The sequence below is a fragment of the Shewanella sp. 125m-1 genome (genome assembly GCF_052977065.1).
Map to the genome: position 1 here is coordinate 1 of NZ_JBRILT010000043.1, position 40,497 is coordinate 40,497.

At 42.4% G+C, this 40,497-nt stretch carries 35 protein-coding genes; 23 read left to right on the forward strand and 12 right to left on the reverse strand.

The features are described 5' to 3' along the window. The first annotated feature begins 219 nt into the window (after nt 1-219). Nucleotides 220-708 (forward strand): DUF6985 domain-containing protein, encoded by a 489-nt coding sequence (locus tag ACVBIK_RS16335; RefSeq protein ID WP_447170102.1) that lies wholly within the window; start codon nt 220-222, stop codon nt 706-708. Nucleotides 709-958: 250 nt separating this feature from the next. On the opposite strand, the gene ACVBIK_RS16340 is transcribed toward ACVBIK_RS16335, so the two are convergent. The 4 genes from ACVBIK_RS16340 to ACVBIK_RS16355 all read right to left on the reverse strand — a co-directional run bounded on the left by ACVBIK_RS16340 (nt 959) and on the right by ACVBIK_RS16355 (nt 7,103). Beyond that, nucleotides 959-4,603 carry an Ig-like domain-containing protein gene (locus ACVBIK_RS16340; protein ID WP_447170103.1) on the reverse strand — a complete coding sequence of 1,215 codons (3,645 nt, stop codon included), beginning with the start codon at nt 4,601-4,603 and terminating at the stop codon, nt 959-961. Nucleotides 4,604-5,429: 826 nt separating this feature from the next. Continuing rightward, nucleotides 5,430-5,681 (reverse strand): hypothetical protein, encoded by a 252-nt coding sequence (locus tag ACVBIK_RS16345; RefSeq protein WP_447170104.1) that lies wholly within the window; start codon nt 5,679-5,681, stop codon nt 5,430-5,432. Between the two features lie 181 nt (nt 5,682-5,862). Next, nucleotides 5,863-6,192, reverse strand: a complete 330-nt coding sequence (locus tag ACVBIK_RS16350) for a hypothetical protein (protein ID WP_447160666.1) — start codon at nt 6,190-6,192, stop codon at nt 5,863-5,865. Nucleotides 6,193-6,626: 434 nt separating this feature from the next. Continuing rightward, the gene (locus tag ACVBIK_RS16355; protein WP_447160667.1) at nt 6,627-7,103 is read right to left on the reverse strand and encodes a glycine zipper 2TM domain-containing protein; all 477 of its coding nucleotides are present in this window, start codon (nt 7,101-7,103) and stop codon (nt 6,627-6,629) included. Between the two features lie 209 nt (nt 7,104-7,312). Here ACVBIK_RS16355 and ACVBIK_RS16360 point away from each other — a divergent pair, with 209 nt between their 5' ends. Continuing rightward, complete coding sequence (locus tag ACVBIK_RS16360; RefSeq protein ID WP_447162902.1) at nt 7,313-8,074, forward strand: sulfite exporter TauE/SafE family protein; 762 nt, start codon at nt 7,313-7,315, stop codon at nt 8,072-8,074. A gap of 227 nt (nt 8,075-8,301) precedes the next feature. Here the strand turns inward: ACVBIK_RS16360 and ACVBIK_RS16365 are convergent, their stop codons facing one another. Then, on the reverse strand, nt 8,302-8,637 hold the full coding sequence (locus tag ACVBIK_RS16365; protein WP_447162901.1) for a cation diffusion facilitator family transporter: 336 nt from the start codon (nt 8,635-8,637) through the stop codon (nt 8,302-8,304). A 377-nt stretch (nt 8,638-9,014) separates the two neighbouring features. Between ACVBIK_RS16365 and ACVBIK_RS16370 the strand changes: the two genes are divergently transcribed. After that, complete coding sequence (locus ACVBIK_RS16370) at nt 9,015-9,569, forward strand: cysteine hydrolase family protein (RefSeq protein ID WP_447170105.1); 555 nt, start codon at nt 9,015-9,017, stop codon at nt 9,567-9,569. A 351-nt stretch (nt 9,570-9,920) separates the two neighbouring features. Here the strand turns inward: ACVBIK_RS16370 and ACVBIK_RS16375 are convergent, their stop codons facing one another. After that, nucleotides 9,921-10,352 carry a dCMP deaminase family protein gene (locus ACVBIK_RS16375; protein ID WP_439268041.1) on the reverse strand — a complete coding sequence of 144 codons (432 nt, stop codon included), beginning with the start codon at nt 10,350-10,352 and terminating at the stop codon, nt 9,921-9,923. Nucleotides 10,353-10,654: 302 nt separating this feature from the next. Between ACVBIK_RS16375 and ACVBIK_RS16380 the strand changes: the two genes are divergently transcribed. The 3 genes from ACVBIK_RS16380 to ACVBIK_RS16390 are packed head-to-tail and all read left to right on the forward strand — an operon-like array spanning nt 10,655 to nt 14,234. Then, nucleotides 10,655-11,971, forward strand: a complete 1,317-nt coding sequence (locus ACVBIK_RS16380; protein ID WP_447170106.1) for a PqiA/YebS family transporter subunit — start codon at nt 10,655-10,657, stop codon at nt 11,969-11,971. Next, nucleotides 11,968-13,620, forward strand: a complete 1,653-nt coding sequence (pqiB, locus tag ACVBIK_RS16385; RefSeq protein WP_447160672.1) for an intermembrane transport protein PqiB — start codon at nt 11,968-11,970, stop codon at nt 13,618-13,620. The genes ACVBIK_RS16380 and pqiB overlap by 4 nt, the downstream gene beginning before the upstream one ends. After that, nucleotides 13,617-14,234 (forward strand): PqiC family protein, encoded by a 618-nt coding sequence (locus tag ACVBIK_RS16390; RefSeq protein ID WP_447170107.1) that lies wholly within the window; start codon nt 13,617-13,619, stop codon nt 14,232-14,234. The genes pqiB and ACVBIK_RS16390 overlap by 4 nt, the downstream gene beginning before the upstream one ends. Nucleotides 14,235-14,447: 213 nt before the next feature. Here ACVBIK_RS16390 and nhaD read toward each other — a convergent pair whose 3' ends face one another. Both nhaD and ACVBIK_RS16400 read right to left on the reverse strand, forming a co-directional pair. Then, nucleotides 14,448-15,875: a sodium:proton antiporter NhaD gene (gene nhaD, locus ACVBIK_RS16395; RefSeq protein WP_447170108.1), complete on the reverse strand. Its 1,428-nt coding sequence runs from the start codon at nt 15,873-15,875 to the stop codon at nt 14,448-14,450. 562 nt (nt 15,876-16,437) lie between these two features. After that, a complete protein-coding gene (locus ACVBIK_RS16400; RefSeq protein WP_447160675.1) occupies nt 16,438-16,965 on the reverse strand; it encodes an acyloxyacyl hydrolase in 528 nt (175 codons plus the stop codon). Between the two features lie 217 nt (nt 16,966-17,182). Between ACVBIK_RS16400 and ACVBIK_RS16405 the strand changes: the two genes are divergently transcribed. The 4 genes from ACVBIK_RS16405 (at nt 17,183) to ACVBIK_RS16420 (ending at nt 21,546) form a co-directional block, all read left to right on the forward strand. Beyond that, a complete protein-coding gene (locus tag ACVBIK_RS16405; RefSeq protein ID WP_447170109.1) occupies nt 17,183-17,575 on the forward strand; it encodes a hypothetical protein in 393 nt (130 codons plus the stop codon). Nucleotides 17,576-17,691: 116 nt separating this feature from the next. After that, a complete protein-coding gene (locus ACVBIK_RS16410) occupies nt 17,692-19,341 on the forward strand; it encodes a phosphoethanolamine transferase (protein ID WP_447160677.1) in 1,650 nt (549 codons plus the stop codon). A 192-nt stretch (nt 19,342-19,533) separates the two neighbouring features. Next, nucleotides 19,534-19,782 carry a DUF3297 family protein gene (locus ACVBIK_RS16415; RefSeq protein ID WP_447160678.1) on the forward strand — a complete coding sequence of 83 codons (249 nt, stop codon included), beginning with the start codon at nt 19,534-19,536 and terminating at the stop codon, nt 19,780-19,782. 642 nt (nt 19,783-20,424) lie between these two features. Then, a complete protein-coding gene (locus ACVBIK_RS16420) occupies nt 20,425-21,546 on the forward strand; it encodes a GGDEF domain-containing protein (RefSeq protein ID WP_447170110.1) in 1,122 nt (373 codons plus the stop codon). Nucleotides 21,547-21,669: 123 nt separating this feature from the next. Here ACVBIK_RS16420 and ACVBIK_RS16425 read toward each other — a convergent pair whose 3' ends face one another. Further along, nucleotides 21,670-23,772: a methyl-accepting chemotaxis protein gene (locus ACVBIK_RS16425; RefSeq protein WP_447170111.1), complete on the reverse strand. Its 2,103-nt coding sequence runs from the start codon at nt 23,770-23,772 to the stop codon at nt 21,670-21,672. Nucleotides 23,773-24,197: 425 nt separating this feature from the next. Between ACVBIK_RS16425 and ACVBIK_RS16430 the strand changes: the two genes are divergently transcribed. Both ACVBIK_RS16430 and ACVBIK_RS16435 read left to right on the forward strand, forming a co-directional pair. Beyond that, the gene (locus ACVBIK_RS16430) at nt 24,198-25,283 is read left to right on the forward strand and encodes a DUF3083 family protein (RefSeq protein WP_447163988.1); all 1,086 of its coding nucleotides are present in this window, start codon (nt 24,198-24,200) and stop codon (nt 25,281-25,283) included. Between the two features lie 257 nt (nt 25,284-25,540). Further along, entirely contained in the window at nt 25,541-25,669 is a 129-nt protein-coding gene (locus ACVBIK_RS16435) for a hypothetical protein (protein WP_447160684.1), read from the forward strand. A gap of 442 nt (nt 25,670-26,111) precedes the next feature. Here ACVBIK_RS16435 and cspE read toward each other — a convergent pair whose 3' ends face one another. Both cspE and ACVBIK_RS16445 read right to left on the reverse strand, forming a co-directional pair. Continuing rightward, nucleotides 26,112-26,321: a transcription antiterminator/RNA stability regulator CspE gene (gene cspE, locus ACVBIK_RS16440; RefSeq protein WP_447160685.1), complete on the reverse strand. Its 210-nt coding sequence runs from the start codon at nt 26,319-26,321 to the stop codon at nt 26,112-26,114. A 341-nt stretch (nt 26,322-26,662) separates the two neighbouring features. After that, on the reverse strand, nt 26,663-26,851 hold the full coding sequence (locus ACVBIK_RS16445) for a hypothetical protein (protein WP_447160686.1): 189 nt from the start codon (nt 26,849-26,851) through the stop codon (nt 26,663-26,665). Between the two features lie 505 nt (nt 26,852-27,356). Between ACVBIK_RS16445 and ACVBIK_RS16450 the strand changes: the two genes are divergently transcribed. The 10 genes from ACVBIK_RS16450 (at nt 27,357) to ACVBIK_RS16495 (ending at nt 37,976) form a co-directional block, all read left to right on the forward strand. Then, the gene (locus tag ACVBIK_RS16450; RefSeq protein ID WP_447170112.1) at nt 27,357-27,758 is read left to right on the forward strand and encodes a ribosome recycling factor family protein; all 402 of its coding nucleotides are present in this window, start codon (nt 27,357-27,359) and stop codon (nt 27,756-27,758) included. A gap of 200 nt (nt 27,759-27,958) precedes the next feature. Then, a complete protein-coding gene (locus ACVBIK_RS16455; RefSeq protein ID WP_447170113.1) occupies nt 27,959-29,170 on the forward strand; it encodes an ankyrin repeat domain-containing protein in 1,212 nt (403 codons plus the stop codon). A gap of 214 nt (nt 29,171-29,384) precedes the next feature. After that, nucleotides 29,385-29,642: a DUF3081 family protein gene (locus ACVBIK_RS16460; RefSeq protein ID WP_447170114.1), complete on the forward strand. Its 258-nt coding sequence runs from the start codon at nt 29,385-29,387 to the stop codon at nt 29,640-29,642. A 120-nt stretch (nt 29,643-29,762) separates the two neighbouring features. Beyond that, on the forward strand, nt 29,763-29,921 hold the full coding sequence (locus ACVBIK_RS16465; RefSeq protein WP_442530498.1) for a DUF2256 domain-containing protein: 159 nt from the start codon (nt 29,763-29,765) through the stop codon (nt 29,919-29,921). An 11-nt stretch (nt 29,922-29,932) separates the two neighbouring features. Then, nucleotides 29,933-31,585 carry a cryptochrome/photolyase family protein gene (locus tag ACVBIK_RS16470; RefSeq protein WP_447170115.1) on the forward strand — a complete coding sequence of 551 codons (1,653 nt, stop codon included), beginning with the start codon at nt 29,933-29,935 and terminating at the stop codon, nt 31,583-31,585. 11 nt (nt 31,586-31,596) lie between these two features. After that, on the forward strand, nt 31,597-32,244 hold the full coding sequence (locus ACVBIK_RS16475; RefSeq protein WP_447160690.1) for a flavin reductase family protein: 648 nt from the start codon (nt 31,597-31,599) through the stop codon (nt 32,242-32,244). Nucleotides 32,245-32,569: 325 nt separating this feature from the next. After that, complete coding sequence (locus ACVBIK_RS16480; protein ID WP_447163983.1) at nt 32,570-32,815, forward strand: hypothetical protein; 246 nt, start codon at nt 32,570-32,572, stop codon at nt 32,813-32,815. A 262-nt stretch (nt 32,816-33,077) separates the two neighbouring features. Next, nucleotides 33,078-35,261 carry an OsmC domain/YcaO domain-containing protein gene (locus ACVBIK_RS16485; RefSeq protein WP_447160692.1) on the forward strand — a complete coding sequence of 728 codons (2,184 nt, stop codon included), beginning with the start codon at nt 33,078-33,080 and terminating at the stop codon, nt 35,259-35,261. A gap of 530 nt (nt 35,262-35,791) precedes the next feature. Then, entirely contained in the window at nt 35,792-36,889 is a 1,098-nt protein-coding gene (locus ACVBIK_RS16490) for an alkene reductase (protein WP_447170116.1), read from the forward strand. 172 nt (nt 36,890-37,061) lie between these two features. Next, nucleotides 37,062-37,976: a DMT family transporter gene (locus ACVBIK_RS16495; RefSeq protein ID WP_447170117.1), complete on the forward strand. Its 915-nt coding sequence runs from the start codon at nt 37,062-37,064 to the stop codon at nt 37,974-37,976. 86 nt (nt 37,977-38,062) lie between these two features. Here the strand turns inward: ACVBIK_RS16495 and gltS are convergent, their stop codons facing one another. Further along, nucleotides 38,063-39,286, reverse strand: a complete 1,224-nt coding sequence (gene gltS, locus ACVBIK_RS16500) for a sodium/glutamate symporter (RefSeq protein ID WP_447163980.1) — start codon at nt 39,284-39,286, stop codon at nt 38,063-38,065. 448 nt (nt 39,287-39,734) lie between these two features. On the opposite strand from gltS, the gene ACVBIK_RS16505 reads away from it, so the two are divergent. Beyond that, on the forward strand, nt 39,735-40,361 hold the full coding sequence (locus ACVBIK_RS16505) for a hypothetical protein (protein WP_447163979.1): 627 nt from the start codon (nt 39,735-39,737) through the stop codon (nt 40,359-40,361). The last annotated feature ends 136 nt before the right edge of the window (nt 40,362-40,497 follow it).

The following is a 40,497-nucleotide window of genomic DNA, read 5'->3' on the forward strand; positions in this document are numbered from 1 at the left end:
GAACGGCCATTAAGACACTGCAAGGCTTAGTTCGGGATCCACAAGCATGCTATTAAATTCCTGGGGATCCCTCAGACTCTGACCCCACTTTTCGCCCCCACTTTTCCTAGAAATACATTCTTTCACTCTGTTTTCTATGACAAAAATTCTTTTTTGCGCTTTAACCACACATTATTGTGCAATCAGTTCAAATATAATTCTCACTTTTGCGAGTTAATTATGAAAACAATAAATATTACTTGGAAAGCGGGTGAAGAGTTTCATGAAGGTACAGCAGGGCTGACAGCTTGGCATGATTTTAAAGCCTACGGAAGTGTTGAATTTCTCACCAAAGAAGACCTTGCTATTGCTGATAGCATGCAGCAATGGTTCATTGATAATGAAAAACGTATTTATGCGCTTGTCTGCGATTATGTTAATCAAAACTATCAAGAGCTGCTTGAAGACTCTGAGTTTCTAGATGTGTTTGACGAAGATTCAGAATCTTACGAAACCTGTGTCGGCGAGGTGAACGAAGCCGATATGCAGGCTGGGGATATCTTTAAGTTAATGCAGCTGTCTGGGTTTGTTTTACATCACCCTGACAAAAATGCCGTTGGGATGATTTTTGAATGTGCTTGGGATGAAGAGCATGGCTTTGGTATTGTGATCCAAGGGGATAAAGTCATTTCTCAAGACGGTGCCCAAGTTGCGTATAGAGGGGTATAACGCTCTAAAAATGAAGCTGTTAATGATTTAGTGTGGTGACTATCTTTTTTGATATGGCTAGTTTGATATGGCTTTTTTGATATGGCTTTTTTGATATGGCTAGTTTGATATGGCTAGTTTGATAGAGCCGAGTACCGCACTTCGGAATTGAACTCAGATATAAAGCCAGTCAGTTTGCACTGACTGGCTTTATATTTAACTATTATTTTTAACTATTATGTTTAACTAGAAAAGTTATCGCGTTAAGCGCTTATTGCGGAGTCAAACCTAGCTGCTCTAGTACTAACTTAAAGTTCTCACGGCGCTCTTTCACGTTATGCACATCACCGGTTGAACAGGTTAAATCAGGGCAACCACGGTTAACGATACCAGAAACATCATCAATAAAGTCGGTGCCTTTCATACCACCTTCAACATACTTTTTCAGTTCGTTGTGGTAGTTCCAGCCACCGTATTGGCCGCTTTCGTCAGGGTAGGCTTGTACCGAGGTAACCCAGTAGAACAGACCTGCAATCCACTTGATTTCTTTATTCTCTTCAGAGCTACAAATTAAGCCTGGGTTTGAACAGAAATCTAGCTCTGCATATAGCGGGTTCGCTGGTGGCGCTTCAACCACAACACCATCAATGGTTTTGCCAATATTTTCTGGGTCAACGTGTGAACGACCTAAGTAGTGGTTCAGCGTACCGAAGTTTTGGCGTCCTGTAGTTTGAATCACGCCACGGCCCCACCAACCACAACCTTCCACGTCTTCTTGGCTGCTACCATCCCAGATGAACTTACCTGCTTTTTGGTCAACGTAAGTTTTACATTCGTCACGTTCCCATACTTGCTTAGAGCCATCTACTGATGTTGGTACATCATTACAGTGTCCGCTGTTTGTCCAACGACCAACGTTACCGTTAACAAGCAAACCACGCTCTTCAAGTACTGCATTTGGTGCAGCGAAAACAGGAGCCGGAGCGCCGTACCATTTAGCATGAGTTAGTGCACTGACTTCCATCTTGTCATCACGGGGACAAGAGTAAGCGTGATCTAAACCAGAGTCTGGGTTAACACCGTAATCTGCGTACTTCTGATCAAGTTGACCACAGCTCGCTGACATTGGGTAATCTGTGGCTGCACCGTATTTAATTTCAGCCCAGTTATTCTCATCACACGCATTGTAGCGAATCGTTTCTTGCATACTTTGTGCTAAGAAGGCTGCAATCGCCACTTTTGCATATTTGATGTTGGTTGCATCATCAACATTTTCATCGAGTAGCCAGAACTTGTTACCCGCTACACCAACGTTATGCATGGCATTTAAGCCCGTCATGAAGTCAGCCCACTTGTAAACGGTAGACGGAACCCATTGTGATTGAGGCGTTTCATATAGGAATGCAGTGTTGTTCATTGACTCTTCAGCATTTGCCAATTCGCGGTTTAACGCATCAATGATGGTTAACTTGCCATTTTCTGTTGATTTACCAACATAGTACAGTGGCATTTTAGCATCTTGGTAATGTGCAATTTTGCTGGTCAATTGTTCAGAATCTTTGTCAAACAAAATAGCAAATACGTTGCTGAATGCCGCTTTACGAATTTGCGGTTTGCTGGTGTTGTTACCCATAAAGTAACTAGCAGCTTGGTCTGTTGGAATATTTTTCAGCATTGCAGGTGTTTTAACAAAGTCAGTCACTTGCTTTACGTACTCTAGCGCATTGTGCCATTGCTCACTTGATAAGGCCTGCGTTGAGCTAGATTTAGTGAAAGCAACAAAGTCAGCTTTGTTTGCAGCGTTAGCTTGGTATAGCTCAAGCTTATCGAGTAGATCGGCAGTGAATACCGATGCTTCATCCCAAACAGACTGGCGACCAGAATGCGTATCAAAAGCAAAGTCACCAATACTTAAAGACCAGCCATAGGTTGCTTGTGGCGCTAGAGTGGCAATGATCAGCTGGTGAGCGTGAGCCCAACCTTTCAGGTCGTTGCTTAGCGCGTTGATGTCATCAAGATCAATACTATTGCCAGTGATATCCATCGCCTTGATTAGCGCGTCTTGAACCGCAATGCTGCTTGTCGCTAAAGCTTTATCTTGGGTGGCTTTATCAAGCACATCACTGCTGATGATAATCGATGCTGACTCTGTCTGTGCAGCCAGTTCCATGATTGACACGAAAGCCGCTGTTAACTTGTTAACATCAGCCAGTTCTGCACTGTTACTGGTTTTGATTGTCAATGTCGCAGGAGCAGTAGTCGATGGGCTAGCAACCACCAAGGTATTTGGCCAGCCAGCCACTTCTAGACGAACAGGGTCCATCGGGTTTGGCAGTGAAAGCAGTGGTGCGGTGCCTGGCTCTGTGCCGTCACAATTTAAGTGAAGTGCCCATGAGCTGTCACTACCTGGAACTGTTTGTGTCCAGTAAATCGCTGAGTAGGCGATGTTGTTATGCACCATAATGTCGCCACCGGTAGCATGGTCAACACGCGTCCAGTCTGGGTAAACATTGAAATCAGCACATAGTCCACCTGGTGGTGTGACTGGCGGGTCAATAACTTCTTCTTCAATAGTGATGTTTACACTTACATTTGAAGAAAGCCCTTCAGCATCAGTGGCGATAGCTTTTAGAGTGACGCCGCCCACTTGCGTTGGCTGCCAGTCACAGGTAAATGTTGCTGCTTGAGCGGCATCAAAGCTACAAATTTGTGTGTTATTGGCTTTAACAACCAGTTTGGCTAAATCATCATCAGCATCAGTGGCATTAACAGCAATAGAGACGGTCTCAGTATCAATAAAGCTTGCACCATTGCTTGGTGTAATGAACTTCACCACAGGCGCGGTAAGCTCTTCTTCAGCTTCTACAGTAATGCTCACACTCACCGTTGAAGTTAGGCCTTCTGCGTCGGTGGCAATCGCTTTAAGTGTTACCTTGCCTTCTTGAGTCGGCTGCCAGTTGCACGCATAGGTGGCTGCATTGGTGGCATTAAACGAACAAATTTGCGCGTTATTAGCTTTAATAACCAGCTTAGTTAAATCATCATCAACATCGGTGGCATTAACAGAAATAGACACTGTCTCTGTATCAATAAAGTTTGCACCATTGTTAGGGGTAATAAATCTCACTACTGGTGCGGTAAAGTCTTCTTCAGCATCCGCTTTTACGGTTACCACAACAGATTGTTGTTCGATTTTTTGGTTATTTTTATCGAATACAAATACCTTAACTGTGGCGCTACCCGCTTCAGTTGGTGTCCAGCTTTGCGAGTAAATCGTCAGGCTTGGGTTAATGGCTTTTTGAGACAGTTTTTGATTGTTAGCCCAAAATTCAACTTTTGCAGCGAGTTCACCATCAACTTTTGCTTGGATGCTTGTTGCTGCTTCCGCTTTTAATACCTGACCGGCTACTGGAGATAGAATTGATAATTCGGTTGGTTCCGGCTCACCAGGTTCACCTGAACACTCGGTTAACTGCCAAAACCACGAGTCTGCACTTGGGGTTTCCCATACACCTGGATTGTTTTTAGCAATAAAGCATTGGTTAGCATAAGAGACGATATCGCCATTGTTAACCTTGGTTTGACCTGGGATAAAGGCAATGATGTCGCCCGGTTCTGGCTCAGGTTCAGGTTCTGGCTCTGGTTCAGGTTCTGGCTCTGGTTCAGGTTCAGGTTCGCCCGAACAGACTGTGGTATCCCAAAACCATGAACCAGCATTTGGTGATTCCCAAACACCAGGGGTGTTTTTGGCAATAAAGCACTCGCCATTAAAAGCAACGGTATCGCCATTCTGAACTTTTGTTTCTCCCGGAACAAAAGTAATAACACCTGAGGTTAGCGTTGCGTCAGCGGCATACAGGTAGCCACTGAACATAACGCTGGTCAATGCGATAGTTATTTTATTTATTTTTATCAAGATTTAGCTCTTCTTTTATTCATTTATCTTTTACAGATAAATTCATCAGTAATTAAAAGTGTGCGTTATCGATGGCACTTAATTGTTAAAGTCCAAGAATAACCAGCACACTTTGGTATTGATTAGAGAGTTAGTGGCCTATAAGCGCCATGGTAACCACTAAGTTAGCTGTATGGGTCGCCATATGAATTGCTAATATAAGAAACTAATTCTCGGCGAAGATATCAGGTAGACAGCCGTAACACACTCAGTTTTTAATGGCTTAAAGCTCAATAGAATAAATAAGAGTCAGTTGGCATTGCTTATGTTAAGTTATTGACTTAAGTCGGAAAATTGACTTATTTTTTTGCGAGCGAATCTTACATGTTATGACTAAACTTGAGGTGATGTGTTTACTCATGGCTGCATGAAAGGCTGCTGTTTATAAATTGCTTATTTAGCTTAACAAGTTTTATAAGCGGTATATTTAAACGTTTATTTTTAAAACGCTAATTTAACAAGTCATTAGCTAGATAAGCAAATGAATCGCTCTGTGAGCAGGTTTTATACATAGGACATTTCCTGTTCTATTGTCCAATCAGATACTTTGATTGGTTTTGCGTATATAGGAGGTTTTATTGCTTCAATGGCGTTAACAACTGACTGATGAAAAAACACCATGATTGACTCAAATGAGGGTTTAAATACGAGCCTATTTTCTAAAGGAGTAGAATTTAACTCTTCAAAGTCAAAACCTACCTCATCATCAAGAATGTTAATGATGTTGTAGCAGTGAAGGTAAAGATAATCTTTATCTTGAATCTTAGCGGGAACAACAGAGTTCTTACTATAAATTCAGCTCCACGAAGGGCTTTGCATAATCCATATCAAACAGTAGCTTGGTACTAGCTGAAATATCAAATTTCGCCGCGATAGGTTTAAAGGTTTTCAGGCTTTTACATTCAAAACTCGCAGGTATTGTTGTTGATATCGCTTGGTCTCTTAATATCCCCAGTCTGCGAGTATCGTTCATATTGACCACAAAACTGACTTTGGAGTAGCCATTTGAAAAAACGAAATACTCATCTTGAATCGACATGCTAGCTTTCTCTCAGCTTTATAAATTGATGACAACTACCTTGAAAAACACCCAAGCCTATCGTTATGGCTTAAGTCTGTTGGGCTGACTGTAACTCTGCAGAGAATGTACTAACAAGACTTACTTGCTGATTTATATCGATAATATGCCTTTGCTTACCATTGAAGCTCACGGTTTGAATTTATTGATTCAGGCTGAGTTTGAGCTGCGCCTTTTCGGCACTGCTTAGCATTGGCTCGTAGGCGACCTGCATGTTAGTTGGGCAGGCAGATTCATTGTCTAAAACCTTGTCAAACACCTGAAAATGGCTAGAAGAGAGTGTTTGATATTGGCAAATTAGCAAGTTGTCATCAGTTTTTGAGCTGACTAGATTGGCGGTTACAGCCGTATTTGGTGAGGCGTGAACGCTGCCCATTGAGATAAATAAGGTTAGAGCGATAGTGGTTGCCGTTTTCACTGCTGTTGCTGACATATTTACAGCGGTTGCTAGCATTTTAGTTAATTGCTTCATCTGTCGCCTCTGCTTAATCTTGTTAACTTGATAATTAATATAGCAACAGAATGCTGTACGGAAACTTAACGATTTATAATGGGGCGCTCAATTTTTTATCTATTTTTTTACGTCAAAATAGCTGCTCGCATCTACATATTTCGCTGCTAAAAGAGTCTGCTTTTATGTCTGGGCCCTGTCATTACGTCCTGTGACTTATACCAATCAGTATAAAGATTTGGTCGTTCAGCGAGAGTTTAGCGGCATAGAGACAAGGTCATTAAATGCTCCTCGGTAACCGCTCTTGCGTTACTCTACCGCCTATATCCATATAGTCGTGCATTAATGACATTCACCACATCTGACCTCCAGGGATGGAGGAAATGTCTTATGTATGTCGGGAGCATACAAGACCATGTGTTATGCCTCGCGCTAGAGGCATAACAACTCGTTGATCAACGTGGCTCTACTCTTGCGGTATTACCGTCGACATTAATTTGTACAGCTTCACCTTGTTGGAAAATCATGTTTGGATTAACTTCTTGAACAATAGAAATAACGCGTCCATCATCCAAGCGAATCGTCAGATTTACGCCATTGCGCTCACCTGTTTTATCAGCGATTTCGCTACCAGCGTATCCACCAGCGACACTACCGCCAATTGCCGCAATATCCGATCCCGCTCCGCCGCCAATCTCGGAGCCTAGGATCCCTCCGATTGCTGCGCCAGCAATCATTGCTATAACGTTTGTTTTATCTGATTCAGCAATCGTCACCGGTTCTGCTTTGACTATCGTACCGTAATACACCTGCCCAATTGTTTGTGTTTCTGCTGCTCCGTAAGCGTCCCCATACGGGTTGGGGCTGGTGCATCCCGCTATAGTGGCAAGCGACATAGTGAGTAGAACTGCCAAGTTGATTTTTTTTGTCATGGGAACTCCAAAGCCTAGATGAGAGACAAAAGTATAGGATCGCCGCGACAGTTTTGCTGTGGAGATAGGGCCGAGTGCGCATTATTTGCACATAGTATTAATAATATAAGGGAAACTGTTACTTACGCCGCATTAAAGTTTCTAAGTCCTTATGCTCAATCGCTATCTTTTGACTACGCTTGTATCAAATAACTAAAGGAGACATAGCTGTGTCTATTACTGAATATCTGTATTTGGGCATGATTGCGATTATAAGCGGTATAGCACAGGCGACAGTCGGTGGCGGCGGACTATTACAACTACCGGCATTATTTAATGCTATGCCAGGTGTCGCAATTCCAATTGTGATTGGTACCAACAAGCTAGCGATGCTGGCAAGTGGTGTTAATAATGTTAGGCGCTATGCATTTTCAATGGATTTACCTTGGCGGTTAATTGTCCCTGCCATCATTAGTGGCTGTATATTTGCCTTTATTGGCTCCTCCTTGCTAGATGATGTGTCAGAGTCTTGGTTTAAGCCTATTTTATTAGTGATTATGATTGCACTGGCTATCTATACCTTCCGTAATAAAGAGATGGGAGAGAAGGCTGTTGAACCATTGTTTCACCAGCACCAAAGGGGAGTGAGTGCGGTAATGGGCGCTATACTTGGCTTCTATCAAGGCATGTTTGGTCCTGCAACGTTAACCTTTATTATACTCGGTAATATTCGTGCCTTTGGTATGGATTTTCTTCATGCGATGGCGTCATCTCAAGTGTTATCAACCCTGTTTAATGTCAGTGCGTTAGTTTGGTTTATCAGTCATGGATATTTTGATATTAAACTGGCGTTAATTATGATGCTTGGCACTCTTATTGGCTCGCAAATAGGTACACGCATAGCGTTGAAGGGGGGCAACAAAGTTATCAAAATTCTGTTTGTTATGATGTTACTGATTGAGATTGGCCGTTACTCTTGGGCTCTTTTTTAATGAGTTCAGTATGCTGGAGGCCTAGGGTTTAGGTTTTTTCGATATGGATTTAGCTTTAGTGAATTAAGCCGGGCTGCCATGAACCGTCACATTGGCATAACTGATTGATAAGAGAATTGATTGAGTTTTAATGAGGGCTCGTTATTTCAGGTGTTACACTTTTTATTGTAAGCATGGCAGTAAGAGTCTCTTACTACCATGTCAGCTTACGAGCATTACAATATTAATTAGTCTTTATGGCCTGTTTTATGGTGTTCTCGAGATGATTCTTTATGGTCATGTTTTTTTACTTTGTGGTGCTTATGTTCATCATGTTCATGACGATCATCATGGGTTTGCACTGAATGTTTATGGCCTGTAGGGTTTCCACCATGTTGAGTGTGCGGGTGGCTTTTTTCATGGTCTCGTGATGCATGATGATCTTTATTGTGCTTATGCTCATTCCCATCATCATATCTATGTTCCATACGCTCATGTTGTGCTTCGGCAGTATGCTGATGACCATGATTATGGGTTTTATGATCTTCTTTTTTTGTTTCACCGTGCTTGGATTTGTGACTCATTATTGAACCTCTGAACTGGGTAACTAACGATTGATGAGTCTAGGTTGCGCTTAAGCTAAAAGCAAAGTTGTGATCTATGTCAATCTTTGTCAAAGGCTGAAATTAATTAAAAATCATCAATAGTTCATCTTTCAAATACACACTGTCATCATCTGTGTTTGCTGTGGATTAAAGCAGGTATTTTTGTACTTATATTGCTTATAGGCTTCTATGATTAGGCTCGATTAATTCGAAACACGTTTTATTACTCTCAGCTTATGGTTAAAACATTAACCCAGAAGATGTTTTATTGAGAAATAAGTATGTTGGTATACAAAAGTGCAGCATCTAAGTGTTGCTATACTTTTCTAACACTCAGCACCTTAGAGAAATTAAACATGGCTATTACCAAGCTTGATGACGACACAGCGCTTATTGTAATTGACTTGCAGTATGGCATTGTTGCCCTACCCGATCCTATAGATGTACAGCGTGTCATTGAAAACACTAACCACTTGATTGAAGCTTTTCACCGCCGTCATTGGCCTGTTGTGCTGGTTAATGTTTCTGGCCGTCCCTCGGGGCGTACAGACCAAGCTGTGAGTTCTGGCAATACTGCTGATAACTGGTCGACATTAATAGCTGACCTGATCCGTCATGAAGAGGAGATATTGTTCACGAAAAGAAGCTGGGGAGCCTTTAGTCATACCAAGCTGGATGCAACCCTGCAAGGGTTAGGGGTTACACAAGTTGTTATTGTTGGTATAGCGACCAGTATGGGAGTTGAGTCTACCGCGATGCAGGCTTTTGAGCTTGGTTACAACGTAACACTCGGCATCGATGCTGTAACTGATGTGGTAGCAGATAACCATACACATGCTATTAGAATGTCGCTTCCTAAGCTGGCGGAAACAGGGACAACTGAGGATATTTTGCATAAAATTACGCTGTAGTGGCTTATCTAAAGCCATTATAGGAACGGCGTATCTGAGGCATGCTTGTGGCACCTCTTTGGCATTTATGTGATTTGTCTTTGGCACCTCTTTGTGTGTGCGTGGCAGTCATTTATTTGAGCGTGATGTATGCGAGTGCTGAACTTGACGAGTATTATGCCTAGTGCATTTTGCTGATGATAAAACAGTACTTATTTTGCTGGTGATAAAACAGTACTTATTTTGCTGGTGATAAAACAGTACTTACCTTGCTGATGATAAAGCAGTACTTATCTTGTTGATGATAAAGCAGTGTAGTCTGATGAAGATAAAGGCAGAGTCGACTTTTTGTCAGTTTACTCTGCCTTTATATTACTGCTGCATCCAATCGACGTTAACGCCGGCTTGGTCAAACATATCTTGGCTTATTTGAATCTTTTCAGCCCAGCGTGACAGGAAATCTTCGCTTGGTTTTGGACTGTGTACTGTGCTTAATCCAGTTTGGATTATCTTTGCCGCGCAATTAGGGCAGGGGAAGTGAGTCACCCATATTTCGCAGCCGCTGAGATCACGCTTAGCATAGAGAATGGCATTCTCTTCTGCATGGAGGGTTTTTAGCAGCTTCATCTCTCGGTTGTCAGTTTCGGCACTATCGGAGATCCCATGTGGGTAACCGTTGAAACCTAAGGAGACAATTCGGTTATCTTCGGTGATCACCGCACCTACTTGAGTGGAGGGATCTTTACTCCAAGATGCTACAAGCTCGGCCATCTGCAAAAAACGTGTCGCCCATTTTGTCATCATTTAACAGATACTCCTTATGTGTGCTATTGAATAACCAACTCAAACTAGGTGTTATTCTCTATGCTGAACAGTGATAAATCAACCTATAGCCAATGAATAGACAATGAATAAGTAAAGTGTCTGCTGTTTCTGGCAGCGATATCTGAGCTTATACATCAAGTGGTTATATTTGATCCTCTGCCTATAATGAAAGTGCCACTTCATTTATTGACTTGAGTATTGTTATGCTGAGTTGTAAACTTTTGGCCTAGACTTTTCCTGCCGCTTAAGTCAAAACACCTTAATTAGGTTTGATTAACTATATGGTCATTAAGAAAGATGAAAACAATAGTTTAGATGAAACCGATGTTTGCCATGAGTGTGATCTTACCGTGTTGATCCCCAGATTAGCCGAAAACCAAAAAGCACTTTGCCCACGTTGTGGTTATCTTTTAACCGCTAAACGTACAAACTCCTTAGAGCGTGTGTTTGCATTTGCCATTTCTGCTTTAATTTTTTTATTACTATCATTTCCATTTGGGTTTATTTCATTTGAATATAATGGCCTGGGGGACAGCATTAAGCTCCTGGACAGTGTGAGTATTCTTGTTGAAAATGGTTATGCATGGCTTGCCATTATCGAAGTTATTAGCGTGTTTGTTATTCCTAGTTTTATTTTGATGTCTCTTAGCTATTTAATCTTTTTTCTCAGGCAAGGTCGCTACCCTGCTCACGGGCTTATGCTCACAAGAGTTATATTCAAATTGATCCCCTGGAATATGGTTGAAATATTTTTAATCGGCACCTTAGTGAGTTTTGTCAAAATCATTTCGATAGCAGAAATTGGCTTGGGCACGTCCTATTTTGCATTCATCTTATTTTCACTTTCAATGACAGCGGCATTATTACACTTAGATAAAAGAGTATTTTATCAAGCGATAGCCACGAGCCTAACAGCAAAAGAGCTGCTGCAAGTAGCAGAGTCTGCTGCAGCTAAGTCTGTTAAAGCTGAGTCAGTTAAAGCTAAGCGAATAGAATTAAAGCTGGTGGAGTCAGAGTTAGTGGGATCAGAGTTAGTGGGGGCAAAATTAGACGCGCCAGAGACTGAGAGACAAGTAAAAGGTGGTCGCGATAAACAGCAAGCTAACAGCCTATCAATCCAAAAAACCTGGGCATTTATTATTACTTCAATTTTGCTGTATATTCCAGCTAACTTATTGCCAATCATGAACACTGAGTTTTTAGGTCAAAGTGAGCCTAATACCATAATTGGTGGTGTGTTATTACTTTGGCAAGATAAGTCATATCCTATTGCTATCGTAGTGTTTATTGCTAGCATCATGGTGCCCATCACCAAAATTGTCATCCTTATCTGGTTAAATTACAGCGTACAGACTCATTCTGGTCGATTAGAGCATCAACGCATATTTTTATATCGCGCTGCAGAGTTTATTGGTCGCTGGTCTATGATGGATATATTTGTGGTGATTACACTAACCAGTTTGGTTCAGCTTGGTAATACTATAAGCATTATTCCTGGGCCCGCTAGCCTAGCTTTCTCTGCTGTCGTGATCATGACGATGTTGGCTGCAATGAGCTTTGAGCCGAAATTAATTTATAACGAGTATCAACATTTATGAAATCACAACAGCCCCTTGATGCAGAGATTAAAAGCGTGAAAACAATCTCTAAGGTTTGGTTTGTACCTATAGTCGCGCTGTTGATTGGTGGCTGGATGGTGTATTACCACCTCAGTAATCAAGGCCCCGCGGTGACCATTATTTTTAACTCTGCCGAGGGGATGGAGGCCGGGAAAACAAAAATAAAATCCAGATCGGTCACTATTGGTGAAGTTGAAACCATTAAGCTCAATGAGCAAGATGATGGCGTTATTGTGACAGTAAGAATGTCAAACGATACTGAAAAAATGCTGGTGAAAGACAGCAAGTTTTGGGTGGTTAGCCCTCAAATTGCCCTGTCAGGAGTTACGGGCTTGGATACATTAATATCCGGTGTGTATATTGAGCTTTCGCCGGGCTTATCTGAGCAACGTAGCAGTGAATTTACCGCGCTTAACTCTCCCCCAATAACCCCCAAGGGAACGCCTGGCTTACATGTCACCTTAAACAGTGATAAGCAATTTGCTTATTCCCAGGGCGACCCGATTATTTATAAAGGCTTAACCGTCGGTAAAATTGAAGAGGTGCACTTTAATATTAAAGATCGCGCCATCTATTACAATGCGTTTATTCATGCGCCATATCATGAGCTACTCACAAGTAACACCCGATTTTGGGATGCCAGCGGTTTAGTTGTCGACCTCAATGCCGAGGGGATTTCACTTAAAACGGGCAGTATTCAAACCATATTAACGAATGGGGTGACCTTTGGCATACCAAAGGGAATGCCATTAGGCGCTAAAATTACCGAACTCGATTCCTTTGAAGTTTATTCCGATTATCAAGGGGCGAGTAATGCGCGCTATAAATACTCATTAGAATATGTGATGTTAGTGAGTGATACGATTCGAGGTTTAAGTGTCGGTGCACCAGTGGAGTATCGTGGCGTGACTGTCGGCGAGGTGTCTTCGGTTGAGTTAATCACGACAGATCCAAGTGCTTTGTACAGTGATAATGTTCGAATTCCGGTACTACTCAGTATTCAGCCGGGGCGAATAGGCTTACCTGATAATGAGCAAGGCGTTGCCTTGATGAAGCAGCATAATACGCTCTGGATCCAAGAGGGGTTAAGGGCCACCTTAAAAACAGGCAGCTTACTAACAGGAAGCCTGTTTGTTGAATTACAGCATTTTGATTTACCACGAATCGATAAGCTTGAAAGTTATAAGAAGTATTCTGTGATACCAACGGTTAAAGATCAGTATTCACAACTAATTGATAAGGTTGAGCTGTTTGTCGATAATCTCAATGGATTACCGTTAGATGAAATGACAAGTAATGCTAATGTCACATTAGTTAATGCTGCTAGTCTGCTTAGCGAGTTACAGCATACGAGCCAAAACCTAAATAAGCTCTTGGCCAGTGCTGAGCAGCAAGGTTTAGTTAAGCAGTTAAGAGTTGCATTAGAGAGTTTTGCTACGCTGAGTCAGGATTTCTCTTCAGGATCTCAAGGCTATGGGCAGTTACAGGAAGCGATGAAGAGTATTTCAGATGTGATGTATGAGCTTAAGCCTTTACTCGAGCAACTAAAGCATAAGCCAAATGGGCTCATATTTGATTCTGGCAGCCAAGACGAAGAGCCAAAAAAATATTCAGAGGTTAACCAATGAGACTCATTTTAATCAGTTTAATCGGCGCAGTCTTGTTTCTTACTGGCTGCAGTTCAGCGTCAAACACTAGCAGTTATTACCTATTAAATAGCTACACGTCAGCTGGCGTTGCGGCACCTGACTTAAGCAAGCGCGGTGAGCTAAGTGAAAAAGCCAACGTTGAGCTTACGGTGCAGTTGGCTGAGTACTTAAACTCTCCTTATATTGTGATGCAAATTAATCAGCACAAACTAAACTATGCCAGTTTTCATATGTGGGCCGAACCATTAGCCGATGAAACCTTAAAAGCGTTGCAGCTTGATTTAAATGCTTTAAGCAACACGCTCAAATTTGTCAGCACAGCAAAAGTGAGCGAGACCAATAAGCAAGCCCATCTATCAATCCAAATCGATTATTTTTACGTGACAGCACAATCTAAGGTGGTGTTGTCTGGGCGCTATCAATATAACAACAGTTCTGAAATGGGAACTGAATCAAAGGGGGCTCAAAGTATTGAGCAAGCTTTCACCTTTGAGGAGCCATTAGAAGCAGACGGGTACTCGCAATCAGTAACCCAGATGAGAAGCTTGCTGTTAACACTCGCTAAGCAAATCACGGCTAATATCACATACTAAATATCACATATTAGCCATTATGAGGGCTGTGCTTGAGAGGCCTGCCAATGTTATTCACTAATGTTTTTACCATAGTTCCTAATATGAGTTTCTCAGATTAGTTTCTAGCTAATGATTCTAGTTAATGTTTCTAGCATAGGTTCTTGCATAGTTTCTAGAACCTAAAAGCTCGGCTTTAGCCGAGCTTTATCATGTGCAGTTAATACACAAACCTTAAAACAGATGGCTGTTGAGCAGAAGGTGGCACACAATACCTGCCGCATACCCTAATGCAATAACTGGCATCCATTTTAAGTGACCAAAGAATGTATATTTTCCATGTGCAGCCCCCATCAGCGCCACACCTGCCGCTGAACCGATAGAGAGCATACTGCCACCAATACCGGCAGTGAGTGTTACCAGTAACCAATTTCCTAAGCTCAGCTCGGGCTGCATCGTCAGTACTGCAAACATCACCGGAATATTATCAACAATAGCCGATAGCACTCCGACCATAATATTAGCCCAGACAGGGTCCCACTGGTTATACATCACATCAGACACTACACCTAGATAGCCTAATAAGCTAAGGCCTCCTACGCACATAACGACCCCGTAGAAAAACAGTAAGGTGTCCCACTCGGCATGAGAGACGCGTTTAAATACATCAAATGGTACAACAGATCCTAATCGTTTCAGGGCTGCCTCATCATGATTAGCAATGGCATTGGCTTTCTTTTTCTCTAGTGAGCGTGGCAGGGTTTTGCGTAGAAAAAAACCAAAAAACTGTAAGTAGCCTAATCCCATCATCATGCCAATAACGGGGGGGAAATGTACCAAGGCATGAAAACTGACGGCTGTGGCGATGGTGAGAATAAATAGTGCCACAATGCGCTTTGCGCCTCGTTTAAGCTCAACATGTTCATTGGGTAAGTTAGGTTTGGTTAGCGGTACAAAAAAAGACATGATTGTGGCTGGCACGAGGTAGCTCACCAGAGAAGGAATAAACAAATCGGTAAACTGCATAAAATTGACTAGGCCAGCTTGCCAGACCATCAAGGTGGTGATATCACCAAATGGACTGAATGCACCGCCAGCATTTGCGGCGATGACGATATTGATACAGGCAATATTAATAAATTTAATGTTACTGCCACCGACCTTCATGACAACGGCACACATTAATAATGCTGTGGTCAGGTTATCGGCTATTGGTGAGATAACAAAGGATAGTAATCCAGTTAACCAAAACAAAGTTCTGAAATTAAAGCCCTTGCTGACCATCCATGCTTGCAGACCATCAAATAAGCTCCTTTCTTCCATGGCGCTGATATAGGTCATGGCGACTAACAAAAACAGCAATAACTCAGAGTATTCGAGTAAGTTATGTTCTAAAGCCTGCTTGGCAACCTCTGTTTGTCCCTGCTGTTGATAGGCAAATCCTATCATCAGCCAAATTAACCCAGCAGCTAATAGTACGGGTTTAGACTTGCGCAGTTGTAGGTATTCCTCTGCCATCACTAAACAATAAGCCAGAGCAAATATCACTAACGAGGCGTAACCGATACTAGAATGGGTGAGATCTAACCCTGTTTCACTGGCTAAGGCGGGGGCGGCAAGCCCCATAGTGATAATGGCTAAGATTAACTGAATGGGTTTCATATTACTTCTCGGTTCCTTGAGAGATTAATTATTTTTCGATTTTGTATCGATGCAATTATTGGCTGCATCGATGATGGATGTTTTATTAAGTGCTGCATAAGTGCGGCGAAAGTATTGTTTCAATACCTACTGCTCAAATTACACTGGTGCTAATAGCACAGGTTTAAATGGCACTGGTTCAAATAGTGATGGTTATTTTTTAAACTATTTTACAGTGGGTTAAGTAAGTAATACAAGTCTAACGCTCGGTGTTTTTCAAGATAGATGGCAGCGTTTTAGATTGCAGATTATTGATGATTAGGCATGTTGTTACTCGTGATTTTGATATTAACTATCGCTTATCCTCTTGTTATTAAAGCCGTTATCAATATTTTTTGTAAACGATAAACTTCGGGGAGGGTAATGGATGCTAGGTGAAACGGTCATTCGTTTTAATGGGGTAGCGACTAAAGTATACCTATCTGTTATAAGAATACTTACTAGCTAAAGCATACCTGTCTACTTAAGAATGCTTACCAGCTAAAGCATATCTACTTAATCATATCTATCTACTTAAGCGTACCTACCAAGTGTAGCCGTAACTGATACCGATTAAGTCTGCACCATCATTGGCGCTCGCAAGCTCTGCATTCGAATAATGGCTATAAGATAAGCCTATTCTATGATGCTTATTCACAATTAGTCCTAATCCGAGCTTATCCTCAAATAGCCAGTTGGAGCCTAAATCACGGTCTAGATATAGGGTGTTATTGACGTAAGCGACACCGATCCCTAGCTCTAGGTAGAGGCTCATTGGTTTAAAGTGCCATTGATACTGAAAAATGGGATTAAGGCTAAAAACATGATTGCTCTCATGCTTGCTCTTAGGGGAATTGTCCTCCCAGCGCTGTACTGATAACTCAAGCCTTAACCCAATACCGTAGTTATCTAAGAAGGTATCGGTTGTGTCTATACCTTGTAAGTAGGATAAGCGCCAGCTTGCCCCTGAATCGTAGCGCTCATTTTTTGCCGGAATATAGCCATAGGAAAACTCGAGCCCAGAGCTTGCAGCGCAAGTGAATGGAAGTGTTGATAACAGTAATGTCGCCATTGCTTTCAACTTGAACCCTGCGAGTTTCACCATGTCTTTGACTATCATTGGTTGGTAATAATAAAGGTTAGTTTGTTTTGCTGAGTATGGGAGGCGGGGAATGATTTATTATGTGAATCGCCCCTATTTGTGTAACTAAATTCAATCTACTTATCAGCTGCTACACTGTACACAGAGCATAAAATGACAAAACAAACAGACGATAAAGAGAATGATAATGCTACGAACTGTATTCATATTGGGCCTGTTACTTTTTTCCTTCGATACTAAGGCGCAAGGTAACAACAGCTTTAGTAGTGAGGTGAGCCATTTTGCCGGAGGCATGGTCGCGGCAGGAGCAATGGTGGTTGTAAGCGATTACTACTGGCCTGAACAGAATCGTGCCTGGGTGGGTTTTACCGTTAGTGCTGTCGCTGGCGGCTTGGCGGAACTGTACCAATACAGCCGTGATGAAAATACGGCTGAAAATGCATTGTTAGACGCTGCATCCCATGCCCTTGGCTCTGCCGTCGGTGCATATATAACTGATCAGTATATTTTGTCACCGGTTATTAGAGTCGATGAAGGTAAAGGTACTTTTGTGGGGCTAAGAGCTTCATTTGTCTTTTAATATCTTAATCTTTTAATACTTGAATTTCGTGGAGGTATTGTGACTTTAAGAAGGAGCTTGAGTGATAAAAGGTTAGAACAATATCTCTATTCGTTCTATAGGTAACGGGATGTTATATGAAACTTGCTTTCAGTAAATTATTCCGTTCCGGCATATCCTACGCATTTTTTAGCTTTGCTCTGGCCCTGTATTTTTCATTAGTTATTAATATCCCTATATATGCTGAATTATATAAAGTATTAAATCAAATTGATGGTGTTAAATTCGGTTTTGTTGTTTCATTGCCGGTATTTTTTTGCTCAGTGTTAGTGTTTGTTTTTAACTTACTGAGTTGGCCAATTGTAGCCAAACCCTTCTTTATTATCTTATTAATACTTTCCAGTATGGTGAGTTACGCCGGTTATAATTATGGCGCGCTATTTGACTACAATATGATAGTTAATATAGCGGAAACAGATACCAGTGAGGCAGGGTCTTACTTTAGCGCTTACTCAACGCTTTGGGTATTTTTGATGGGGATCATACCTGCACTGATTGTGTTCATGGTGCCTGTAGGAATAAAGCAAAGCCCAGCGAAAATGCTAATGATGAAAGTAACCTCTATGCTGCTGTCATTAATGGTTATCGCGGTTATTGCAGCACTTTACTACCAAGACTACTCATCTGTTGGGCGTAACAATCGCTATCTGAAAAAGTTAGTGATCCCGACGCAGTTTGTTTACAGTTCAGTTGGATATATTAAAGACACTTATTTTTCTGAGCCTATCGTGTATCGCCAAATTGGCTTAGATGCCAAGCAGGCAGATTCAGCGCTTATCATGGCCGAAACCAAACCGACATTAACGGTGCTGGTTATCGGTGAAACAGCCCGTTCGCAAAATATTGAACTTAACGGTTACCCGCGAAAAACGAATGAATATACCCGTGGGCTTGATATCATTTCATTCCAAAACGTAAGTTCATGTGGCACAGCAACAGCGGTTTCTGTTCCCTGTATGTTTTCTAATATGACTCGAAAAGAGTTCAATCGCAGTATTGCTGATAACCAAGATAATTTGTTAGATGTGTTAAAGCGTGCCGGTATTTCATTATTGTGGAAGGAAAATGATGGCGGTGATAAAAACGTTGCAGCCCGTATTGATAAGGTCACCATAGAACGTGCCGAAATTAACGAGTTTTGCGATGGGACCACATGTTTCGACATGGCCTTATTAGATACATTTGAGCAAGATATAAGCTCTCTTAATGGTAATCGAATGATTGTGCTTCATCTTATAGGAAGCCATGGGCCAACCTATTACAAACGTTACCCTGAACAGATGAAAACGTTTGCCCCTGATTGCCCCAGAAGCGATATTGAAAACTGCTCCATAGAAGAAATTGTTAACACATACGACAATACTATTTTGTACACAGACTATGTGCTCAGTAATACGATTGCCACGTTAATAAAGCTAGAAAAAAACTATAATACAGCACTTATTTACATATCAGATCACGGAGAGTCCCTTGGTGAGAATGGCATGTTTTTACATGGTATGCCGTATCGTTTTGCCCCTGACTATCAAACTCAAGTGCCTCTTATGCTGTGGATGTCACCTGGCTTTAAAGAGTCAAAAAATATTAATGCAGCCTGTTTAGAAAAAGCGGCTAAGAGTCATCCATATTCACACGATAACCTTTTCCATTCGGTGCTAGGCATGATGGAGGTAGAAACCCGTGAGTACCAAAGCAGTTTAGATATATTTAGTCAGTGTAAACAGTAGGTCGGCTTTTGTCTTTGCAAGTTAGGTGAGCGTTAGAGACGTTGTAGTGCGAGAGAGCGAAGCGATAAGCTTTCTTGAATATGAGTGAGAGTCCACTAACATTTATTGCAACCGCTATTGAGCGTTAGGCCTGTATTGCCTACAATAGCGCACTTTTTATTTACTGCAATTTTATTACTACAGGCCAGGATTATGACTGACACTACATCGCAACCGACTTTACCTGATCGTCTTTCTGTTAACCCACGTAGCCCGCATCATGTGGAAGCTATTTTTGAGCACGATATCGGTATCAAGGTTAACGGTAAAGAGCGTTTTGATGTTGAAGAATACTGCATCAGCGAAGGCTGGGTAAAAGTTCCATCACACAAGGCCTTAGACCGTCGCGGTCAACCGCTGATGGTTACCGTTAAGGGTGAGGTTGAAGCGTTTTATAAATAAGCGCAAGTAACTGCCCATCATATTGGGCTGAGATGTTGAGCTAAAATATTGAGCCTTGTCTTTAATTAAAACATTGGTTTACTGATGTTTTAATCGGCAAGGCTTTTTGTCATTTATGGCACCTAACATATATAGTCTCTTAATCAACTTTAGCCACCACCTTACTGCAACACAGTCCTCAACACTCTCTTTAACACTGTCTTTAGCACTGTCCTCAACATTGTCTTTAACACTGCCTTCAACATAGTCTTTAACATAGATAGTCTTCAACATTGGCTGTAATAGTATTACAGCAACCTCAGACTAAAACCGAGCAAGCATCCAAGCTCGTCATATAGCACGTCTATCCATTCGTCCTATGTCGGCATTAACTTGGTACCTAAGTCCGTTATTTCGCTCTTGTTGCGAGTATAATGGCGCCTGGCTTCATCTTATTCAAAAAGTGTCGACTTATAGGGCTATGTTCAGCTGCTCTTTACTTACCTCGATGACTCGATGTTGCTTATTGAGCTGATTATTTAACCCTGCTATAGCAGCGTTATGCATTTAATTAGATTTATATTGAGGTTTGTTTTGTCTGCTTTTTATCATAGTTGCCGCTATTTCTTTATCCCTCCTCTATTCACTGCGCTGGCTCTGATGATGAGTGAGATCTATCAAGCTCAGCTGCAGGTTTGGCAAGGGAGGATTGAACAACTTCCTTTTTGGTTGCTACCAGCTGGAGTTGTGATTGCACTGCAATTTAACCGAAGTCGCTTAGCGTATCTGGCGCTGTTAATGCTGGCTTACTATCTGTGTTCGTCGGGTGTTTTCTTTGGCAAGCTAGCAGTGAGTCAGCATTCGGATCTGCTGTTGCTGGGGGGAGCGTTCACCATCACCTGGTTTGCTTTCATTAAAGACAGGGGGCTTTTTTCTCCACATAGCTTGGTGAGAGGGCTTGGGATAATACTGAGCTTTTTGGTTGCTTTCGTTTGGATCTGGGCTAACACACAATTTAATACGGAGCTGGACTCTTATCTTATTGAACCCTTGAATGTAGATATTCGCATACAGTCCCCATTGTATCTCTGCGTCGCGTTAGTGTTTATTCGTGGGGTTTGGCAGGCAAACTTAGTTAACACCTCCATCTTCATCACCTTGGTGCTTTGGGCTATACACTTTATTTCGCCAGCATTACTGCCGCAGTCTATTTCGATGACGGCATTAGCCACTATTTACATTTTGACAGTTCTGACCGACTCTTATTTTTTAGCCTATCGCGATGAACTGACTGGGCTTGCCTCGCGTCGCGCGCTATATAATTTAGTGCTTTCACTTGGCCGTAAATACAGTGTTGCGATGCTGGATATCGATCACTTTAAGAAGTTCAACGACACCTATGGCCACGATGTGGGTGATCAGGTGTTGAAGTTAGTCTCGAGTAAAATCGGCGGCGTTCGCGGTGGTGGCAAGGCTTTCCGTTACGGTGGTGAGGAGTTCACCATTGTCTTCCCTCGTAAAGACGCATCATCGACGCTTGATTACCTTGAAGAGGTGCGCGAGGCGATAGAAGAATATGATATCGTGCTGCGAGATGAGAAGCGTAAGAGCCAATCAAAAGCCACACGTGGTAAGGCCCAGCAAAAAACTAAAATGGTGAGTGTCACCATCTCTATTGGTGTTGCTGAGCACGAAAGCGGTGAAAACTTTGATCAAACCATGAAGCGAGCTGACGTTGCCCTATATAAAGCGAAGAAGAAAGGCCGCAATCAGGTTTGTACTTAATAAGCTGTTATAGCAAGGTATTGAGGCTGAGCGTAATGGTGACCAGCGCATTCGATACCTAGCAATACGAATAAGGCTCACGTAAACGGTGAGCCTTATTGTTTTCAGTTGATAAGGTATTTACTATTCAACTTTTAGCGTCGACAGGTCCTCATTTAGCTCATTCACCACACTCTGTAGTTTGTCGCTGACTAAGTCCACTTCACTTGCGAGCGCTAATAATTCATCAGCTGAGTCACTGATGTGAGTGATTTTCTCGCTGATCTCCACGCTGACGGCAGATTGTTGCTCTGCCGCTGTCGCGACTTGGAGCACACTGGAATTAATCTGATTAATTCTTTCAGTGACTTCACTTAACTGTTGATAGCTTTGTTGAGTTTCATCGGCGGTTCGGTTAACTCGTTGCTGACTGGCATCTATCTGCTCAACTGCAAGGCTAACATCGTGCTGTAAGCTATTAATCAAGCTGTCTATTTCAGTGGTGGATGCCTGAGTTCGCCCAGCTAAAGTGCGTACTTCATCAGCCACAACCGCAAAACCACGTCCCTGTTCACCGGCTCGCGCAGCCTCTATCGCGGCGTTCAATGCCAATAAATTGGTTTGTTCGGCAATACTTCGAATGGTTTCTAATATGGTATTGATATTATGACTTTGCTGAGAAACTCGCGCGATTTGCTCAGATGCAACGCTCATCTCGCCAGCGAGTGCATTAATTTCATTAGTCGTGTTTTCGACACTGCCATGAGTGTTCTTCAAAAATTCAAATGCTTCCCCTGCGCCGTTAGAGACATCGGTGGCTAAATTTGCCACTTCATTTGACGTGGTCGACATCTCTTCTACAGCAGCGGCTATACTGCTGGTGGCGAGCTTCTGGTTCTCAGTGGCGACTCGGGTCGCTAGGGCGGTTTTAGACAGTTCGGTTGCTTCTTGAGTTAATTGTTTCGACTGGCCTTTTATCGATAACACCATCAACTTGAGTTTTTCTGCAAACGCGTTAAAGCCACTTGCCATGGTGATGAGCTCTTTATGGCTTTCTATATCAAGAGTTTGCGTTAAATCACCATCACTCTTAGATAGGCTATCGAACTTTTGCGCCATCTGTGACATGGGCTTCACAAAACTGTTAACAAACAGATATAACAGCACCATAGCCAGACCTAGTGCAATCAGCGAGTAAGTGACCATTTTTACTGCTGTTGCTTCTGTTGCTTGCTTCATTTGCGTTATCAAGGTTTGGCTATCAGCCAGTGCCACAGCTTTAGGTTGGCGGATGACTAATGTCCACTCGGTATTAGAGGCGCTAATATTGATTTTTGCTACTGTGGTCAGATAGTCAGGGTTGTTTACCTTTGCAGTCTGTAACTCTTTTGCCAGTTGTGTGTCGGCCTCGGTCAGTGGGCGGTTCAACTGTTTGCTGTGATTAGAGCTGGCCACTAAGCGCTGCTGCTCACTTAATAGATTGACTTGTGCTTGCGGGAGATCGGCGGCGATTGCCACAATCATTTTTTGTAATAGGGGTAAGTTTATATCTACTCCGACTAAGCCTCTAAACTGACCTCCGGCTGTCACGGGGGCCGCTAAGGTGGTCATTAGAACTTTTTCTCCGCCCTCTAGCTCATACCAGTAAGGCTCTATAGTACAGGGCTTGCCGGTCTTTTTACTGCATAAATACCACTCGGCTTCTCGCTGGCCAAACTCATCTCTGGTATCTAGGTACTTTTCATCTGGATCGTCGACAGGATAAAAAGCTAACTCTCCATCTTCTCTCACCCAATAGATTTCAAGCGTGCCTTGATCAGAACTATGGGTTAAATCTCCTTTAAATTGGCTATCAATTTGATCATAGCCATTGGGTTCAAACTGGCTGTATATGGCACTCACCTGAGAGTTAGCGTTGAGGAATTGTCGGTTAAGCGACTTAACCTGAACTCGGGAGAATACATTGCCATCGGCATGTGATGAACTACTGGCTAATAGCTCAGCTAAGGTTAGCGGCACCATAAATGCACCGTTTAAACGACTTTCAATAATGACGGCTGATTTGGCGGCAATTTCATCCAGTTTAGCTTGAGTAATGCGCTGTAAACTATCTGCCGACAACTGCTGTGACTCCGTAGCCGTCGTCTGCATTGACGTAATGCCGACCCAAGTAATAAAGAGTAATGACAACACTATTATTAAGGCAGTCGTTAGTAACAGTTTTATTTTAAGAGAAGACTTCTGCATTCTAAACACGCTCTACAACTTTCAATAAACCGCATATTAAATGTTTGTTACTGGATGGTAAATAGCGGTTGTGGCTAATGGTGACTTGTATCGCTTTTGTTTTGTTGGTGTTTTTGTGATTAGAGTTGCTTATACCTTGATAGATTAAAATTTGAATACACTTTTTACCGAGTGATAGTTATAGCGTAATAGTTACAGGATGAGCGTTAATAGGCGTATTTGAGGCTATTTAATTGGATATGACTTGGCGGATTTAATGACTATTTGAAATGTCTTTATATATCGATTTTAAGAAATAAATCAGATTCAAAGCGTATTATGTTTCTAACTAGTAAAAAGAGTGTTCTATCGTAGTATCTTTGTCAAAAAATATCGCTACTATTGGCACCAAGATATATATGGTTAACTTAATACAAGGAGTATTTATGTCCCTTAGCCATCAGCAGAAAGTGTACATTCCCAAGGGCGTTCGAGCCAATCAGTACATTACTGCAGAGATCATAGTAACAGATGCGTTGCTAGCTCATTTTCCGGATTACAAAACATGTTACGAGTCTCTTAGTCGCACTATTTTTACGTTAGGGGAGCAAGAGGAGCTATATAACCTTCATGTGATCACTAACGATAAGTTACCTGTGGTGCGTTTTCATGCTGAAGCATATTGCTTTCCAACCGAAGAGCAGATCATATTCTTCTACAATCCTGAATATCATGAAGCGCAAAGCCTTCATAGTAAAGATGATTACCGAGCAAGAAAAATTAGGATTGTATTCTTGGCTACGGGTGACGAAATTCGCAGTAACTCTGCTAATTTCCATATTAAGGTGCAGACCTTCCTTGCCAAATTGATGCCTCAGTTACCAGAGCAAAATCTAAAAATCAAAATTCGCGATCATCAGCACCTTTCATATGATCTGTTCGCTAAAGCGAAAGGCAACAAAGAGAGTTATGGTTATAAGCTACGCTCAATCAGCGATAGGTATAGAGCAAGACAATGCCCGCTTCCAGAGGATCACGGTTCATTATGCTATGTTACGGTCAAACTACCGTTAAGCCGTAAGCTTAAGCAGGCCATATTACCAGAACCGACCAATGACTTTACGCCTCTGTATCAGAAGCTTGAGGATGTATTTATTCAGGCGGCTTCAGCCAAACAGCTTAAACGAATTGCCATGGTTGCAAATGGGCTAACCCCGCTTGTGCGTAACAGTAAATTCGATCTAGTTGATGGCACTGACGAAGTGCAAATGCTTGGTTTTGACCCTAATATCGAAGAGCAGCAGTTTATTCGTCATTGGGACGGTAGCCGCTTAGTCGAAATGGTTAGCTTTACGATTGCCGCTGGCGTTAATGATTGTAAAGATGGCGCACTTGGGCGCTACTTGAACCGAGTTGAAGATGCGCTAAGGAGCCTCACGTCTGAATTGGCGTTAGACAAATCTCGTGATGAGCTGATTGTGCGATTCCACCAACATATTAGTTATCAAGCACCTGAGCAGCTGCTGAGCTGATCTTTTGCTGAGCCGGTCTTATTGCTGATATAGTAAAACACGCTTAAATCCTGGCGTGATATGTTGAGTCTTGTGTACCTAAATGGTGTCATTATCTATGGTAGGCAAGGCTCTTTACATCGGGTTACCACTGCGGCAATACAGATTGATGATCTAAAAAGATTATTGATCTAAATAGAGGCTGGTGCTTCTCTTAAAGTGGGGGAGGGCTTAAGAGCGTTATTGATGACTTTGAACTTGCGTAACGAGTCTTACTAATGAGTGGTCGAAAAGTTACCGATAAGCTGGTTATTGCCATTGATGATCTTACCTTGGCAGGTTTCATCACAATAGATAAAGTCTATATTTCTATCTACGACATTGCCCTTGACGAGAACATGACGTAATAGTACATCACCATTTAGCTGGTGGATTAGTGCATTCCAAGAAATGTTATCTTTAAAAATATTAAAATTTACTCTCATTTATTACCTTTTTTTGTTTGTTTTAGTGTGTGCTGATTTCTTTTTAGATTGGTGAAACCAAAATCGTTTTGGACCCGATGTACGAGACATAGTTAACCTTTTTGAAAAATGACTTAACAATAAGCAAAACTTAAAATAAGTCTTATTTTTTTTATTTAATTTGTATTTATAAGAATATAACGAAGTGATTCAGAAACGTAATGACATATACAACAAGCAGATGATTGAAATGTTAATGTTTTCGCAGATACAGTATAAATTTGGATTAAAGTTTTTTGTTGAAGTTGATTTTTAACGTCAGTGTTATTGGTGTTAGTTTTAAATGACGTAAATGGTATAAAACCATTTACGTCAACTTACGAAGTTACAGCGCGCTTACGTTAGCTGCTTGCAGGCCTTTTTGACCTTGCTCTACTTCGAAAGATACTTTTTGGCCTTCAGCCAAAGTCTTGAAGCCGTCAGAAGTGATTGCACGGAAGTGAACGAATACGTCAGCGCCGCCATTGTCTTGAGTAATGAAACCAAAACCTTTCTCTTCGTTAAACCATTTTACGATACCAGTTGTATTAGACATTATGTGTCCCTTAATATTAAATTAATAAAAATTGTCGCAGTATGCGGTGCACTGAAAAATTGAATTATTTAATGTGATGATGAATATAAGGGAAAACTGAGGATAACAACAATAACGAAGGAATTCTGAGATTTTACTTTTTACTTATTTTTCATTAATCACTCTCAATAGCAGAGCGAGGTAGATACTACGCGATAATTGAGCGTTGTCCATACTTATTTTTAACTTTCTACTTATATCAATAAAATTATCATAAAAAATGGCAACGTTTCTCATGCTGTAGACGGAGCCTTTTCAGGTGATGGGCAAGCCGCAAAGCGCTAAGCTTGCTTTGGATGCGCTTAGATAAGTTCTGAAGATATGGCAGTTAAATGCATCTCGAGTTCATCTTCAGTTGAGGGCAATGAATTTAACTCAAACGTCAGTGGTTTACTGCCATTAAGCATGAACACTGAGTGGGTACCATGATCGTAGTGAAACCATTTGCCGTTGACGCATAAGTCGGTATAACAATTTGGTAGTAGCTCCATAGGGTACCTCTATATTGTAGGTTTAATGATGATAAGCGGCTGTTTAACATCGCAATGTCACGATGGTGTGAGCTCTGTGAGATAAACTTAAGCGCTGCCTGTGATCTTGCTCACCTTTATATGACCTGAAAAAGCGTAGGCGGTTATTGATCTACATCAAACGCAAGATAAATAGCGGTTTTGTTTTTCAATTGTGGCGATATAAATCACTGAGTTTTGCGTTAGGTTAGTGTCTTTTTGAAAGATAGTATGGAGTCAGTTGGTTGTAGCGATAGTTACTTTTGTTTGGTTGGCATTACCTGTTCATTGCTAAGCGCATTGTTGAAGAGCACTCGTAAGAATTGTTGCAAGAGCAGTTACAAGCGCAGCACTTGAGTTTTTGATTCAGGGCTGAAAAAATAGCTTAGTCGTTAATGACCTTGCCTCTGAAGCGCTAAATTCTCGCTGAGCGATTACATCTTTATACTAATTGATATTAATACTTAAGGTCCCTCGAAACACCACCATGAAACATGAGATTACTATCTCGCTTCCCTCGCTCATCCATCGAATTGGCCGCGAAGCGGTAAAGCAAGCACAAGCCGTTGCTAAACAATTTACTTGTGAGCTTAAGCGTGTGCGCCGTTCTCGAAACTGGGGGATAAGCGGTGATGCTATGCAAATCCAGGCCTTTAGTCAGCAGCTAAAAACTGTGCAATTAAGCGCTGGTAGTAGCGAGTTTGCTTACCTTATTCGAAAAGTGGATACCGGCTTATTGAGCCATGCCGATAAGTTGGAGCCGTTAGCTGTAAAGCTCGCTCGTTTAATCACTCAAGATCCCAACATCACTTTAGCCGAGTTGATGCACATGACTGATTGCACCATGGCTGAGGCCAGAACCGCGCGTTTTGAGGCTGATATCTGGTAGACCGTGGGCATTTTTCTTTGCAAAATTCGCCTTTAAATTGTTCAGCAAAGCAGTTTGTAACTTTAAATATCTTCATTGAAAATAACGGCTTGCACTTGTTGTGGCGAGGGACTAGTCTACAAAAAATTTGGCGTGTATTTTTAATGTTAGTCAGTATAAAGATGCGTTCGCTTTAGACATGAATCAAAAATGAGGTTTACATGCTTAGCAGTAATATTTTCGATGGATTAACGCTAGACGATGTACTAAGTGAGCATCTTGCCGGGCTAGATAGTTATGATGAGCCTTATTTTATCTGTATCAAGCTAAATACCACGAGCGATAACGCGATAAAAATGTTGATCCCAGAGCTTGATCATCTGGATGACGATATTTATGCGTTTAGACTTGAAAAACACTTGTTATTACTCAGCCTTGAGTGCGAAGTTGACGAGATAAAGTCACTTGCAAACATGTTACTTGACGCCTTTGCTGCGAATAATGTTACCGCGCAAATCGCTGTTTTCCATCATAACTGCTTAGGCGCACCGATTGAGACCTTAAAGTGGTCGACTCAGTTGTTAGAAGTCCTAATTGATAAGTCGCCTAACGAGTCTATTGTCGAGTTCAACGACTTTTGCGACCGTGGAAATTGGCCTGGTTTGAGCGACTACATTGAAGGGCGTGAACCGGGGAGTGGCGCTGATTTAGGCTATAACTATGATGAAAAAGCCTATGATGAAGACGACGATGACTTTGATGACGATGACGATGACGATGACGATGACGATGAAAGCCATGATCGTTTTGATGAACATGGTTTTGATAAGGATGGTCTAGATGTCAATGGTTTTACTGCACTTATTCAGGCTATTTTAGATAAAGATGCCGCAGTGGTAGCCAAAATGATAGCTAATGAAGCTGACGTGAATCAGGGCGATTGGTACAAGAATAAACCGCTTAATCATGCGGTCCAAAAAAGTACGCTTGAGATTGTTAGCTTACTACTTGAGTCGGGTGCTAATCCTAATCAAGCGGGAAGTTATGGCACGCTAGCGCTTAATATCGCTAGCCAAAACGGTATGTTGTCAAAGATGCAGCTGCTGTTATCAAAGGGCGCAGATGTAAACGGCTTAGATGATGAAGGTGAAAGCGCGCTAATGGCCGCCGCCGGCAACAGCACTGCCGAGGTGGTAGCATTATTGCTGCAATCTGGCGCTGATTGTAATGCGCTGAGTGACGATGGTAACACTGCACTTATCCATGCTGTTATTGGTAACTATAATGAACGTACTGCGATTGTTGAGTTACTGCTTGCCAATGGTGCTGCTAAGACGATGCATCATCAGAATATTCATGACTCAAGCGCAATGGATTTGGCTATAGACCGTGAGCATCAAGACATTGTTGAAATGCTAAAGCAGGCGATGTAATAGTCGTTTTCGATATTGATAGGTTCAGTATGAACTAAAGGGATAAGCTTTACGGCTTATCCCTTTTTTATGAGGCAATAAACTGTAAACCAGACTGACGGTATATGCGTATTTAACCCAGTAAAGGCCAATCAGTGCCTTCATCACTGCAACCAAAGCAAGTGGTTTGCGTGTTATTAGCGCTGTGACTACCAAAGCTTTTCAAGGGTTATTTATGTCTTTATCAAAACATCTTTTCGTTTTTAATCATTTGGTTACTAACGGCACAAAACGTGATGATAAATATCATTTAGATGGCTTAACGGCTTGGCATGATATTGATGGTTATACCTGTTATTTAGGCTATCAAGACTTAGTGATGACGCTGTTGTTTCACGGCCGTTTTGCTTACGAGTATCAAAAGCGGCTGACCTACAATGAGTTCAATTTGCTTATAGAAAAACGCTTTAGGCAGCTCAACTCCCCGCAATAGCTTATATTTTAGCTCGCCATTTGGTTAGCAAGAGTAATCTGTAACGCTCACCTGTGCGTATTAGTGTTTATTAGCGCTGTGGGTTGATTTTGCCAGCGACTGAGTGGAGGGAATTTGATATTGAGTAATAATCCGTTGGCATCAAAAATCTGCTTAGTCTGTGAAAGACCATTTAGCTGGCGCAAGAAATGGCGTAAAGACTGGCAGCAGGTTAAGTATTGCTCTAAGCGCTGCGCAGGGCAAAAGCAGAGCTTAAAAAACAAAGATGCTCTGCAGTAAAGGAATGATGTATGAATCAACATAATCAGCAATTTACCACTTTACGGTTGATCTTAGGCGATCAGCTTAACGCCGCTCACTCATGGTATCAGCAGCAAGATGATAAGACCTTGTATGTGATTGCCGAACTGCATCAAGAGACTGATTATGCCAAGCATCATGTGCAAAAAGTGTGTGCTTTTTTTGCTGCGATGCAGGCCTTTGCAAAAGCCTTACAACAAGCAGGGCACCAGGTGCTGCACCTTACTCTTGATGACACTGCACAGTATCCGAACTTACCAGCGCTTTTAGCTGCGTTAATTAACCAGAATAAAATCAATGAGTTTCAGTATCAATTACCTGATGAATATCGGCTGCGTCAGCAGTTGTCGCAGTTTGCTGCTTCGCTTGAGATTACCAGTCTCGCGTTTGAAACCGAGCACTTTTATTTGGCAGATGCCGAACTTCGTGATTATTTTACAGCAGATAAAAAGCATCGCTTAGAGCACTTTTACCGCAAGCTGCGCCGCCGTTTTAATCTATTAATGCAAGGTGATGAACCCGCTGGTGGCCAGTGGAATTATGATGCTGATAATCGGCAGAAGCTTAAAAAAAACGACTTTGACGCTGTGCCAGCGCCGCTGATGTTTGCTAACGATGTCAGCGCCATATTGCGTAGGCTAGAGCGCCATCATGTCGCCACTATTGGTGCAGCCCACAAAGAGCTGTTGTGGCCGATTACACGCAAACAAGCTAATGAACTATTGCAGTTTTTTTGTCGGAACTGCTTGGTCAATTTTGGCCGCTTTCAAGATGCGATGACTCATGAGTTAGACATGACCGCAGCGCCTGCCATGGGCGAGTTAGCGCTAGCACCCGGTTCAGGCGCCAAAATAGATCAAGTCACGATTACAGAATACAAAAAACAGTGGAGCCTGTATCACTCGCGGTTGTCGTTTGCGCTCAATGCCAAAATGTTAAGCCCACAACAAGTGATAGACACTGCCATTGGCAATTTTGAGCAAAGTGATGGCGCCATCACCTTGGCGCAAATTGAAGGTTTTGTTCGGCAAATTCTAGGTTGGCGCGAGTTTGTAAGGGGCGTGTATTGGGCCAATATGCCAGATTACGCCAGTCTTAATCACCTTGCTGCTAATCGTCAGTTGCCAAGCTGGTTTTGGGATGGCGACACTAAAATGAACTGTATGCAGCACGCGATTAAACAATCCCTCGATTATGCCTACGCCCACCATATTCAGCGTTTAATGGTTACTGGAAACTTTTGCTTAATCGCCGGTATCGATCCTGATGAAGTGGACGCTTGGTATCTTGGCATTTATATCGACGCTATCGAGTGGGTAGAGATGCCGAATACCCGTGGCATGAGTCAATTTGCCGATGGCGGCATTGTGGGCTCTAAAGCTTATGCCGCGAGCGGTAACTACATCAATAAAATGAGTGATTACTGCAGTGGTTGCCAGTACGAGGTTAAACAAAGTCATAGCGATAATGCTTGCCCACTTAATGCGCTGTATTGGCATTTTTTGCAGCAGCATATTGATGACTTCAGCGCTAATCCACGCACACGTATGGTTTACGCCAATTGGCTGAAAAAGCCAGAGCAAACACAGCAACTTATTTTACAGCGGGCTAAGCATTTACTCGCCCATATCGACAATTTATAAGGATATTGATAATGAAACATATTGGGTTTGACGACATTGAGCAGATGGAGCAACGCGTGCGCGCACGCTTGATTAATAGTTTATCAGGATTTAAAAGCGCCAATTTAGTCGCAACGATAAGTGAAGACGGACATAACAATGTGGCGATAATTAGCTCGTGTTTTCATCTCGGCGCTAGCCCAGCACTGATGGGGATGGTTATTCGTCCCGATAGCGTACCGCGCGATACGTTAAGCAATATTGAGCAAATGGGCTGCTATACCATTAACCATGTGTCAGCCAATATTTATCGTCAGGCACATCAGACTTCAGCGCGTTATGCCGAAGAGGTGTCAGAATTCGATAAAGTCGGTCTATCAGCTGAATTTGTTGCTGGTATTGAGGCGCCTTTTGTTGCGCAAAGTCAGCTTAAATTCTCGCTTGACCTACGAGAGATAATGCCACTGGCAATTAACGGTACTATCTTAGTGATAGGCGAAATCACTCATATTATGGTGGATGAGTCAGGCCTAAAAGACGATGGCTATATTGATATTGAAGCGCTGGAAAGTGTTGCGGTATCAGGGCTTGATAGCTATCACCAAACACAAAGGTTGGCACGTTTAAGTTATGCCAAGCCAGATAAAGCCTTGGTAACGCTGCCGATAGATGGCCATTAATCGCCAGTTCTTTTAGCTAAAGGTCTTTAATCGTGAAGTTATTAGATAGCCTTTGGTTAACCAGCCATCACAAGTCGAGTTATCAAGTAGCTTGAATAAATAGCTTTAACAAACAGCTTAGAGACTATTTGCAGTTTTATATTGAGGGCTTTGCGGTTGTACAGAGTGAGCTTTAATTAGCGCTAGCTTAACTAAACTTGATCTACATCAGCACAAAAAAACACCGTGTCGCCATAATCATACATTGTTTAGTGTAAAAGGTTTATTGCCAAGAGCTTCATTGCAAACAGCTGATTACAAGAGGCTGATTGTAAGGAGCGACGTGGTGTCAGATAGTCAAGTCACAGACCAAAAGCTAATCTTAATTCTTAAAACCTGTATCGGAATTGGGTTATGTTTAATCTTGCTTGGGATTTACCTGCATAACTTCAACGACACCATCCACGCTATGGGCGTAACCGGGATTATCATTAGTGCCGTTTGCGTGGCATTTGGCATGGTGCTGTCACTGCCGACGAAAATGTACCTCACGTTTATCTTAGTGAAGCGCGAGACCGATAAGAATCAATAAGCTTTGGGAAGCAAAAAACTCGATGAGCGCGCAGCTTGATACTGATTGACAATGCTTATTCTAGATGTCAGTGCTGTGAATCTGAGCTTTTGTGTAATTAACCCAAGACTAATGCGCCAAAAACACCGATAATTCCCCCAATTCGTTTATTTGGCCTCAGGGCTGATACCCAGTCTGGATCCACAATTAAGCTAGATGCTTGTGTGACAGGCTGATATCTGTGCCAAGGGCAACGCTCGCAACAAAGTGGAAATCATATTCAATGGAAATCAAAGTTAACTTTCTCGATAATTTGAGATTAGAAGCCAAGTTCGATGACTTTACCGTCACCGCCGATCAGCCAATCCGCTATAAAGGCGATGGCTCTGCACCGAGTCCATTTGATTACTTCTTAGCATCATCTGCCTTGTGTGCGGCCTATTTCATTAAGGTGTATTGTAAGGCGCGCGATATTCCAACAGAGAACATCAAACTGTCGCAGAACAACATTGTTGATCCTGAAGATCGCTATAACCAGATTTTTCAAATCCAGGTTGAGTTGCCAGACGATATTTCAGATAAAGACCGCCAAGGCATTTTGCGCTCAATTGAGCGTTGTACCGTGAAAAAAGTGGTACAAACTGGCCCTGAGTTTAAGATTGAAACTGTTGAAAACCTAGATGCAGATGCCAATGCAATGCTGATGGGGCAAAGTGATAGCGATGCTAGCACCTATATTTTGGGTAAAGATCTGCCACTTGAGCAAACCATTGCTAATATGACTGGTATGCTTGCCGATTTAGGCATGAAGATTGAGATTTCATCATGGCGCAACATTATTCCTAATGTATGGTCGCTACATATTCGTGATGCGGCATCACCTATGTGCTTTACCAATGGTAAAGGCGCGACGAAAGAGAGTGCACTATGTTCGGCATTGGGCGAATTTATCGAGCGTCTAAACTGTAACTTCTTCTACAATGATCAGTTCTTCGGTGAAGAGATTGCTAATAGCGAGTTCGTACATTACCCGAACGAAAAATGGTTTGCGTTGGAAGACGACGACTCATTACCTGCTGGCATGCTTGATGAATACTGCTTAGACATTTATAACCCAGAAGGTGAACTTGCGGGTTCTAACCTGATTGATACCAACTCGGGTAATATCGACCGCGGCATTTGTACTATTCCTTACACCCGTCATTCAGATGGCGAGACGGTTTACTTCCCATCAAACCTGATTGAGAACTTGTTCTTAAGTAACGGTATGAGCGCGGGTAACAATATCCAAGAAGCGCAGGTTCAGTGTCTGTCAGAGATCTTTGAGCGTGCGATTAAACGCCAAATCATCGAGCAAGAAATTGTCCTGCCAGAAGTGCCAATGGAAGTACTCGAAAAGTACCCAAGTATCTTAGCTGGCATTAATGGTCTTGAAGAGCAAGGCTTCCCGGTAGTGGTTAAAGATGCATCATTAGGTGGTCAATTCCCGGTGATGTGTGTGACCTTAATGAACCCGAAAACCGGTGGCGTATTTGCCTCATTTGGCGCGCATCCAAGCTTTGAAGTGGCGTTAGAGCGCAGCTTAACCGAGCTATTGCAAGGTCGTAGCTTTGAAGGTTTGAACGATGTGCCAAAGCCAACCTTTAACAGCATGGCGGTAACTGAGCCAGAAAACTTTGTTGAACACTTTATCGATTCAACCGGTGTGATTTCATGGCGTTTCTTTAGCAGCAATGCAGAGTTTGATTTCTGCGAATGGGATTTCTCTGGTACCAACCAGGAAGAAGCTGACAGCTTATTTGGCATTTTGGCTGACTTAGGTAAAGAGGTTTATACCGCTGAGTTTAACCAGTTAGGTGCGTCAGCATGTCGTATGCTAGTACCTGATTTTTCTGAAGTGTATCCAGTTGATGACTTGATTTGGGATAACACCAATAAGGCGCTGGAGTACCGCGAAGATATTTTAAATCTGCACTCATTAAGTGATGAAGAGTTAGTGGACTTAGTGAATCGTTTAGAAGAAAGTCAGCTAGATAACTACACCGACATTCGCACCATGATTGGTATTGTGTTTGATGAAAATACCGTTTGGGGTCAGCTAACTATTATCGAGCTTAAGATCTTAATCTATCTAGCACTTGGCGCCGCAGAAGAGGCGATGGAGCTAGTCGATAGTTTCTTACAGTTTAACGACAACACGGTTGAGCGTGGCTTATTCTATCAAGCGGTTAGTGCTGTGCTTGAAGTTGAGATGGACGAAGAGCTTGAGCTTGAACACTTCATCTATAACTTCAAGCGTATGTTTGGTGAAGAAGTGATGAATAATGTCGTTGGTACTGTTAATGGTGACGTGCGTTTTTATGGTTTAACTAAAACCAGCATGGCGCTTGAAGGCATCGAGCCACATCTAAGACTGATTGAAAGCTATAAAAAGCTGCACAGTGCACGAGCGAAAGCGGCTCAGTAGAGCCCTGTCTTAATCGCTAAGTGATAGGTCTTTATACTGTTTAAGCCATATTGGGCTTAAAACAATAGTAATAAGATAGTTGAAAGCGGATCTTTTGTATTTTACAGAAGGTTCGCTTTTTTGTTTATGCTGCTGATACGGACCCAGTGTCAGGATAGGTTGCATCGGCAAGATTGAGTACAACTCTTAATAACAAAAAGTTATTGTTATCAGAAAATATCATAATTATTCATCTTATCTAAATTGTCTTAATATGACGGCCATAAACTATTAGCAATAATCTCTTAGCAAGAGACAAACTAGCAAGAGACAAACTAGCAAGAGACAAACTAGCAAGAGACAAACTAGCAAGAGCCGCATATCGCATTTGGGCTAGACCCTGATGGATACCAAATAGAACTGATCCTGTTGGATTAAAGCCGGATCAGTAGCGTAAGCAGATTAATAGCCAATTTAGGCGAACAAGATAGCCATGCAGCTGAGCGCGTCTATAAGAGTAAATACAGCGGGTTATTGATAAGGAACTTAAGATGAAAAATGCATTATTTCAGTCCGTACAGCTTGGCCGACATACTCTTAATAACCGTATTGTGATGCCACCAATGACCCGCTCGCGAGCGAGTCAGCCGGGTAATGAAGCTAACGATATGATGGCCACTTATTACGCTCAGCGAGCATCGGCGGGTCTAATTGTTGCCGAAGGCACGCAAATCTCACCAATGGGCCAAGGTTATGCTTGGACGCCTGGTATTTATAGCCCATCGCAAATTTCCGGTTGGAAGAAAACTACCGCCGCAGTACATGCAAAAGGCGGAGTGATTTTTGCTCAATTATGGCATGTAGGCCGTGTTACTCATCCTGATAATATTGGCGGCGAGCAACCTATCTCTTCATCAGCATTAAAAGCTGAAGGCGTTAAAGTGTTTATCGATAATGGTACTGAGGAGCCTGGTTTTGTTGAGGTGGTTGAGCCACGAGCAATGACCAAGGACGATATTGAACAGGTTATAGCTCAGTACCGACAAGCTGCATTAAATGCCGTAGAAGCAGGTTTTGATGGCATTGAACTGCACGCAGCTAATGGTTACTTGGTGAATCAGTTTATTGATTCTGAAGCGAACAATCGCACCGATGAATACGGTGGCAGCATTGCAAATCGTTTACGCTTTTTAGATGAAGTCGTTGCCGCCATGGTAGATGCTATTGGCAGCGACAAAGTGGGCGTGCGTTTAGCGCCATTTACCTCACTCAACGGCACTGTGGATGCGAGCCCTGAAGAGACGTATACCGCAGCGGCAGCGCTGCTCAATAAGCATAGGATTGCCTATTTACATCTTGCTGAAGTGGACTGGGATGATGCGCCAGAAACACCAGAAAGCTTTAAACATGCAGTGCGTGCAGCATTTGATGGTATTTTGATTTATGCCGGTAAATATGACGCAGACAAAGCGGCGCAAACCATTGCTGATGGCCTTGCCGATATGATTGGTTTTGGTCGTCCATTTGTGGCTAACCCAGATTTACCTAGTCGCATAAAGCATGGCTATCCTTTGGCCGCTCATGATCCGGCAACCTTGTTTGGCGGCGCTGAAAAAGGCTTAACGGATTACACTGAGTATAATCTGTAGCGTTAATAGCGGTTCTTACTTTAAAATAGCACGACAAGCCAATAGCAATCCCATGTAAATGGGATTGCTATTTTTGTTATTAGCACGGTGAAAGAATTACTTTTCACCCATGCTATACCCCCTAATCCCATTTGCTAATTGGCTGTAGGCCTTCTATTTAAGAGTGCTATTAATGCGCGGAGTGTTGTATCTATTTATCGCCACCTTGTTGGCCGCTGTGGGGTGGATAGCCTCAAAAATTGTGGTGCAATCGATACCTGGCGAGGTCTTTATTGGAACGCGTTTTATATTGGCAAGCCTGATCTTGGTGCCATTTTGCTATAAAAGCTTGCTCAAATTGAGCTTGAAGCAAGTGCTATCGGCTTGTGGTGTCGGTGTATTTCTAGGCGGCGCATTGCAGGTTTGGATATACGCAGTGTCGATCAGTGAGAGCTTATCTGAAGGCGCGTTTATCATGAGCTTAGCGATGATTATAGCCCCGCTTACGGCTTGGTTACTGTTTCAAATTAAGCCTAACCGCGCCTTTTGGATTGCACTGCCCGTGAGTATTAGCGGCATGATGCTACTTAGCCTAACCAACGGCTGGAATATGCAAGTGAGCCAGTTGTTGTTCTTGCTAGCATCGTCTTTACTGTCGGTACATTTCGTGCTGAATAAACGAATCAGTGGCAACTTAAAACCGCTTGTTTCTATCTGCTTGCAGCTGTTTGTTGTGGGGGTTGTGGGCGTGGTATATGCGATTTTTACTCAGCCTCACACCATAGTGTTTTCGAGTAACCTGATTATCTGGTTTGCCATATCTACCTTAATCGCAACGTCTGTGCGATACCTATTACAGACGATGGGTCAATATAAGGTGAGTATGGAAACCGCCGCGCTTTTGATGATCTTAGAACCGATTTGGACGCTGATCCTTAGCGTGATAGTGCTAGGCGAATCCCTTGAAAGCCAAAAGCTTATTGGTGGTGGGGTGATATTTTTATCCTTACTTATCTATATCAAGCTTTCTAGATACTATGCCAAGGTTGAGCAAGTAAAAGCCGGACAAGTTGAGGCGGGAAAGAAGGTCCTAGGTGCGAGCTCCTAGGAAGAGCTGAGACTAGAAACTGTGATAAAAAAGCCAGCGTTAATCGCTGGCTTTTTTGCGGCTAGAATACAGTTTGCTATTGAAACCTAGCCAATAAAAATCATGAAGCCTTTGAGGATCAACGCGTTAACGATATCAACAAAGAAAGCGCCCACAATCGGTACCACCATAAAGGCCTGTGGTGATGGGCCTGTTCTTGATACTAGCGCACCCATGTTCATCACTGCAGTAGGCGTTGCGCCTAAGCCAAAACCGCAATGGCCCCCCGCCATTACTGCTGCATCATAGTTACTGCCCATTATTCTGAATGTCACAAAATAGGCAAAGAGCGCCAGCACGGCTGTTTGTACCACTAAGATGGCAAGTAGCGGTATGGCGAGATCAAAGATCTCCCAAAGCTTTAAGTTCATTAAAGCCATAGATAAAAACAGCGCTAGCGAGACTGAGCCCAGAACGTCAACACATTCACTGTTGATTTTGTAGCCGCGAGATATTTCAGTTAAGTTGGTAATCATTACGCCAATAAACAGCGCATAGACAAACTCAGGCATCTTGAGCCAGCTCGCTCCTAGGGCTTCAATAATGGCGCTAGTCCATTTCGCGCCCGCGACACACAACAGCATGATAAACAGGACTTCTAATACACTTTTAGCTGTGACTCTGTCCTCTTCAAGCTGATCATAAGTTACCAGATCTGGGTGGTCGGTATGATGATTTCCACCCACACCGTAACTTGATACTAAGTTATTTTTATTAATAAGCCGTTGCGCCACAGGTCCGCCGATAATCCCGCCCATGACTAAACCAAATGTGGCAGCAGCCATAGCAAACTCTAAGGTATTGACACCATATTCACTTTGGAAGGTATCCGCCCAGGCCGCGCCGGTACCGTGGCCACCTGAAAGGGTAATAGAACCTGCTAGTAAGCCCATGAAAGACTCTAGACCCAATAGGTTCGCTAAGCTAATGCCGACGATATTTTGAATAACGATAAACAGTGAGGCGACACCGAGAAATTGGAATACTTTACTACCGCCCTTGAGTAATAACTTATAGTTTGCGGCTAATCCTACGGTGCTAAAGAACATCAGCATTAGGGTGTTTTGCATCGAGAGGCTAAATGCCACTGTGATATTGTTAAAGTGCAGCACAGTGATAAGGGCTGCAATTAGAAGCCCACCAACAATGGGTTCGGGGATATTGTATTTCTTAAGCAGTGGAACATAGCGGTTAACCGTATGACCTATGAAAAGCACCAGAATCGCAATTAAAAACGATTCCAGTTCGCCAATGGTAAAGACTGTATTCATATGACTCCTAGAAAATAGATAAAGGCGTTATAAAAAAAACACCAGTTTGTTGCTAAATTTTTATTTTTATTGATTTATTTTTATGGCTATGCCTTTGTGGCTGAATATACTGCCACACTTATTTATGTTTTAGATATCCCATATATAGAAAAAACGCGGAGTTTTCACATTAATCTTTTTTTATAAATTGTCCGCAACAAACCCCAAGTCTATTAGGCTCTTAGTTACAGAGGATAAAGCGTTTAACGCTGATATTTTGACTATACTTGAATGATTCAATTTTGCTCTTTTGGTAGCAGCAGCTTGAAATGTTACCGACAGAGCTATAGTTACTTAGACAGTTACTTAGACAGTTACTTAGACAGTTACTTAGACAGTTACTTAGTCAATTACTTAGTTAATTACTCATTTATTCAGTTGCTTAGGTTAAGCTAAAAGGAGTTTGAAGATGACAGCCACACAACTAGTCAGTGTACTGCTAGTATCGACCTCGTTGGTGCTCGCACCAAGTGCAGTAGCAGAGCCACCACAAAAAGCCGAAAAGCAAGCGCAAAAAGAATTGAATAAGGGGCAGCAAGAGCTAGACAAAACGCTGCGAAAAGAAGAAAAACAGGCAGCTAAAGAGGCGCGCGAGGCAAGAAAGAATGCCGATAAGTATGATCGTGAAGCACGTAAAGCGGCTGATAAGGACATGAAAGCTGCTAAGAAAGAAGCACAAGACGCTAGAAAGGATACCGATAAGTATGATCGTGAAGCACGTAAAGTGGCTGATAAGGATATGAAAGCAGCTAAGAAAGAGGCACAAGACGCTAGAAAGGATGCCGATAAATACGAGCGTGAGGCCCGCAAAGATATGAATGAGGATATGCGCAGGGCTGACAAGGATGCGATCGAGGCGAGAAAAGATGCCGATAAGTATGAGCGTGATGCCCGTAAAGATATGAGCGAGGATATGCGCAGGGCTGACAAGGATGCGTTCGAAGTGAGAAAAGATGCCGATAAATATGAAAATGAAGCCCGTAAAAAAGCCGATGAACTTAAACGCGAAGTTGAAAAAAAACCTATCCCACAATAGAAGCAGAGCAAAGGTATGTTTATGCCGATAGGCTGGCAACCTATAAAATAGGACAATAATGAGGGTGTAACAGATTCTGTGTAACTGCAGTTTTAGTTAATATGTTTCACAAGTCTGTCTTCAAACTCAATAATAA

Bases quoted from the DNA above. Each gene is read 5' to 3' on its own strand.
- ACVBIK_RS16335 (WP_447170102.1), top strand. From the start codon at position 220: ATGAAAACAATAAATATTACTTGGAAAGCGGGTGAAGAGTTTCATGAA.
- ACVBIK_RS16345 (WP_447170104.1), bottom strand. From the start codon at position 5,681: ATGTCGATTCAAGATGAGTATTTCGTTTTTTCAAATGGCTACTCCAAA.
- ACVBIK_RS16350 (WP_447160666.1), bottom strand. From the start codon at position 6,192: ATGAAGCAATTAACTAAAATGCTAGCAACCGCTGTAAATATGTCAGCA.
- ACVBIK_RS16355 (WP_447160667.1), bottom strand. From the start codon at position 7,103: ATGACAAAAAAAATCAACTTGGCAGTTCTACTCACTATGTCGCTTGCC.
- ACVBIK_RS16365 (WP_447162901.1), bottom strand. From the start codon at position 8,637: ATGAGTCACAAATCCAAGCACGGTGAAACAAAAAAAGAAGATCATAAA.
- ACVBIK_RS16370 (WP_447170105.1), top strand. From the start codon at position 9,015: ATGGCTATTACCAAGCTTGATGACGACACAGCGCTTATTGTAATTGAC.
- ACVBIK_RS16375 (WP_439268041.1), bottom strand. From the start codon at position 10,352: ATGATGACAAAATGGGCGACACGTTTTTTGCAGATGGCCGAGCTTGTA.
- ACVBIK_RS16380 (WP_447170106.1), top strand. From the start codon at position 10,655: ATGGTCATTAAGAAAGATGAAAACAATAGTTTAGATGAAACCGATGTT.
- pqiB (WP_447160672.1), top strand. From the start codon at position 11,968: ATGAAATCACAACAGCCCCTTGATGCAGAGATTAAAAGCGTGAAAACA.
- ACVBIK_RS16390 (WP_447170107.1), top strand. From the start codon at position 13,617: ATGAGACTCATTTTAATCAGTTTAATCGGCGCAGTCTTGTTTCTTACT.
- nhaD (WP_447170108.1), bottom strand. From the start codon at position 15,875: ATGAAACCCATTCAGTTAATCTTAGCCATTATCACTATGGGGCTTGCC.
- ACVBIK_RS16400 (WP_447160675.1), bottom strand. From the start codon at position 16,965: ATGGCGACATTACTGTTATCAACACTTCCATTCACTTGCGCTGCAAGC.
- ACVBIK_RS16405 (WP_447170109.1), top strand. From the start codon at position 17,183: ATGCTACGAACTGTATTCATATTGGGCCTGTTACTTTTTTCCTTCGAT.
- ACVBIK_RS16410 (WP_447160677.1), top strand. From the start codon at position 17,692: ATGAAACTTGCTTTCAGTAAATTATTCCGTTCCGGCATATCCTACGCA.
- ACVBIK_RS16415 (WP_447160678.1), top strand. From the start codon at position 19,534: ATGACTGACACTACATCGCAACCGACTTTACCTGATCGTCTTTCTGTT.
- ACVBIK_RS16420 (WP_447170110.1), top strand. From the start codon at position 20,425: ATGAGTGAGATCTATCAAGCTCAGCTGCAGGTTTGGCAAGGGAGGATT.
- ACVBIK_RS16425 (WP_447170111.1), bottom strand. From the start codon at position 23,772: ATGCAGAAGTCTTCTCTTAAAATAAAACTGTTACTAACGACTGCCTTA.
- ACVBIK_RS16430 (WP_447163988.1), top strand. From the start codon at position 24,198: ATGTCCCTTAGCCATCAGCAGAAAGTGTACATTCCCAAGGGCGTTCGA.
- ACVBIK_RS16435 (WP_447160684.1), top strand. From the start codon at position 25,541: ATGAGTGGTCGAAAAGTTACCGATAAGCTGGTTATTGCCATTGATGAT.
- cspE (WP_447160685.1), bottom strand. From the start codon at position 26,321: ATGTCTAATACAACTGGTATCGTAAAATGGTTTAACGAAGAGAAAGGT.
- ACVBIK_RS16445 (WP_447160686.1), bottom strand. From the start codon at position 26,851: ATGGAGCTACTACCAAATTGTTATACCGACTTATGCGTCAACGGCAAA.
- ACVBIK_RS16450 (WP_447170112.1), top strand. From the start codon at position 27,357: ATGAAACATGAGATTACTATCTCGCTTCCCTCGCTCATCCATCGAATT.
- ACVBIK_RS16455 (WP_447170113.1), top strand. From the start codon at position 27,959: ATGCTTAGCAGTAATATTTTCGATGGATTAACGCTAGACGATGTACTA.
- ACVBIK_RS16460 (WP_447170114.1), top strand. From the start codon at position 29,385: ATGTCTTTATCAAAACATCTTTTCGTTTTTAATCATTTGGTTACTAAC.
- ACVBIK_RS16470 (WP_447170115.1), top strand. From the start codon at position 29,933: ATGAATCAACATAATCAGCAATTTACCACTTTACGGTTGATCTTAGGC.
- ACVBIK_RS16475 (WP_447160690.1), top strand. From the start codon at position 31,597: ATGAAACATATTGGGTTTGACGACATTGAGCAGATGGAGCAACGCGTG.
- ACVBIK_RS16485 (WP_447160692.1), top strand. From the start codon at position 33,078: ATGGAAATCAAAGTTAACTTTCTCGATAATTTGAGATTAGAAGCCAAG.
- ACVBIK_RS16490 (WP_447170116.1), top strand. From the start codon at position 35,792: ATGAAAAATGCATTATTTCAGTCCGTACAGCTTGGCCGACATACTCTT.
- ACVBIK_RS16495 (WP_447170117.1), top strand. From the start codon at position 37,062: ATGCGCGGAGTGTTGTATCTATTTATCGCCACCTTGTTGGCCGCTGTG.
- gltS (WP_447163980.1), bottom strand. From the start codon at position 39,286: ATGAATACAGTCTTTACCATTGGCGAACTGGAATCGTTTTTAATTGCG.
- ACVBIK_RS16505 (WP_447163979.1), top strand. From the start codon at position 39,735: ATGACAGCCACACAACTAGTCAGTGTACTGCTAGTATCGACCTCGTTG.